Source organism: Nocardia sp. NPDC102475, assembly GCF_055584605.1.
This window is the reverse complement of record NZ_JBVJLS010000031.1, coordinates 57,170-106,204: the sequence shown is the minus strand read 5'-3', so window position 1 is coordinate 106,204 and position 49,035 is coordinate 57,170. Positions and strand designations below refer to the sequence as shown.

Sequence of the window (49,035 nt, the reverse complement as noted above, 5' to 3'; positions counted from 1 at the left end):
GCGGTCGATCCACATCCGGCGGTTGCCGAGACGAGCCGAACTGCAGCGAGTACACCACGATGCGGTGTACTCGCTGCGGTACGTGCCGGGCCAGCCGAGTCCGAGCATGCCGCCGAGCGAAACGCCAACCACATGAGCGCGTTCGATGCCGAGACGGTCGAGCAGTGCCACGGCGTCTGTGCCGATCTCGGCGATCGCGTACGGGCCCGCCAGGACAGGGGAGTCGCCGTGACGGCGGAGATCATGCCGGATGACGCGAAAGCCCTTGTCGCTCAGCGGCTCCAGGTAGTCGTTCCAGATGCTGATGTCGCCGCCGATGGAATTGGCGAGCAAGATCGGTATGCCGTCGTCCGGGCCATCGATCCGGTAGTGCAGCTCGACATGGGGCCGCCGATGGGTGCAAGCCCGGGAGGGTATTTCGTGTCCTTCGCTGCGAATTCCTGTGGCCGGACGCAAGTTCCGCACCACCACCGGTTATCTGCGGCGACTTTGGTCGATGCTGCCGGTGGGGACCGACCCATCATCGGTCACCGTCATCATGGAGCCCATGCGCAACGCTTGGGCGTGTTTTCAGCTCGTGGAGGTTGGCGCTGCGTGTAGTTACCGGTCGGGATCCAGCGTGAGGACGATCTTGCCAGTCGCGGTTCGCTCGTCCAGCCGGCGCAGGGCATCGGCAGCGCGCTCCATCGGAAACACGACTGGTTCGGGTACCGTCAGCGAGCCGTCGTCGAGGAGCGATTTCAAAACCGTCCACTGGCGGGCCGGGTAGGCGGGGTCGGCACGCATGTACTCGGCCCAGCCCGCGCCGGTCACGGCAATATTGTTCAAGAGCAGGCGATTCACTCGAACGGTGGGAATTTCACCCGCGGTGAAGCCGAGTACTACCGCTCGGCCACCCGGCGCCAGGCTTCGCAAGCTGTCGGTGAACCGGTCACCTCCCCCGGGGTCGAGAACGATATCCACACCACGACCCCTGGTGCGGGCGAGCACCTCGTCCTTGAAGCCTGAGGCATCGACGACATGAGTCGCGCCGTTGTCGAGAGCAACGCGGGCCTTGGCCTGGCTGCTGACGACCGCGATGGTCTCGAGTCCGAGTGCTGATGCCACGCGCAGCGCCGCACTGCCCACACCTCCCGCGGCGCCGTGGACCAGGACGGTTTCGCCGCAGCGGAATCGTGCGCGTTCCGTTAGTGCGAAGTGCACGGTGAGGTAGTTGAGAAGCACGCCGGCTCCGGCCGCGAACGACACGGTGTCCGGAAGAGGAAATACCGCCCAAGGCTCCACGGCGACCGTCTGCTGCCAGGTCCCCGCGTCCGAGATCAGAGCCACCCGCCGGCCGGGGACGAGGCGGGATCCTTCGGGGGCGCTGCGTACTACCCCGGCTGCGTCCATGCCGAGCAGCGCAGGCAGCGGACGGACCAACTGGTAGCCGGCTCGGGTCTGCAACAGGTCCACATAAGACACGCCCGCCGCGCGGATGTCGACAACTACCCATCCGGTGCCGTCCGGTTCATCGATGTCAACCATGCGCAGACCGTCTGGACCGCGATGTTGGACAAGGTGTACAGCGCGCATACGCGCCTCCGATCCTGCGTGAGTTCGGGTGGGGCGACGTACAACGCCTGTCGTCGCGCTGTGGTGTAGCGCGTCGCCGATCAGTTCACTTCCAACACGATCTTGCCGACGTGAGAGTTGTCGGCGAGGGCTTCCTGCGCGTCGAGGACCTCGCGCCATGAGTAGATGCGATCGACCACGGGACGGAGCTGGTCGGCATGGGTTTCCAGGTCGACACCCCGAAGCGCGTCGGCGATGGCGAACTTCTCCTGGTCGGTGCGGGTCCTGAATGTCACACCGATCAATTTCAGCCGTTTACGGGCGAGTTCTTCCATATCCAGCCTTGCCGACGTCCCGCCCAGCCGGCCGACGCCGATGATCCGCCCCATGATCGCCGAGGCGCGGATATTGTCTGCCAGATACGGTCCACCGACATGATCGATGATCACGTCTGCTCCCTTACCGCCGGTCGATTCGAGAACCCGGTCGGCGAAGTCGGTCTGTGCGGTGGTGATCAGTTCATCCAGCCCCAGCTTCCGCAGCGTCGGCGACTCCGCCGATCGTGACCGTGTCGTGCCGAATACCCGCCCGGCCCCTAGCACTTTGGTCAGTTGTATCGCCTGGGTACCTACGCCGGACGCGGCGGCGTGCACGAGGACCACTTCACCGGGTTGAAAGCGTGCCGAGGTCGCCAGCGCGTGGTGTTCGGTCATCAAACCCGTGATGGCGGCGGCACCTTCGATGAACGACCACGTGCTGGGTATGCGCACCGCCGCGGCAGCAGGAACGACGACTTCCTCGGCCAGACCGCCCGGCACCATGGCCATGATGCGATCTCCGACTCGTAGATTGGTGACGCCGGCGGCAACGTCGATCACCTCTCCGCAGGCGTCGAGTCCCGCCACCGGCGGTGCATCGGGAGCCGTCGCCGGCGCGTGGGTGCCGGCGCGAACGAGCAGGTCAGCGCGATTGACCGAGGCGGCCCGCACCGCGATACGCACACACCCCGGCGTCAGTCGAGGAGGGGCGATGGTTCGCAATACCGGGGTAACGGTCCCGTCGATCGGCTCGAGCAGTATTGCGCGCATGTGTGACCTCGCTGATTCTCGTCGTTCGGCGGTTGGTGGTTCTGTCGCGTCCTTCTAAGACGGTGGGACTATCGGCAGAATTATCCGCGACGGCCGCGTGACATCGTGATAGATCGTCTGATGTGCGACTCGATGTTCGGTGGCTGTGAGTGGGTCCTCGCCGGTATTGAGGTTGCGATCCCAGCGCGGGAAATTACTCGAAGTGACCTGAACTCGTAGTCGATGACCGCTCTTGATCACAATGCTGGTCGACCACAGGTCGATGTCGACCTGATCGATGCGTCCGCTGTCGGTCCGAACCCGGGCAATACCGTCGACGATGTTGAGTGAAAGACCTTGTTCGTCGACATCACACAATCGCATCACCCAGTCCGTGGACGGACCGTCGGTAGCTGCGAAGAGCGTAGCCCTGATCCTTCCGGTTATCTCCATGTCCTCGGTAAGCGGCTCGGTGGTGAAGACGAGCACGTCATCACGTGCTTCGACCGCCTGCTGGTCGCGTGGGCCAGGAGGAAAGCTGCTTGCGATGATCATGGCGCCGCCCGTAGTCGGCACCGGATCGGCCGGATCGTAAACATAGGTGGAAGCTGCGTCCGGCTCGGTCGGTGTGGAGGAGGATAGGTGACCACCGGAGCGAAGGAAGAACTCGGTCGATCGCGCCCTGGCGAGTGGCCAGTGGTCCTCGTGCCTCCACTGGTTGATACCCATGACGGAGATGTCCACGCCGGACTGGTGGTTCTCGTCGGCCGGACGATCGGCGAGGAAGTGGTCGAACCAGTCGAGCTGCACTCCCGTCATCGTTCCGTCGCTTCCGGGTAAAGCGACCGATCCCAGGCCGTAGTTGACGGTTCCGAGGTGCCCGGGGGTGAAGCTTCCCCCGCTGGTGTGTTCCCACGGGCCGACAATCAGGCGGGCAGTAAGTCCCTGTTCACGCGCGGCAACATAATTATCGATCGTGCCCTGTTGGAACACGTCGAACCAACTGCGATACTCAGCGAGGGAACCAGGACCTCGGCATGTCGGCCGGCCACCCGGGCCTCGGTGATCGACGCGGGATCACGTAATCCACGCTGCAGGCCGATATCCGGCAAGCCGGTGCGCGCCAGCGCTGGCGACGCTCCCGACGGCAACTCCCAATACGTTGCGTCAGCGAGCCGATCATAGTCGTTGACGGTGACCCCGAGTTTCGCGAGCAAATCGTCACGCCCGCTCGCCACCTTCGGGAAGTGGACTATCGACTGCAGCAGCGACCACCAGAGGTTCAATCCGAACTCGAGCGCGCCGCCGCGAAGAAAGATCTCGTCCTTTGGTTCACACCACGTAATTTGTGGTGCGATCGCTTCCAGATGAGGTGGCTGGGTAACCGCTGCGGCCCACTGGGTATTGCCGGTGTAGCTGCCACCGACCATTCCTACCTTGCCATTGCTACCGGGCAAGCTCGCCGCCCACTCGATGGTGTCGTAACCATCCGCGTGCTCATGAGCCCACGGCAACCACTCACCGTCCGACGCAAACCGCCCCCTGGTGTCCTGCTGCACGACGATATATCCGCGCCGCACCGCCTTGAGCGTGTCGAGTACGAAGCCCGCTAATGACGAAGTCTTGTCGTAGGGGGTGCGCTGCACCAAAACCGGCCACTGGCCCTCGCCCGAAGGTCGGTACACATCGGCCCTGAGAACTACACCATCACGCATCGGCACGGGCATGTCGAACTCGATCGCCGCCTGACTCATCTGATCCTCACTCGTCGGTCTCCAGACACTCACACCAGACCTTTGGGAACGTATGTGGGTACTGGCGATCTCAGTATCGTACCCAACAATCCCACTGTGGAGAAGGCCTGTCTTTCTGCCGCCGTGCGGAACTGGCGATCTTCCATCGACCCGATACGCAGTAGTGGCCACCGGCGCACCTGGAATCCGGATGATCGGATGCCGCGATCGGTCACTGCTCCAGGAATTTCAGCGCATCGGTGACAAATTCTTCCCGACTGAAACAAGCATCAACGCCGGCAACGGTTTCGTCGGCACTACACCGCGACGACAAGATCTGCCGCATTGCCGGAATCGCCGGGATTCATATCGCAGCAGTTCATAGTCGCGGAGCCGGCACCCTTGTGGTGGCCAGTCGCCAGAGGTCGGCACGCTCAACACTCGCGCCTACTCGATAGAGCGTCGACTCGGCAAATGGGGCACCGATGAGTTGCAAACCCGTCGGTAGGCCTGCGCTGGTGCTGCCGGAGGGGACAGTAAGGGCCGGATGCCCGGTCAGATCCAGTGGGCATGTATTGAGAACGGCTGTTCCCACGATGCGCTCGAGCATCGCGCTCGGCGTGTGGCGCTTGGGCTCGATGAGCGCGGGCAAACCAGGGGTAGTGGGCGTGAGCAGTACGTCGACCGAGTCGAGTGCCGTCGCCACTTGCCGGGTGAGTTCATTTCGGAGGTTCTGCGCCTTGCCGAGGTGGACACCCATGTACTCATCGCGCATATGCTCCGCCATGAGCAGATTGGCCTTCCCGAGTAGCGCATAGTCATTTGCCGAGTTCCGGAACTGGGCTGTCGTGGCCTCGATTTGGCCGGGCATCGCCCGGCCTTTGTGTCCGTACCCGAGGCCACCCGAATCGATCATTGCCCTGGAGTTGAACGCCAGCAGCGCCCCCTCGATTGGCCACGCGTACGGCCACAACGGAATGGACACGTCCACGATCGTGGCCCCTCCAGCACGCAGTACGTCACAGGCTTCGGCGAAGGATCCCAGTACTTCGTCCTGTGTTCCGCTGTGCGCCAATGATTCCGTAATCACACCGAAGGTCATCCCCTCGACCCCCGCGTTCAAATCGCTGGTGTAATCGGCGACCCTGACGTTGCCTCGCACCCATTGTGGGTCGCGGGCATCCGGCCCTGCCAGCACCGACAACACTCGGGCGTTGAGTTCGACGTCGATGGTCATTGGGCCGATGTGATCGATGGTGTGATCAAGGTATGTAAGGCCGTACGACGGCACCAGGCCGTGGGTCGCCTTCATTCCCACGAGTCCACACCACGCCGCGGGAATCCGGATACTGCCGGCTTCGTCGGCGCCCAACGCGAAATCAGCCATTCCCGCAGCGACCGCGGCTGCCGAACCGCTCGATGACCCTCCGGTGCCGTATTCGGGAGCGACGGGATTCTTGGCGGGCCCGTACGCGCTGGCCGAGCCGGTGCCCAAGGCCATGTCTTCCATATTTGTCTTGCCGACGACAGACGCTCCCGCCGTCAACAAACGCTCCACCGCGACAGCGTCTTCGGTCGGTACGATCCCGGGCAACATGCGTGAGCCGTTGGTCATCGGCACCCCGGCCACCGATATGCACTCTTTGACGGCCATCGTCAGGCCTGTGAGCGGCCCGGAGTCTGCCCCGTCCACCCGACAGAAACGGATAAATGCGTTATAGGGGTCTTCCGCTGGGTGAGGTGCTCGACCGATCGATCGACGTGTGTGATCAGTGGACGAAGCCGGTTCCGGGTATTCGTCCACAAGGTCGAAGATCGTCAGCATCTCGGCGATCACGGGCGTCCGCGATTACATGCAGCCAGATCCGTAAATGGACGTCGCCTCGCATGGGGAACCATAATTTCTCATCCGTGTCCGGCGACGGCGGGTCTGCCTTTGAATTACGAATCGGCGGATTCGGGCGCGGCGTAGTCATCGCCTGGTCGCGGCGAAAGCGATGCGAATGACGGTTGTCGCTCAGTGACCACGAATCGTGGCCGTCGTCGGCGCGTGGCCGGCGGCACTTGTGGAGAAGTGTCATGAGCGGTTGTCCTTGCGAAATACCGATTGGCGGGGTAGGAACCCGGTCGTCGCTGGTGCGTCAACGCGACCGGGTTCGAACCTACTTCTGTGGATAGCGGCCGAAACCTGGGCGACAATGGAGTTCGCGCATGCCGAGAGAGGTGCTAATGCGTGAGATGGTCGTATAGCCAATCGGTGGCGATGTTGAATGTGGTCAAACCCACCGCATGGCCCAGAATTCCCGCTTGCGGGAGCAATGGCGGAGTGTTGATGTCGGCGTCTGTGACATCGGCGCCCTCGCGGCGCCACGCGTTCTCCATGTCCTGAGTTTGCTGCGGCGGAATGGCGTCATCATTGATGTTCTGCATGATCAGCACAGGTTTTGCAGGCGGTGTGCGTCCGAGCACGAAGCTGTCGAGGACCTTGTGTATCTCGGGGTCGGCCTCGAGATCGTCGATGATCGGCTTCCCGCTGACGGTGAACTCGCTGGTTGACCGGAACCCGTAGTCGGCCGCGCTTCCTACGTCACATATCGCGGCAGTGCGGTGCAGGAAGTCGATGCCCTGCGAGTTGAACATTGCCGTGATTTTCGGGGCGAATTGCGGATAGCCTGCGATGAGTCCGTTGACGAAAAAGCCGACCAACCCGGTGAAAACCCTACCGTCGAGATTCCTGACCGTGCCCGAAGCATCGGCTGGGGGAGCGCCTACAACGGAGCCTCGCACATTCAGGTCCGGGGCGTAGCTGGCGGCCTGCTCTGCGGTCGCCCCCGCAGCGCTGCCGCCCTGTGAGTAGCCCCAGACACCGACAGGAGCGTGCGGATCGACTACACCGAGCCGAATCGCGGCGCGGGCGGCGTCGAGCACTGCGTGCGCTTCGGGGACCGGTTGCAGATAGGTGTGCCCGGGCGGCGTTCCCAATCCTTGATAGTCGGTAACCACCACCGCCATGCCACGAGCCAGCAACGCTGCCATGTCGCCGATGTCATATTCCACCATGGGCCGCCCCGAGCCATCGACTGTCACGCCATCGGTGAGGACTTTCGAGGGCGCGCAATTGTCGCCGGCGCCGTGCGTGCCGATCGCGTAGGTGACCAGCGGCCGCGGGCCTGGGCCGGACCACGCTGCTGTCGGGGCCAGCACCATCCCGGTGGTAGCGATGGGAACGCCGCGCGTGTCGGCGCTTTGATACATGATCCGCGTCGCGGCGACCCCCGGTGGCGCCAATCCGGCCAGCAGAGCGACGGGCTCAGATCGGATCAGTTGACCATTCGAACTCGTAGGCAACGGATCGGGTGGCAGATAGAAATCCTGGGATGCCGATGGCGTCGGCGCAGGTTCGGCCCCGGCGTGCCCGGTGAAACCGACAACGGCCGCGGCTGTCACCACAGCAACTGCCGGTCGAAGAAGGCGATACCTCATGACGCAACTCCTTTGTTGGGTAGACAGCTACTGCCGTCCATCGTCTGCGGGTCCGTGGATGTCGGTGCTTTCGGCGACGCTGACTCGTGTGGTGGCGGAAAGTAATCCATGGGGACCAGGCTTCTTTGCTCTGCTAGCGGATGGAGGAACCGATTCCCAGGCCGCCGTCTACGTCGAGGACTACGCCGCTGACGTATCCCGCGCCGGGTGAGCACAGGTAGGCAGCGGCTTCCACGATGTCCTCCGGTCTGCCTGTTTTTCGTTGGGGCACTTTGGAAGTCAGCTTGTCGCGGGCGGCCGCATTCATCGATGCCAGCATCGGGGTCTCGATCAGGCCGGGTGCTATGGCGTTGGCGGTGATGCCGTCGCGTGCGGCTTCGAGTGCGATGGTGCGGGTGAGTCCGACGATGCCGGCTTTGGCGGCGACGTAGTTGGCTTGCCCGAAGTTTCCGCGCCAGCTCATCGAGGAGAAGGACACGATGCGCCCGTAGCGTCGAGATCGCATGTGTGGCAGGACAGCCCGGGCGCAGAAGAAGGATCCGGTCATGGAGGCATCGACTACCGAGTGCCAGTCCTGGTCGCTGATGTTCTCGATTCTGTTGTCGCGGATGATTCCGGCATTGTTGACGAGGACGTCGATGCGTCCGTGCGTGTTCGCGATCTCGTCGGCCCACGCAGCGACGTCGGCCGAGGAGGTGACGTCGACGCGATGGCTCAGGCAGGGCCGGCCGAATCGATCCTGTAACTCTGTGCTGAGCTCGGCCGCAGCGTCGTGGTTGAGGTCGCCGATGGCGACGACGGCGCCTTCGGCCGCGAAACGCTGTGCCATCGCGGCGCCGAGTCCTTGGGCGCCACCGGTAATGAGTACGACTTGGTCTTCGTAGCGGTTCACTGTTGTCCTGATGTCTCTTGGCGTGGGGGCTCGGTCGTGCTGGCGCACTTGGTTTTTCGAGTGAGGAATGCGGAGAGAGTGGTAGGTACGTCGTTCGACTTCCAGTGCGCGTCGAAGTCGTCGAGTTCTTTGGCCAGCCCGCACTGGGTGTCCATCGCTTGGAGCTCGAACAGCAATGACTTGAAGGCCGACTGGGCCGGGCCGCCGGCGTCTGCGAGCTCGCGGGCGACGGCCACCGCGGCGTCGGCCAGCTCGTCGTCGGCCACGATGGAGTGCAACCAGCCCGTCCCGGCGAGTTGGCGGGCGGGTAGGAGGGTGCCGGTCAGCGCGAGCCATCGAGCCATGGACTCGCCCAACTTGCGAGGCATCCGTACGCTCGACCCCCCTGCCGGAAGCAGGTTGTTACGGATGTGCCCGTCGCCGATGACGGTGGACTCGGCGGCGACGACAACATCGCAGCCGAGCGCCAGCTCCAGCCCGCCGGCCACCGCGTGCCCGTGCAGCGCCGCGACGCTCGGGAGCCGGCTTGTTTCCAGGCGAGTTATCAGTGCGGAGACTCGGCGCAGGAAGGAGATGGGCGTCCCCATCCGAGCGTGCAGGCTGAGAAAGTGCTGCAGATCAGCGCCGGCGCAGAACGAACGCCCGCTGCCCGTGAGGATCAGGCATCGGGTCTGTGAATCGTCCTCGGCGGCTGTCAGTTCCGCGTCCAGCGCGTCGATGAGTGCATCATCGAGTGCGTTGAGCCGGTGCGGTCTGTTGAGCGTCAGAATTCGGATCGCTCCACTTCGGGTGACCACGACGGGTTCGCGTGCGGGAGTCATGATGCCCCGGCGTTCGCTTCGGTCTCGTCGCGTCGCTTGCGACGAAGTTCTGCGCGCTGGATTTTTCCGCTGGGTGTCTTCGGGAGCGTGTCGACGATGTGGATGCGCCGCGGGTAGGCGTGTGCGGCGTACTTCTCTTTCACCCACTTCTGAAGCTCGGCGACCAAGTCTTCGGACTCGCTAACTCCGTCGGCGAGAACGACGAAGGCCTCGACGACCTCCCCGCGTACGGGGTCGGGCGCTGCGATGACTGCGCATTCGACGACAGCTGGGTGGCGCAGCAGCGCGGATTCCACGTCGAACGGCCCGATGCGGTAGCCGGCCATGATGATGACATCGTCGTCGCGCGACGAGAACCGGATGGTTCCGTCGAGGTCGATACTGGCTGTGTCGCCTGTCGTGAAGTATCGGCCGTCGCCGCAAAATCGGTCGCCGGCCGGCGGCGTGTAGCCGGTGAACGTCATGAACCGACTGTCGGCGACGACGACAGCGAGTCGGCCCATCGTTCCGGCCTCGGCCGGAACATCGTCGTTTTCGCGCAGCACTGTCATCTCCCAGCCGGGCAGTGTGACTCCCATCGCGCCGGCTACGAGATCACGGCGCAGGTCGGGGTGATGGGGATAGCCGATCGGCATTCCGAGTTCGGTCTGTCCGTAGTGGTCGTGCACCTGCAGGCCCATCGTGGCCGATGTCCACGCGTTGACTTCGGGAGTGAGTGGCTCACCGGCGCTGGACAGACGTTGCACGGCCAGGTCGTCGGGAACGGGGAGGTTCGAGGCGCGCAGTCCTCGGTATACGGTCGGAGCGGCCGAGAAATCGGTGATTCGCAGGTTTCGCAGTACCGCCCAGGTGGTGCTCGGTGAGAAGCCGCCGCGCAATAGAACGGTGGGGACGCCGGCTGCCAGGGGGGCGATGATGGCGGTGTAGAGGCCGTAGGCCCACCCGGGGTCGGCGCCGCACCAGAACGAGCTGTCGGGGCGGACACCGAGTCCGAATTCGAGATAGCTGTGCCAGCCCGCGATGTAAGTCACCGGGTGGACGACCCCTTTCGGGGTCCCCGTTGTCCCCGAGGTGAACATATGAACCAGCGCTGCGGAACCGCCGACCGCTACAGGGTCACCTGGGTCTGTCGTGACCTTATCGAGGTGTGCGTGCAGACCTTCGGGTCCCGGGTCGTCCGCGATGATGACCTGCCACTCGCCTTCGGGAATCTTGCCGCTCTGAGCCCTGTCTGCTACCACCAGCACTGCTGAGGATTCCGTCAACCGAGAGCGGATCGCGTCCTCGGCGAAGGCGGTGAACAGCGGTACGTACACCGCGCCGATTCGCCAGATTCCGAGCAGCACGGTCACCAAGTCGACACTTTTGCCCATCAATGTGCTCACTCGGTCGCCAGGGCGGACGCCCCTGGCGACCAGCAGCGCTGCGAACCGCTTCGATGCGTCCGCGAGCTGGCCATAGGTGTACTCGGAAACTGTCTCGTCGACGACAGTCACAGCCGTCCGCTGCGCGGCATGCCGGTCACACAGCAGCCAGGCAACATTCGCTTCCGGGTCCGAATAGGTCTCGAAAATCTCTCGAACGCGAGTGTCGACGTCCGGGGCCATGGGGCCTCCAATGTGGGTACTTAATATGTCTGTTTGGTACCCAATAAGGTACCATGCGGAATCCGGAGAAGCGAGCGATCGTGGAAAAATGCCCGTCGCGCGATATCCGGCTCAGCCTGATGTGCTCGACAGGTGGTCTGCGAGGTATCGGCCGGTGATGCTGTTCGGATCTGTCGCGACGGCGCTCGGTGTTCCGGTGGCGACGATGCGGCCGCCGGAGGTGCCGCCGCCTGGGCCCATGTCGATGATGTAGTCGGCGTTGGCGATTATGTCGAGGTCATGTTCGATGACAATGACGGTGGCGCCGTTGTCGTTGAGACGGCCGATGACGGCGAGCAATGTACGGATATCGAGGGGATGCAACCCGACGCTGGGTTCGTCGAAGACGAACAAAGTGTCGGTCTGACTGCGGCCGAGCTCGGCCGCAAGTTTCAATCGCTGCGCTTCGCCACCGGAGAGTGCGGGGGTGGCCTCGCCGAGAGTGAGGTATCCCAGACCGAGGTCGACGAGCACCTGAAGCCGGGTTCGGACACGGCGTATGTCGGCTGCCAATTCGACGACCTCGCGGACGGTGTGGGTGAGCAGGTCGGGCAGTGAGATGCCTTCGCTCGCCGGCGATTCCGAGACTGGGCGCAGGATTTCACCTGCCGCGGGTGCGTAGCGTGTGCCGCCGCATTCTGGACAGTCGATATCGACGTCGGGGAGAAACTGTACGTCCAGGGAGATCTGTCCAGTGCCTTCACAGCGCGTGCAGCGCAGCGATCCGGTGTTGTAGGAGAAGTCGGCGGCGGTCAGACCGCGTTCGGTGGCTGCGACCGTTGTCGCGTAGGCGCGGCGGAGGTCGTCGAGAACGCCGCTGTAGGTGGCGACGGTCGAGCGGACGTTGACGCCGATGGGCGTAGCGTCGAGCACGGCGACGCGGGTGATCGCCGGGGCATCGACCGCGGTGATGTGCGCGGGCGGCGAGCTGGGCGACGAAACGGCCTCAAGTGCAGGAACGAGGCTTTCCAGAATCAGGGTGGTTTTTCCTGATCCGGACACACCGGTCACGGCGGTCACCCGCCCTTTCGGAATCTCCACGTCCAAGGCGTGCACAGTGTGAATGGGCTGGGTGGACAGGGCGATACGGCCTCGTTCGAACATGTTGTCCCGCTCGACCTGTGCGCGAACAACGACGGGTTCGCGTCCAATCAGGAAACCACCGAGCAGTGAGGTTGGGTTGGTGGCGAGATCATCGGGGTCACCGGTGGCGAGGACCCGGCCGCCTTCCACGCCGGAGCCCGGGCCCATCTCGATGAGCCAGTCCGCCTCGCGAAGAACTCTGATGTCGTGGTCGACGCACACCACCGAATTTCCGTCCCGCAGCAGGTTGCGTATGACGGCGAGCAGGCCGTCGACATTCGACGGGTGTAGTCCGATAGACGGTTCGTCCAGTACGTAGAGCACGCCCGTGGTCTGGTTGCGTACAGCTCGCGCAAGCTGGACGCGTTGCCGCTCACCGGTAGACAACGTCGAACTCGCCCGGTCGAGGCTGACGTACCCCAAGCCCAGGGCCAGCAGATGGCGCGCCATATCGGAGAACTGGTCCACGATATGACGTGCCATCGGCACCATCTCCGGCGACAGCGTCTTCTCGATGGTCGGCACCCAGGCCAGGAGCTCGTCTAGCGTCCGGGATGTCGCCTGGGCGAGATCGATCCCGTCGACCAAGGATTGACGTGCCTTTGCGCTCAACCGACTGCCGTGGCAGGCGAGACATACTCGAGTGCTGATGAACCTGTTCACCCGGTTCAATCCGCGCTCACTGGTGGTTTTGTTCAAAGCCTCTTCTACCGACCGGCGTGCGTTGCGATAAATGAAGTCGACATCGAACAACTTGCCGTTCTTCGATGGGACCTTGATGTGCCTCTTCTCGGCCGGCCCGTGCATGACGATGTCCCGCTCCTCGGCGGTCAGCTCGGCGTACGGCACATCCGTCCTGACCCCTAAGTCCGCGACGACCTGGGGCATCACCCTCAACCCGAGCATCGACCAGGGGGTGACCGCGCCTTGATCGATGGTCAGCGACGGATCCGGAACCAAGGATTCCTCATCTATCTCCCGTACGAGGCCCGTACCCGTGCACTGCGGGCACGCCCCGTCGGAATTGAACGCCAGAGACTCCGCACCCGGCGGGTAGAAGGTGATCCCACACAGGGGGCACGTAAGGGTGAGACCCATAGCCACATCGATGGTGGGCTCCTGACGATGGCCATTCGGGCAACAATGCGAGCCGAGCCGCGAAAACAGCAGCCGCAGCACATTCAGCAACTCGGTCGACGTACCGAATGTGCTGCGTACTCCGGGAACGCCGGGACGCTGGCGCAGGGCCAGGGCGGCGGGCACATGCTCGACACTGTCGACCGCCGCGCGGGGGGCTTGTGACATGCGCCGCCGCGTGTAGGTCGACAACGCTTCGATATAGCGACGCGAGCCCTCCGCGTACAAGACACCCAGCGCGAGTGACGACTTCCCCGAACCCGATACACCCGCGACCGCGACGAACGTACGTAATGGCACAGTCACGTCGATGTGTTTCAAATTGTGCACCGTGGCGCCGCGTACCTCGATCGAGTGCGGCTGGTCGTCGTCACCGCCCCGCGCCCGGGTTGGAAAACCCGCCGATAGGCGGTGCGCCCCGGCTCGGCTTCGCCTGTCCTCGCTTGTCATCCGGGTCTCCTTTCGGTGCCGGTATGCGCCGGTCCGGATGAAGAAGGGGCGATGAACCCCTCGCTATGCCTACCGTTAGAAGTTCTCTCCAACGAGAGCGTCGAAGCGGACCCTGACGACTGCCGACGGGTACGAAATTGAATCGAATGTTACCCTATAACGTACCAGACAAATGCAGGGAGGAGAGCAATACGCGGGCCGAGTTTGTTCAGGATCTTCTGTGGGAGACTTTCGCCATGCCAACTGCGTCAACGCCTCGCGGCGCATCGACGGTCAAGACTCCCCGGCGGAGGCGTGTCGATACGGCGCGCAGAGCTGATTTGCTCGCCAGGGTTGAGGACATATTTCTCAGCGAGGGCTTCATGTCCATTACGATCGCGGAGCTGACCGAGCGGCTGCACTGCTCCAAGGCGACGTTGTACAGCGTCGCGCCGACGAAGGAACAACTCGTCGTGCTGGCAACCAAGCAGTTCTTCGGGACATCGGCCGCCAGCATCGAGAACAGCGCGACGGCCGTGGAAGATCCGCGCGCCCGGATCATGACTTACTTGCAGGGTGTGGCCGACGCGATGCGCCGGAATTCTCGAGCGTTCTACGACGACATGGTCGCTTTCGGGCCCACGGCCGAGATCTATCGTCGCAATACCGCGCGTGCCGCCGAGCGCGTGCGTGAGCTCGTCGATGAGGGGATCGAGTCCGGCCACTTTCGCGCCAAGGACGGTGTGTTCGCGTCGCAGATGGTTGCACTTGCGTTGGAAGGTGTCCAGTCGGGCGTACTGCTCGACCGGACAGGCATGTCTGCAGCCGATATTTTCAACGAGCTCGGCAATCTCCTGTTGAACGGATTGCTTCATGAGCCATCCGAGGCGCCCGCAATTGCGGACCAGTAGCGACAGTCGAGCGGACTGTTCGCCCTGCAAGCCGAAGCGGGGTTGCACGGGGCAAGTGGAGTCGGCAGTCGACGTGATCGAGTCGGTGACCTCGACGTGCCGTCGTATCATTCGCGACAGAGACATCCCAGGGTCTGCTGTTGTCAAGCAGCGGCCGGTATGTCTCGGTTGTGGTGGGTCCAGGCGGTGGTCTCGTCGTAGAGGGAGCTGGTCTTCAGGCAGCCGTGCGGGATGCCGACGAGTCGGTTCGCGACGTGGCGTAGGGCGGCACTGTGGTTCATGCCGCGGCCGCGTTGTTTGTCGTAGTAGGCGCGTGCTCCCGGCGAGGCTTTAAGAGCGGAGAACGCCTGCGTAGATCTTCAATCGGCGGGCACGCGTCGACACGGATTGATTGAACAATAGGGCCTCCTCCGCCGTCGAGGCTGACCTTATAGGCTGGTCCAGCTGTTAAATGGATTCGGCGTCTGATGGCGCTGATAGATCAACTTGTCGGGACCAGGCCGTGCTGAAAAGGTGGTGCTGCGTCCGAAGGTTCTGCTGGCGCGAAAGAGGCTGGCCACTCGTCGTCGGTCACCCGGTTCGGCGACGAACTCATCAGGACGATACGTCCGGCGACGACGGGCAGGAGGAGTGAAATGCCCCCGAGCGTAGTAGCGGTCGGCGGGCGCGGGACTGACACCGCCTCGGTCGAGGGTCTATGGCCACTGTTCGAAACGATGGGCCTGTCGGGGCCACTCGCCTTGGCGGAGGCTTACCAGCGAATGGTGCGCATCCGCAAGTTCGAGGAGACCGCGTCGCAGTTGTACAAGGCGACCGAAATCCCTGGCTGTGTGCATCTTTCGATCGGTCAGGAGGCGTCCGCCGTCGGCGTGTGCTGGCCGTTGGGCGAGCGTGTGAGGTGATCACGTCCACTCACCGCGGTCATGGCCATTGCATCGCGAAGAGAACTCGAGGGTGTTCGTCGCGGGTATCGACGTCGGTTCCGGCGGCAATGTCTTCGGCTTGACCGTGGTCTGGCCGATCGCTTTCCCGGGAGGCTGTGCGATACCCCGATTTCCGAGACGGCGATCATGGGTCTCGGGGTCGGGGCGGCAATGGCAGGGCTGCGACCGGTCATCGAACTGATGTATATGGACTTTCTGGGTGTCTGCTTCGACCAGCTCCTCAACCAAGCAGCCAAGCTTCCCTTCATGACGGGGGGCGGGGCTCGGGTTCCGGTGGTGCTGCGAACGCAGTTCAGTGCCGGACGGTCCTCCGGTAGCCAGCACTCGTAGAGCCTGGAGACCCTGGTCGCACACATACCTGGGCTCACGGTCGTGATGCCGTCGACGCCCGCCGACACGTACCGGCTTCTTCGCAGCGCGGTCGAGAGTCCCAATCCGGAAGTCTTCGACTTTCACTGTCGATGGCGGCTACCAGTGCGAATAGCACCTCACTGGGTAGCGCCGACAGCGGCAACCGGACGATCCGTCGTCGCGGGGACGAGACACATGTTTATCGGGCGTCGTCCGCGGCATCGCAGCGCACAAGGAGAGAAGAAATGATTGATCCGCAGAATAACTCCGCGCTCGCCGATCGCGGTGGACAGAGTGAGGGCCTGCGCCTCGAGGTCGACACGGCCACCAGGGTCGCTGTGTTGAGATTGGATCGGCCGCCCGTGAACGCGCTGGATCCCAGCGTGTGGATCAGGATCGGGGAGTTGGTGGACGAGGCGGAAGCAAGAGATGACATCGGCGCACTCGTGATACGGGGCGGGCCGAAGGTTTTCGCCGCGGGGGCCGATATCAAGGCCATGGTCGGTATGACGATGCTCGAATATCGCAAGCACGGTACTCATCTGCAGCGTAGCCTTGCCAAGCTCTCGGCGATGGGCAAGATTTCCATCGCCGCTGTCAACGGTTATGCGTTGGGTGGCGGGTGTGAGATAGCGCTCGCCGCTGATCTGCGCTATGTCGCGGCCGACGCGACTCTCGGTCTGCCCGAAGTTACCCTTGGGATCATGCCGGGCGCTGGAGGCACGCAGCGTCTCCAACGGCTGATCGGGCTCTCACGAGCCAAGGATCTGGTCCTCACCGGTCGCTTCGTCGACGCCGAGACAGCGCTGGATATCGGGCTGGCCAACCGAGTGTTCGAGCCCGAGCAGGTGATCAGCGACGCACTCGAAGACGCCGCGAAGTTCGCCCGCGGCCCGGCTTCACTCGGGTTGGCGAAGCAGGCTCTCGAAGATGGTGGCGAAATGGCTCTGAGCTTGGGTCTGCGACTGGAGTCGGCACTGCTAGCGTCGTGCTTCGCGACGGACGATGCCCAAAACGGCTTGTCTTCGTTCGACCGGTCCGGGCCGAACAAGGCCGAATTCACTGGACGTTGACCTCGGGCGTCCAGAGATATCGTGCATGCATCCTCACGTAATCTCCGATCACACCAACTCATGAAGCATCGGCATGCACGATTCGACACGCCCTCCGCGCAGGCCTCGGCAGCTACCACAGTTTCGGCCATTACGCATCAGAAGATCAGGGAAGTGCTCAATTATTTCGGCGCCTGCCCCGAATGCGGCTACACCTCGCAGGCATTTCTCATTACGACCTTCTTTGCGAACGGTCGAACTGTGGTCACCACCATCGGCCGCTGCGGGCTTCCGTGCGGATGGTCGGGACCTACCACAATCACCAAAATGAATTGACTGCTTTAAGCTCCTGACAGGTTCGGTCGGTTGGCATCGGGTTCCGTTGCAGTGCAGGATGTTTCAGTGTGGCGGCATCTTGGATCGTGGATGACGAGTTGTGGGCGGTAATCGAACCGCTACTGCCGGTGAAACCGGCCGGGACACCGGGGCCGCCGCAGATGGACAGCCGCCGGGTGCTGCAGGGGAAATTCCGGCGACTGGCCATCCGATAGGAACGCCGCCCGACATCCACCACGGATTCCTCGACCTCGCCGCAGCACGATCTGTCGGCGATCACGGTTCCTGGGCTGGTGGCCAACGGAGACCATGACCTCATGGTCTCGAGTGCGCATTCCGCGGGGGTGGCCGCTCGCCTGCCGAATGCGACGCTGAAGATCTATCCCAACTCCGGCCACGGTGGCGTGTTCCAGTACCACCATGAGTTCATACCGGAGACACTGAAATTCCTGGCCGACTGACACCGAACGTGTCCGTGAGGGCGTCGGCTGGGAACGGCCAGCACGAGCTCCGCATAGACTTCCATTATGGAACACAAGAGCTTCGACGGTATGAGTTGCCCGATTGCGCTAGCGCTGAACCAGGTGGGGGAGTGGTGGAGCATCTTGATCCTCCGCGATGCCACGCACGGCATCACCCGGTTCGAGCAGTTCCAGAAAAGCCTCGGTATCTCGCCGAATTCCCTGTCCCGCCGGCTCGGTGCACTCGTGGAGGCGGGCCTGCTGGAGCGACGCCGGTACAACGACCGTCCTCCGCGCGACGAATATGTTCTGACCGAGGCCGGTCACGCGTTTCGTCCGGTGCTGATCGCCTTGTATGCCTGGGGTAACCAGTACTTTCCTCCTGCGGCTCCTAATGTGCGGCTGGTCGACAGTGAGTCCGGGTTGGATGTCGAACCGCTGTTGATCGACCGCTCGACCGGTCATCCGCTCGACGACGAGCACTCGGTATTCCTGCCGGGCCCGACTGCCGATGATCGCTTGCGGGCGGTGCTGGAACAGCGGCGCCGGCCCATGGCGTGAAGCTGTCTGGACGGTCACCAGCTGGTTACTTCCATAATCATAGTGACTTGCATCATGGTAGTGACTTGGGTTACATTCAAGGTCCACGAAACGCCGAGTGATGAGGTGCACAGTGAGTTCTTCCGTAACCGACCAGCCCGTCCGGCAGTACCGCTCCGCCGAGATCGAAACCAAGTACGTCGAGGTCGGCGACGTCCGCTATGCCTACCGGGAGCTCGGTCCAGCCCAGCCGGTGGATTCGACACCGCTGGTGTTCCTGCACCGCTTCCGCGGGACCCTCGACAACTGGGATCCGGCCTTTGTCGACTCGGTAGCCGAGCACCGGCATGTGATTCTGTTCAGCGATGCGGCGGTCGGCTCGTCGACCGGATCACCCGCCGCCAGTGTGGACGAGAAGGCGCACAACGCGGCGTCCTTTGCCCGGGCGCTCGGTCACGACGTCGTGGATGTGCTGGGATTCTCGATGGGTGGCTTTGTGGCGCAAGCCATTGCGTTGCAGGAACCGGCGTTGGTGCGCAAGGTTGTCGTGATCGGAACGGGGCCGGGCGGTAATCCGGAGACCGACCCGCACACCGACATCGTTTTCGATGTCGCTCTGACACCCGAGTATTCCTTCGAAGACGTTCGCTACCTGTTCTTCGCCGAGGGCCGGGACGCCGAGACGCAGGCCTATATCGAGCGCAACGCGCTGCGTACCGACCGTGAACCGGTCGTTACGCCGGAAGTCATCCAGGTGATGGCCGGTTTGATCATGGACTTCATGGGCGGCAAGACCGGCCATTACGCCAGGCTGGGGGAGCTGGGGCAGCCCACGCTGATCATCGACGGAGACACCGACCCGTTCTTTCCGGTCAAAAACCAGTGGTTGCTCTATCGGGAGCTGCCCAACGCGCAACTTGCCGTTTATCCGCAGGCTGGGCACGCGCCGCATCAGCAGCACCCGCAGACCGTGGCCGCCCAGATCGAGCGATTCCTCGCCCATTCGTGATCCACCCAGTCGAGTACGGACCGTCGGGGTCCGAAGCGTTCACAGAAGGAACACGATGGCGAGCTACGAGAGCCTCTACGGCGCCTGGCGGGATGATCCGCTGGGCTACTGGAGCACGCAGGCGGCCCGCATCGATTGGGATGCGCGGTGGACCGCGGTATTCGACGAGAACACCGGCCCGTACGGCCGCTGGTTCCCCGATGCGCGGCTGAACACGAGTTACAACTGTCTCGATCGGCACGTCGATGCCGGTGCGGGCGATCGCCCCGCCCTGGTGGGGGACAGTGCGATGACCGGTCAAATCGTCACACACACCTACCGTGAGCTGCGTGACCGCGTCGCAAAGGTAGCCGGAGCGCTCGCTGCGGTGGGCGTGGGCCGTGGTGATCGGGTCATCATCTACATGCCGATGGTTCCCGAGGCGGCGATCGCGATGTTGGCGTGTGCCCGGTTGGGAGCAATCCATTCGGTGGTGTTCGGCGGCTTCGCGGCTGCCGAGCTCGCGGGGCGAATCGATGCCACCGCACCGCGGGCGATCATCGCGGCATCGTGCGGGCTGGAACCGGGCCGCGTGGTGGAGTACAAGCCGGTACTCGACGCCGCACTCGCGCAGTCGCGACATCGTCCCGAGGCATGTTTCGTGCTGCAACGCCCCCAAGCGTTCGCTGAACTCGAACCCGGTCGCGATCACGACCTGCTGGCGGCCGAGGAAGCGGCGAGCCCGCACGACTGCGTCTCGGTGGGAGCCTCGGACCCGCTCTACATCCTGCACACCTCGGGAACAACAGGACGACCGAAGGGCATCGTCCGCGACAACGGCGGCCACGCGGTGGCGCTCGCCGCATCGATCCCGACGATCTTCGGGCTGTCACCTGGGGATGTGTTGTGGGCGGCGTCAGATGTGGGTTGGGTCGTCGGACATTCCTACATCGTTTACGCGCCGCTACTGTCGGGTCTGACATCGGTGATGTACGAGGGCAAGCCGGTCGGTACCCCCGACGCCGGCGCATTCTGGCGGGTCATCGCGCGCCATCATGTCAATGTCCTTTTCACCGCCCCCACCGCGATACGTGCGATCCGGCGGCAGGACCCGGATCTGGACATGCTGGATCGACTCGACATCTCGTCGCTGCAGGCGGTGTTCCTGGCCGGCGAGCGGTGCGACCCGGCGACGGCAACGTGGCTGCAGTCCAGGATCGACAGGCCGGTCATCGACAACTGGTGGCAAACGGAAACAGGCTGGCCGATCACCGCGCGGTTTCGAGGGGCAGAGTTGACGCCCTTCAAACCGGGTTCGGGCGGCAGGCCCAGCCCCGGGTTCGAGGTCACTGCGTTGGGCGACGATGGTCTCCCACTGGCAGCCGGCGAACCGGGCAACCTCGCCCTCCGTCTGCCGTTGCCACCCGGCAGCGCACCGACGCTATGGGGTGACGACGCGGGTTTCCGCACCTCGTACCTGGATAAATATCCCGGTTGGTACCGCACCGGCGACGCGGGACATGTAGACGAGGACGGCGACGTCTGGGTACTCGGCCGCGTCGACGACATCATCAATGTGGCCGGACACCGGCTGTCCACGGGTGCGATGGAGGAGGTTCTCGCCGCACATCCGGGCGTCGCGGAATGCGCGGTCGTCGGAGTGGCCGACCCATTGAAGGGCGAGGTGCCGATGGGATTGGTCGTATTGAAGGCCGGTGCCAGCCGCAACGTCGACACCGTACGGCGCGAATTGGTCGACATGGTTCGCGATCGGATCGGGGCAGTGGCGTCCTTCCGCACCGCGTTCGTTGTCGACCAGCTCCCCAAGACTCGCTCCGGAAAGATTCTCCGCCGCAGTCTGCGCGACCTGGCGAACGGTATCGCGGTGCAGATTCCACCCACGATCGAGGACCCGAGCGTGCTCGAACACCTGCGTGGCGTCTTGGCCACCGCGGCGACTGCCTCCAACTGACACCGCGCATCCCACTCCTCCGGTGCCGCGCTGCACCGGTCCGAAACCGGCGCCTACCTGCCATCGGTCGACGCCGACGTCGAAAATCAGTAACCAGTACAAAGGGGTACTCATCATGTCTGGACGCGTTGCGGGCAAAGTCGCCTTCATTACCGGCGCCGCTCGCGGGCAGGGCCGCAGCCATGCGCTTCGGCTGGCCGAGGAAGGTGCCGACATCATCGCCGTCGACATATGCACGCAGCTTGCGTCGGCGCGCTACGACTTGGCGACGTCGGAGGATCTTGCCGAAACGAGAAAGGCGGTAGAAGCTCTCGGCCGGCGTGCGGTGAGCATCGAGGCCGATGTGCGAGACGAGCAGCAACTCGCGGACGCCTTCCATGCGGGCGTTGCGGAGATCGGTCCCGTGGACATCGTGATCGCCAATGCCGGGGTCGCACTGTTCGCCGCCGATGAACCGCACGAGGCCTGGCAGGACACGATCGACATCAATCTCACCGGTGTCCTCAATACGCTCGAAACGGCTGTGCCTTCGATGATCGAGCGTGGGCAAGGTGGGGCCATCGTGCTGACCAGTTCTACCGCGGGTTTGCGGGGAATCCTCGGTCCGTCGCGGGGGGCCTTGGCCTATGTCGCCTCCAAGCACGGTCTGGTCGGGCTGATGCGCTCGTATGCCAACAACCTGGCAGCCCACTCGATCCGGGTGAACACGGTCAACCCCACAGGCGTGGAAACGCCCATGATCGCGACCCCTTCGATCGAGACGTTTCTCGAGCAGAACCCGCAGCTCGTTCCCCATATCACCAATGCGATGCCGGTCGGTCTGATCTCGGTACAGGACGTCAGCAACGCGGTGCTCTACCTGGTGTCCGACGACGGGCGCTATGTCACCGGCACGACATTGTCGGTCGACGCCGGATTCAACAACAAGAACTGAGGATCTGTCATGACTGGACGAATCGAGGGCAAAGTCGCCTTCGTCACCGGGGCCGGGCGCGGACAAGGACGGGCACACGCGGTGCGGTTGGCATCCGAAGGCGCCGACATCATCGCCGTCGATATGTGTGCGCCGATCGACTCGGTGCCCTACGCCTTGGCGAGCGAGGAAGACCTGAAGGAGACGGTCAGGCAGGTCGAGGGCCTCGGCCGCAGGATTGTGGCCCAGCGCGCGGATGTGCGGGACTTCTCCGCGCTGCAATCCGCGGTCTCGGAGGGGGTGACCGAGTTTGGGCACCTCGACATCGCCGTGGCTAACGCCGGGATTCTGTCGGCTGCGCCCACCGAGGCGATGCCGGAGCAGAGCTGGCAGGACATGATCGACGTGAACCTCACCGGCGTATTCCACGCCGCCAAGGCCGCGATCCCGCACATCCGGGCGGGCGGCTCGGGCGGGTCGATCGTTTTGACCAGTTCCGCGGTCGGCATTCGGGCCATGCCGAATCTGCCGCACTACGTCGCCGCCAAGGCAGGGGTCATCGGGCTCATGCGGTCGATGTCTCTCGAGCTCGCGGCGGACAAGATTCGGGTCAATACCGTCAACCCCAGCATCGCCGACACGCTGATGGTGCAGAACGACGCCATCCACAAGCTCTTCGTCCCTCATATCGAGAACCCCACACGCGAACAGGCCGCCGAGGTCTTCGCGACGCTCAACCCGATGCCGACACCGTGGGTCGATGCCGTCGACGTCAGCAACGCGGTGCTGTTCCTCGTCTCGGACGAAGCTCGTTTCGTCACCGGCCTCGAATTCAAGATCGACGCGGGATTCTGCCTGGCCTGACCCGCAAACCCTGGAAATCAACACAATTCGTAGGAGGGAAGATGAGAGCAGTCCAGATCCTGAAGGACGAGGCCGGTCAGCGGGCGGAACTGACCGAAATTCCCGACGATCGGATCGGCGAGGGTGATGTGACCATCGCGGTCGACTACTCGGCGGTGAACTTCAAAGACGGCCTCGGCGTGACCGGCGCTGTGCCCGTTGTCGAACGATTCCCGATCGTCGCGGGCATCGACTTGGCGGGCACCGTTGTCGAGGCGACCGCGGAGTCGGGGTTCGCCCCCGGCGAATCTGTCGCTGTCAACGGATGGGGACTCGCAGTCAATCACAACGGCGGGTTTGCTACCCGCGCAAGGGTTCCGGCGGCATGGCTCACTCGAATTCCGGCGCGATTCACGACCTGGCAGGCCATGGCGATCGGGACAGCAGGCTACACGGCGGCCCTCAACGTCGTGGCGCTGCGTCGCCACGGACTGACGCCGGATGCCGGGCCGGTGGTGGTCACCGGCGCCGCGGGCGGTGTCGGTTCTGTGGCGATCGCACTACTCGCCGCTCTCGGATTCGAGGTTCACGCATCCACCGGGCGGCTGGGTGAGAAGGAATACCTGCAGAACCTGGGTGCCTCCGAGATCATCCCGCGAGAGGACCTCGCCGAACCAGCCCAGGCGGCACTGGGATCCGAGCGTTGGGCCGGCGGTGTCGACGTCGTCGGCAGCCACACCCTGGTCAACGTTCTCAGCCAGATCCGCTACGGCGGGGCCGTGGCGAACTGCGGTCTCGCCCAGGGACTCGACCTGCCGGGCTCGGTCGCACCCTTCATCCTCCGGGGCGTCACCCTGGCCGGGATCGACTCCGTCAACGCCCCCGCGAGCAGCCGAAACGCGGCGTGGGAGCTCCTCGCCGAGCATCTCGACGAGCGTCTGCTCGAGGAGATGACGACCACGATTCCACTCGATCAGGCCGCGACAGTGGCACAGCAGGTCCTCACTGGCGCTGTACGTGGGAGGACCGTGGTAGACGTCAACGCCTGATTCGTCTGTCATCACTTCGGTAGACCGCCCAGGTCACCGAGGTGATGACGTCTTCGGGTCGCGAGTGCGAAATTGGAAGCTCGCGGCCGCCGACCGCCACGCCGGGCGAACCAAACCCCCCTTGGCTTTCAAGGTATCGCAAGCCAACGCCGGACCTGCGGCGGGCTGAGCCCGGCGATCCGGTTGGGGGCGAGTGTCTTGTCGCGTACCTCCGTAACGAGTCGATCCGGCTCTTGCGGTTCCGCCCGACTTGCCCGCATTCAGCGGCCGTTTACAGGCTGGGTACAATATTCAGTACGCTGGTACCATATAAATATCTCACCGAGATTCGCCCAGCTCACGACCGAAAGGGCCAATATCCCGTGGACACCTCCGTAATCCTCGCCGGCGCACGCACTCCCATCGGCCGCCTACGCGGTTGCCTGGCTGAGCGTTCGGCCACAGAACTCGGCGGGATCGCCATCGCCGGCGCCCTCAGGAAAGCTGGAATCACCACCGACGCAATCGAATACGTCATCATGGGGCAGGTACTCACCGCTGGTGCGGGACAGATGCCCGCCCGGCAGGCCGCGGCCGAGGCGGGGATTCCGATGACCGTGCCGGCACTCAACATCAACAAGGTCTGTTTGTCGGGGATCGAAGCGATCATCCTCGCCGACCAATTCATCCGTGCCGGCACTCACCGGGTCGTAGTCGCCGGTGGAATGGAATCCATGAGCAGGGCACCCCACCTGCTGCCGGGGTCACGCACCGGGTTCAAATACGGGGACGTCGCCCTTGTCGACCACATGGCCCTCGACGGACTGCACGACGCCTTCACCGACCAGCCCATGGGCAGGCTTACCGACACCGGCAACCCACCCGACATCAGCCGGGAAGATCAGGACGCCTTCGCCGCCCGATCCCATCAACTCGCGGCAAAAGCCTGGGAAAACGGCATTTTCGATGACGAAGTCGTCGCCGTCGACGTACCCGGCCGGAAGGGAACGAGCAGCCGGATCGACCGCGACGAAGGCATCCGAGCCGACACCACCGTCGAAACGCTGGCCCGGCTGACACCCGCATTCCGAACCGGCGGAACTATCACCGCCGGCAACGCATCGCCGATCAACGACGGGGCCTGCGCACTGGTCATCGCCAGCAAGCAGTACGCCGAGGCCCACGGACTGACGTGGCTGGCCGAAATCGGCGACCACGGTATGGTCGCGGGTCCGGATTCCGGTCTGCACCAGCAACCCGCCAACGCTATCGTCAAAGCCTGCACCACCGCGGGCATCACCGCGCTCGACCTCGACCTTGTGGAGATCAACGAGGCGTTCGCCGCCGTGGCGATCGCCTCGACCCACGCACTCGCCATCGATCCCGACCGGGTCAACGTCAACGGCGGTGCCATCGCGTTCGGACATCCGATCGGCATGTCGGGCGCACGCGTCACCCTCCACCTCGCCCATGAACTACGCCGGCACGGAGGCGGTATCGGTGCCGCCGCGCTGTGTGGCGGTGGCGGGCAAGGCGATGCGCTCCTGCTGCATGTCTGACGAGGGCTGCACGTCTGGCGAGTGCGAAGATCCGCGCCACTCCTCAGCCTTTCCTGACGAGTCGGCGCGGCGACCGCCGCAGTGATTGTCTGCCGTCGAGAAGGCAGGCAGACACGGAAGCGGGTGAATCTGCATCCGCCGCGACGGGAACGCCTACAGCATAGGCGATGCCGGTGTATCAAAAAGACTGAGCAGGTCGGCTGCGGTGTGTGCCGCGTGCACGATGGCTCTGGATTGGGGAGACGGTCCTCGTCCGGCCCAGGTCGCCGTGGGTGTGATTGCACTATAGAGGCAGTTGTGCTTGAGCTGATTGATCAGCGTGGTTCGGCGCTTGATGACATCGCCTCGGTGATCGACCAGCATCCGCAGTTGGCGTACCTGGTCATCGATACGATGACGGGCAAGGCCGGGGTTGGCGATAACGACATGTGGCGGTGGCGTCAACGGGGGACTGTCCTGGCTTAGGTTGGCTCCCGATCTGAGGAGACTGATAGGTCTTCGCTGTGAGCGGATGCGTCACCGTGCCGAAGCCCTACCCCGAATTCCGTCGTGACATAGTCGCCGTGGCACGCAAGGGCCAGACGACACTGCGGCAGGCCGCGAAGGATTTCGGGATATCGGAGAGCACAGAGGGTGGGCGACGCGCCCGAACACCAGTCGGACTCGTCCGCCCTTGCTCTGCTGATCTACACCAGTGGCACAACCGGCGTACCGAAGGGCGTCATGCTCGACCACGCCAACGTCTACGCCATGTCCGCAATGGGCCTCTGTGGTCACAGCGCAGCTGTGGAGTTTTGTCCACGGCTACATCACCCTGGAGCTGGCCGAGCACTTCGCTGATTTCGATGACGCGGTGTCGGACGTGATGCTACCGATGGGCGTGAATCTCACCGTTGGACTGGGCGATGAGCGAGACCGCGCCACAGCGTCGCACGCTGTGGCGTTGCGCGAATACGAGTCGAGGTTGGAAATGGGCGAACGTGGGGGCGTCGGCTGAGTCAATCTCTGCGATATCTGTCGCGCGGCACAACCGCCGGTCGCATCCTCGTAGCCGGACAAAGCGTCAAGCTCGGCCCGCGCCGCCCTGTCATGGTGGCATCCTCCTCGGCGTGGCGGCGTCTGGCTTCGAACTTCTTGGGACTCCTCGGCTGGGCGTCTCATCTGCACGTGTGAGCATGGTTGCGGTTGCCGGATGGTCGCGTGCAATGTGAGCACATTCCAATGCCGCTGCGGTCCTGGCGATTGCATCTGTCTCGCCGGGAGCTACTCCGAGGGCGATGAGGCACGCACGCGCTGCAGCCACGTCGGGCTCGGGCTCGGTCCACGAGTTTTCGTTGCGTGCGTCGAGTAGGGCGAGGATGAGTCCCGCGACGTGACAGTACCTCGGCGGGGAGGTGATCCGAGTACACACCGAGCTGGCCTATTGGTTCGATGGGGAGTGGAGCATTGTCGCTCGTTCTGAATCAATAGATGCCGACCGCGTGTATATGTTGCCGCTCGATGTCGACCAGGTCGAGGTGACCTCGTCGGCGCAGCGGGTGAGCCGGCCGCGGCGCACCAGGACCGTCCGGTGGGCATTGTCATCGCCTCCGTGATCAGTCGCGCAGGAAAGCAAGCACTTCGGGAACGAACTCACGGTGGTACTGGAACACGCCGCCGTGACCGGAGTTGGGGTAGATGCGCAGCTTGGCGTCCGGCAACCGGGCCGCCATGTCGGCGGAGTGGGCGCTGGAGACCATCAGGTCCTTGTCGCCGTTGGCGACGAACACCGGAATCTTGATCGCCGAGAGGTCGTCGGGAGCGTGCAGCCCTCCGGCGGTGATGGCCCGAAGTTGCGCGTTTCGCGCCTGACGGGAGATGGCGCGATCGAGGTCCTGGGTCCTCTCCGCGAGCCGAGCGAAGTACTCGTCGGCTGCCTTCTTTCCTTCGGCTGTACGCGGGAAGAAGAGGAAATGGCGAGGGTCCTTGCGGGTCAGGAATGCCTTGAAGTACGCGCTACCCACGATGAACGGCATTTTCCAGATGCCGCCGCCGCCGCGGGGGCCGGTGCCGGCCAGCACCATGCGCCGGACGAGATCGGGTGCCTGGAGGGCGACCATCTGCGCCACGGCGCCACCCAGGGAGAAGCCGAAAAGGTCTACCTGGTCGTAGCCGAGCGCTCTGATGAACGCGATAGCGTCGGCGCCCATCTGTTCGACATCGCCGGGGACCTTGGAGCCGGTCGAGCCGACGCCGCGATTGTCGAAGGCGATCACGTGGTGGCGCGCTGCGATGCCGTCGAGAACACGAGGGTCCCAGTCGTCGAGCACAGCGGTGAAGTGGTGGAGAAACACGACCGGCACACCGCCGGCCTCACCGAACTCGCGATAGCTGAAAGGGATGCCGTCTATGTCGATGGTCTTCGTGGGGGCCGTTTGCCAGGTGGTCATGTGAGTTCCTTCTTTCCTTTTCGTGTTTCGGAGTCAGGGGCTGCCGCCGCGCGGGCGTCGAGGCGGGCGACGACGTCGAGGATGCGACGGTCGGTGGCGAAGCGGGCATCCAACGGGGGACCGATAAGCCCTCGCAGTGCTGAGACCGGGCGCCACACGGTTGGGCGAATGACGCGCGTCGATCTGGATTCGAGTCCATCGGCGATGGCGGTGGCGGCTGCGGTCGGGGGAATCCGCGTGCGCATCGGTTTGGGGAGCGTGGAGAGTAGTTCCATCACCACGGGGTCCTCATCAACCCCGCGCGCGATCATGTCGGTCTGGACCAGCGAGAAGTAGGCGGTGAGGACAGAGACGTCATGCTCGACGAGCTCGATGCGCAGTCCGCGACCAAGCTGCTCGACTGCTGCTTTGCTCATCGCGTACGGGATCGTGCCCATGCCATTAACGAAGGCGAACACTGAGCTGATCAGTACGATCTGCCCTTTCGTGGCAATCACCGCGTCCAGTGCGGCCGCCACCGTGTTGGCGACACCCGTGACATTGACCGCCATGGTTGCTTCCAGGTCGGCAGTCGGTGTGTTGCGAAGGGTCGCTGCTTTGGCGAGGAGGCCGGCGTTGGCAATCGCAACATCGAGGCGGCCGAACCGTTCGATGGCCTGGGCCACTACGTCATCGAGGGAGGCACGGTCGCGAACGTCTGCGACGCATCCCAGTGCCCTGTCGGCATCCAGCTCGGACGCACGCAGCGGTGTTGCCGGGTCGATGTCCGCGACGACCACTCGGGCGCCCCTCTTCAGCATCTCGCGTGCCGTGGCGCTGCCGATGCCACCGTTGCCGCCGGTGATGAACACGACCTTGTCGGCGAGGTCATAGGTCATGCAACCCCCCGGCGGGGAGTGAGGGACAAGCGCCCGTTGCGGCGCAGCATGGTGAGCGCCGTCACCAGCGGTCCGCGGTTGAGGTCCGGTTCCTTGCCATGCGCGAGGCGGTGCAGCTGGTCGCCGTTCCAGCTGAGATTCAACACGCCGTCGAGTGTTTTCAGGTCCGCGAAACGACCCAGCAGGCCGCGCATTCCGACTCGGATCTCGTGGGTGGACAGGGTCTCGATTCGACCATTGAGGATTGCGGTTGCCGCATCGGTCGTGGTCACTGTCGGACGGGCGATTCCCACGAGATCGCAGTCGCCTGCTGTGAGCGCGTCCTGCATTCCTCTGCGGCTGCGAAATCCGCCGGTGACGGCGAGAGGTACGTCGCCGGCTTCCCGGCGGACCGATCGGGCGTAGTTGAGGAAGTAGGCCTCTCTCGTTCTGGTGGAGGACGCTTCGGATCCGGACATGGCGGGTGATTCGTAGTTGCCGCCGCTGACCTCGATCAGATCGACGGATTCTTGTGCCAGTGCCGCAACTACCGCGCGCGAATCGTCTTCGTCGAAGCCACCTCGCTGGAAGTCGGCCGAGTTCAGCTTCACCGACAACGCGAAACCTGGACCGACCCGGTTGCGTACACGTCGGACGATCTCGATCAGGAACCGCATCTGTCGCTGGAGGTCACCGCCCCACTCGTCGGACCGGAGGTTGGACAATGGTGACAGGAACTGCGTGACCAGATAGCCGTGAGCGGCATGGATCTGAACCCCGTCGAAGCCCGAGGCCTCGCACACCTCGGCCGCTCTCGCGAACCGGTCGATGATCTCCTCGATCTCCGCGGCAGTGAGCTCACGCGGGGTGGCCGCGCCGGGAAACGAAAGTGGCACGGGACTCGGCGCGACGGGCTTGTGTCCGATATTCAGCAGGTTCGACTGACGGCCCGGATGGTTCAGTTGGGCAAAGATCGCTTCCCCGCCGTCGTGTGCGGCCTTCGTCCACGCCGTGAACTGCGGAAGGGCGCGGTCGTCCTCGATCACGATGTTGCCCGGCTCCCCGAGATGGGCGCGGTCGATCATGATGTTGCCGGTGATCAGCAGGCCGTAGCCACCCTGTGCCCACCGGCGATACAGGGTCACTATGCGGTGATCCGGCGAGTTGTCACCGTCTCCCAGGGCCTCGCTCAGCGCGGCTTTCGCAATGCGATTGGGAAGTCGCAGGCCGGATGGAAGGTCCAGGGGGGTATCGAGGGAGGTCATCTGTGCTCCGAATCATGATTTCAGTATGCGTAATATTATGATCATAATGCTATGGTGTTAGCAAGGTCGAATGAAGAGCAGGTGCGCGGCATGCGTAGTGCCCTGATTGAGTTCCCGAGCTGAGGAGGAGTCCCATGCCCGCTTTCACCAACACGGTCGTCCTCGTGACCGGCGCCAACGGAGGGCTCGGCGGCGAGTTCGTCCGGCAGGCCCTGGAGCGTGGTGCGGCCAAGGTCTATGCCACGGCCCGGACCCCGAAAAGCTGGGACGATCCACGAGTCGTTCCGCTCGCCCTCGACGTCGCCAGTCCCGAGTCGATCGCCGCGGCCGTCGCGACGGCTACCGACGTCACGCTCGTCGTGAACAACGCCGGGGCCGCCAACGGAGCGACTGTGATGGGAGATTCTCCCGCGCTACGCGACCTGTTCGAAGTGAACTTCTTCGGGCCTCTGGCGGTCGCTGACGGGTTCGCGCCAACTCTCGCCAAGAACGGCGGAGGTGCGCTCCTCAATGTGCTCTCGGTTCTGTCGTGGATCGGGATCGGCGATGGTTACAGCGCTACCAAGGCTGCCTTGTGGTCGGCGACCAACACGCAACGACTCATGCTGCTCTCCAATGGCACCCTGGTCACTGCCCTGTATCTCGGCTACACCGACACTCCGATGACCGCTGGTCTCGATGTCGACAAGAACGATCCCGCAGAGGTCGTGAAGCGGGCCTACGACGGCGTGGAAACCGGCGCCTACGAAGTTCTCGCGGACCGCATATCGAATGAGGTCAAGGCCGGTCTGGCGGGGCCACTCACGACCCTCTACCCTCAACTCGCCGCAGCCGGCCGGTGAACCGTGAGCCGACTATCAGTCGAGTCTTCGAGCGCACTCGCCGCGGCCCCGAACAACCTGTGTGGGCCTGGAGTTCTCGGGCAAGATCGGTCGAGGCGAGCTTCCGCAGGCGGTGGCCTCCCTCATCGCTGGCGTCGTCCCGGTCGCGGTCCAGGATGGCTACGCGATCTTTGAGCTCGAACCTGTGGAACCGGCGCTATAGCCGATCGTATCGGTCCAGGGCGGAATCTCGTCCACGTTTTGCCGACTCCGCGCGCTGCCGTGCAATCCCTGCCAGACTTCCTACTGGGACCGGGTACACCGTCCGAACGTCCTGCCGGGCTTCGGAGATGCCGATGTCACTATCCTCCAGGTCCCGCTTAGGTGGACGCGATCAAGTTTCGTCCGGGCCGCCCAGCCTTACGGTCGAAGTGATAACGAAGGTACAAACGCCTGGCGGAGCGCACGTGGCTGGCATCTCATCACCAGGCGGGACGACCCAGTACGTCCATCGATCCCAATGAAGGTGAACAGACATGAAAGCGTTCGTAGTCGCTCGCTATGGTAAGGAAGGTCTCAGGGCTGCCGAGGTCCCCGAGCCGAAGGTCGGCGATGGTGATGTCCTGGTCAGGGTTAGTGCCGCCAGCATCAATCCTCTGGACAAGATGGTCCGCAACGGTGAATTCAAGCAGCTATTGAAGTACAAGACTCCGTTTGTGCTCGGCCACGATCTGGCCGGAGTGGTCACTCGGGTGGGAGCGGGTGTCCGCGACTTCAAGGTCGGCGACGAAGTCTATGCCCGTCCGCGCGACCTGCGTATCGGCGCCTTTGCGGAGTACATTGCGATCGACCAGGAGGATGTCGCGCTCAAGCCCGCCTCGCTCACCCTGCACGAGGCTGCAGCGGTTCCCTTGGTCGCGCTGGCCGCATGGCAGATCCTGGTCGAGAAGGCGCAGGTCAAGGCCGGGCAGAAGGTGCTCGTGCACGCCGGTGCCGGGGGGCTCGGGTCGACCGTGATCCAGCTCGCCAAGCATCTCGGAGCGCATGTCGCGACCACCGCCAACGGAGCCAGCGAGGAACTGGTCCGCAAACTCGGCGCCGACGTCGTGGTGGACTACACCAAGCAGGACTTCTCCGAGGTTCTCTCCGACTACGACCTCGTCCTGGACTCGCTCGGCGGCGAAAACCTCATGAAGTCGCTCACAGTGCTCAGGCCCGGGGCACGAGCGATCGGCGTCGCGGGCCCGCCTGACGCCGGATTCCCCAGACAGCTCGGCGCTCCCAAGCCCTTCGAGATCGTGACATGGTTCCTGAGTCGAAAGGTTCGCCGCGCTGCGCGGAAGCTCGGTGTGGGGTACTCGTTCTTCTTCATGCGGGCCAGCGGTGCGCAGTTGAGCGAGCTCGCCGCCCTCTACGACGCGGGCCATCTCCGCCCGGTCCTCGACTCGACCTTCGCGTTCGACCAGACACTCGAAGCAATGGCCTATGTCGAAAGCGGCAAGGTCAAGGCCGGGAAGGTCGTCGTCACGCTCGACTGAGGTCATCGGTGATCAGTGGGTTGCGGTGCCTAGCGGAGGCCACGGTATGACATTCGACGCGTCGTTGGCCAGGCGACGGGATGTACACCTGCGAATATGGTTGGGTGACATGGCCGTCGACTACTCGGCCAAATCGAATTGGTCCGCAGCACGACCAAGGAATGCCCACCGGCACGTCGCTTGCCCAACGAACGATTGTTCCTCGGGCCATAACCGGCCGCCGACGGGTTCGTGTGTGGCAAGTACCCCCGGACGGTGCGCATCGTCGATGTGCTACCGAAGGGACTCATTGGAAATCCTAGAGCGCGATATCAACCTCTGATACGAAAATGCCATGCCTTTGTATCAATGCCTGGTGCCGACGGGGTCGCTGTATGCCGATCGCCGTGGCGAACTAGCTGAAGCGATCACCACCGTACATTGTTCGGTGACCGGCGCACCGCGTGGATTCGTCAATGTTGTTTTCACCGAATACGAGCCTTCTGCCTTTTTCACCGCCGGTAAGCCACACGTGGTGTCGGTGATCAACGGCAATATTCGCGCCGGGCGTGACCGGGCGTCACGCGCTCACCCGGCTGTCCGCAGCGTGGACCGCGATAACCGGGCAGGACGCCCGCAGTCTGCTGCTCGGCCTCAATGAACTGGACCCCACCTTCATCATGGAGGCCAGCCTGATCATGCCCGCTCCAGGTGAGGAAGCGGTGTGGCTCGAGCAGCATAGCCGAGAACTGGGAGACTTGCTGTCGACCACCTAATGGCACTTACGGGTCGGTAGTGCATCGAACTCATGCGAGCCGGCTCCGGGATGTGTGACCGGGCTCCACGTGCCGATCCGGCTGGCCGTAGACCCCACCGGGAAGTGTGGCTTCGGCTCCGTCCGGTCGTGGCCGCTACGATTCGCTCGGCGACCGCGGGGGCATCTCTGGTGTGTGCCGCCTCGGTTGCGCGTATCGGGCCGGCCACGTCGTGTCAGCGCGGCGGCGCCCGCTTTGGGGTGCATCGAGGATGTGTCTGCGGTGAGTGCCACAGGTCGGGGATCGTCGTCGAAAGCGCTTTACGCTTGAATTATCGTCATAATAGTATAATCCTAATCCAATAGGAGATGATTGGCCGCCGGTGGGCCGCGCCGGCGTCGGAGGAGTGTTATGCGTTACGCGAGTGGGCACAAGCTGGAGACGAGGCAACGAATCGTCGATCTTGCCGGGCGTCGGTTCAAGAAGGACGGTATCGACGGCTCGGGTATTGCGACCGTGATGAAGGATGCCGGGCTGACCAACGGGGCCTTTTACGCGCATTTCTCGTCCAAGGACGATCTCGTGGCCAATGCCGTTGCTGGCCAGTTGCGCGCACAGCGCGCTGATTTCGCCGCGCGGGTAGGAAGCCGTGATGAATTGGAACTGTTCGTGCGCGAGTATTTATCGGCCCAGCACCGCGATAGTCGGGAGGAGGGGTGTCCGTCGGCGGCCCTGTTGGACGAGATCGCGCGCAGCTCGGATCCGACCCGGCAGGCTTATTCGGAGGGGATGCTGGCCATCATCGACGATATCGCCGCCTTGGTTGCTCCAGCTGATCCGCAATCGGTGCGTGTAAGGGTGTTGGGCATCTTCGCCATGATGGCCGGAACGATGCAACTTTCCCGGGCCCTGCCCGACCGGCAGCTCTCCGATGTTGTTCTGGAGCAGGGCGTCCGGAACGCCCTGACGCTTCTGGACGCCGACCACGTTGGCTGACCGAGTCCCGTCCTGACGCACGAGGACCGCACCCGCTCTGCGTTAGACCGCTGGCGCGACGGGCGCGATGAACAGTGATGCGTCGCCGCCCCGCAGGGCGTCGCGACGATCAGAGTTCACTTCGTGCGGGACACCGAGAGGCACGGCGCTGATCTGGGCGAGTCGCTCGCACTGGTCCGGTGCGAGGGGGATGTCGAGTGCCCGCAGGTATTCGTCGAGCTGTTCGGTATAGCGCGGGCCGATAATCGGAATGTGCGATGTGGTGCCGCGTGTGGCGCGCTCGTTGAGCCAAGCGATGGCGATCTGGGCCGGGGTGACACCGGTCTGCTCGGCGAGGTCGAGGACGGCGTCGACGATCGCGGTCTTCTGGCTTGCACTTTCGGTGTGGACCAGCGTCTTCAGGTCGTTTAGCCGGCCCGCACTGGAGTGCCGGTACTTTCCGGTGAGTAATCCGCCACCCAGGTAGCGCTGAATCGGCTGCAACCGGTGCGCAAGTCGAAGAACATCTCCGCGCAACGCCCACACACCACCTCCCCGAAATCGGTGCGCTGTAGGGCGCGGTCAGCCGACGACACGACACACAACCCACCCACCCGTCGGTACACCGCGCGCACAGCCGGTACTCGTCCGCGGTGTCGCTCACCGCGACAACCCGGTGACGGTAGCCATCGCAGCGAGGCAGATCCGGCAAACAGCGCTGGCAAACCCCCTGATCCTGAACCGGGTACCGGCCGGTATCAGTCGACCGACACACGACACACCGCACCGTGACCTTCGGCGATTTCGCCGAAGGTCACGGTCCGATCCCGTTGGTCGCAGGTTTTGGTTCCGCCGCACTCAGGCGTTGACGTCTACGACCGTCCTACCGCGGATCGCTCCGGTCAGGACCTGCTGTGCCACCGCCGCTGCCTGATCCAGCGGCACCGTGGTCGTCATCTCCTCGAGCAGATGCGCGTCGAGATGCTCGGCGAGCAAGTCCCAGGCCTCGTTTCGGCTGCTGACGGCGGCATTGACGGAGTCGATCCCGGCCAAGGTCACGCCCCGGAGGATGAACGGCGCGACCGAGCCCGGAAGATCGAGCCCCTGAGCCAGACCGCAGTTCGCCACAACTCCGCCATAGTGGATCTGGCTGAGAACGTTTACCAGCGTGTGACTGCCCACGGTGTCGACGCCGCCGGCCCATCGCTCGGATCCGAGCGCCGCCTGGACAGGTTCGGCAAGATCCTCCCGCGGGATGATCTCGGAGGCCCCGAGGGTCCTCAGGTAATCCTTCTCGCCCAGACGTCCGGTCGACGCGTGAACCTCATGTCCGAGAGCGGCAAGCAGTGCGATCGCTACGGAACCGACACCGCCGGCGGCGCCGGTGACCACGACAGGCCCAGCGTTCGGCGTCAATCCGTGGCGTTGCAGCGCCACGACGCTCAGGGCGGCCGTGTAGCCGGCTGTCCCGATCGCCATTGCCTGCCAGGTCGTGAATCGCAAAGGGATTCTGGTGATCCAAGCCGCCGGCACCCTTGCGCGGGTAGCGAATCCGCCATTGTGGTCGACCGCGAGTCCCCATCCGTTGACGGCGACGGAATCGCCCGGCGCGAAGCCTGACTCGGCCGTCGCCTCGACAACGGTGCCGGCGAGGTCGATGCCTGCGACGATCGGGAAGCGCTCGACGACCGGCACGGCGCCGGTCACGCCCAGGCCGTCCTTGAAGTTCACTGCCGAGTAGTCGACCGCGATGGTCACATCGCCGGTACCGATTTCATCGTCGGGGATCTCGGTGAGCTCCGCGCGCTGCCCGGCGTCGTCCTTCAGGATCAGTACTGCTCTCATCTCGTCTCCTCGTAGAAAGGTCATTTCAACTTCAGGCCAGGCAGAATCCGGCGTCGATCTTGAGCTCGAGGCCCGTGACGAAGCGGGCTTCGTCCGACACGAGGAACAGCACCGCATTGGTGACGTCCTCGACATCGACCCACGGTGTCGGCATTGGATTCAGGGTTGCGAAGACCTCGGCAGCCTGCTCCCGAGTCGGGCTTTCGATGCCGGGAACGAAGAGCTTGTACAGGGCGTCGTTCTGCACCATGAGCGTGTCGGCGATGCTGGGATTGACGGTGTTGACGCGGATCTTGTCTGCGGCGAGCTCGAGGGCCATGGCCCGCATAAGCCCGATGACCCCTGACTTCGCGGCGACGTAGTGCGGCAGGTTCGGCATGGCCCGGATGCCGAGTGCGGAGCTGGTCAGAACAATCGACCCACCTACGCCGCCCGCCCGGATGTGGGGGATCGCGGCCTTGGCGGCGTGGTAGACGCCGGTAAGGTTCACATCGATCATGTCCTGCCAACTTTGCTCGGGCATCGCCTCGGTGGGGGCCGCCGAGAGGATCCCAGCGTTCGCCACAGCGATGTCGAGGCGCCCGAACTCGGTGACCCCGTCCGACACGGCTGCCTCGAGAGCCGAGACGTCCCGCACATCCGCCCGACGCGCCACGATCCTCCGACCGAGACCCTCGACCGCCTTGACCGTCTCCTTCAGGTCTTCCTCACTCGCCAGCGCGTAGGGCACCGAGTCGATCGGCGCACACAGGTCGACGGCGATGATGTCGGCCCCTTCCGATGCCAGCCGCACCGCGTGCGCCCGCCCTTGTCCCCGGGCAGCGCCGGTGACGAAGGCGACCTTGCCCTCAACTCGTCCAGTCATGATCAGTTCCTTAATTTTTGTTGTTGAATCCGGCGTCGACCGACAACGTCGTACCGGTGACGTAGCGGCCGTCGTCAGAAAACCAGGTAGAGCACCGCGTTGCTGACGTCCTGCACCGAGATGAGGCCGACCGGCATTGCGTTCGTAACGTGCGAAACAAGCTGCGGGTTCTGCTTGAGGAATGCCTCGATCGAGGGGGTCGCGATCATGGGTGTTTCCACGCCCGTCGGATTCACCGTGTTCACCCGGATCGAGTGGGCTGCAAGGTTGTTGGCATACGAGCGCATCAGCCCGACCATGCCGTGTTTGGAGGCGACGTACGCGAGCGCTCCTCGTGACGGACCGAGTATTCCGCGCAAACCCGCGGTCGAACTCGTGAGCACGATGGCACCACCTTGACCGCGCTCGATCATCGAAGGCACAGCGGTCTCGAGCGTGTTGAGGACGCCGGTGAGGTTGATGTCGATCGTGTCCTGCCATGCCTCGTGCGGTTCGTCGACGGCGAAGAGGGCGACACCGGCGTTGGCGATCACAATGTCGACCGGGCCGATCTCCGCGACCCCGGCGTGGAATGCCTCCGCGAGTTGTCGCTCATCTCGCACATCGGCCTCGACGGTCAGGACCCGCCTCCCGAGGGCTTCCACCGCCTTTCTTGTTTCGGCGAGGTCTTGCGACGTCGCCAAGTCATATCGCGCCGACCCAAGCCGTTTACATATGTCGAGGGCGATGATGTCCGCCCCTTCCTCGGCAAGCCGCAGCGCATGGCTCCGGCCCTGCCCTCGGGCGGCCCCGGTGATGAAGGCAACTTTGCCCGCAACTCGTCCAGACATGATGAGTACCCCTTTGTACTGAGTCCTGAATTGTGATGGTGGCGTCGACCGACAACGCGTCGAGTCGTGGTGAATCCGTCGCGTTGTAGCGCCGAATCGGATGATTACCTGAAATCAGGCGAACGCGGTCATGCAGTGGCGAAGACGCCACGAAGGCGCTCGAGTACGCTCGGGTCCTCGATCGTCGGTGGGATCTGCACCGGCAAACCGTTCGCCAGGTCGCGCAGACTTCGGCGAAGGATTTTTCCGGAACGAGTCTTGGGGAGCTGGTCCACGACGACTGCATTGCGCAGGGACGCAACCGCCCCGATCCGGTTGCGAACCATCTCGATCAGTTCGCGCCGCAAGATGTCCACGTCCCGGCTCGCTCCGGCCTTCAACACCACCAAGCCGATGGGTGACTCGCCCTTCAAGGGGTCGGCCACTCCGATCACCGCGCATTCCGCGACATCTGGATGCGCGGCCAGAACTTCCTCCATCGCACCGGTCGAGAGCCGGTGCCCGGCCACGTTGATGATGTCGTCGGTCCGGCCGAGGACCCATACGTCGCCGTCCTCGTCGACGTGTCCGGCATCGCCGGTGCGGTACCAACCAGGAAAGTCGGCCAGGTACGACGTGCGGTAGCCGTTGTCGTCGCCCCACAGTGTGGGTGCACAGCCGGGTGGTAACGGCAGACGGAGCGCAAGGTTGCCCGTCTCGCCGACGGCCAGCGGGACGCCGGCGCCGCCGAGCGCGGCAACCTCGAATCCGGGACTGGGTTTGCCCCCCGAACCGGGCTTGAAGGGCGTGAGCTCACCCCCGCGGAACCGCGCTGTGATGGGCCAGCCGGTCTCTGTTTGCCACCAATTGTCGATGACTGGTCTGTCGATCCGGGATTGCAGCCACGTTGCCGTCGGCGGGTCACACCGCTCGCCCGCCAGGAACACCGCCTGTAGAGACGAGATGTCGTGTCGCCCCAGCATGTCCAGATCCGGATCCTGCCGTCTGATCGCACGTATTGCCGTCGGGGCGGTGAAGAGGACATTGACCTGGTGTCGCGCGATCACGCGCCAGAACGCGCCGGCGTCCGGGGTCGCGATCGGCTTGCCCTCGTACATCACCGATGTCAGACCGGCCAGCAGCGGCGCGTAGACGATATAGGAGTGTCCGACGACCCAGCCCACGTCCGATGCCGCCCAGAAAACGTCACCGGCTCTCAGTCCGAAGATGGTCGGGATGGATGCGGCGAGCGCGACCGCGTGGCCGCCGTTGTCGCGGACGATGCCCTTCGGTCGTCCTGTCGTGCCCGAGGTGTGCAGGATGTACAGCGGATCCGAGGCGTCGACGGGCACCGGATCGTGCGGGCTCGCCGCTGCCTCCGCCGCCAGCAGGTCATGATCGCGGCCGGGCTCGAGCTCGGCGAGCGCCTGTGGACGTTGCAGCACGAAGCACGCCTCGGGACGATGTCGCGACTGCGCCAGTGCGGCGTCGAGCACCGGTTTGTACGCCACAACCCTGCCCGGTTCCAGCCCGCACGATGCGGCGATGATCGCCCGCGGTTCGGTGGCATCGATCCGGCCTGCCAACTCGGCAGCCGCGAAGCCGCCGAACACAACGGAGTGGATCGCTCCCAGCCTGGCGCACGCCAGCATCGCGATCGCAGCCTCGGGGATCATCGGCATGTAGATGACGACACGATCGCCGCGGCGAACGCCCACCGCGGCGAGCGCACCGGCCACCTTCGCCACGCGGTCGCGCAGCTCACGGTAGGTGTGGGTGACGATCTCACCCGTCATCGCACTATCCCAGACCAGTGCGGGCCGATCGCCCGCACCCGCATTGATATGACGATCGAGACAGTTGTAGCTCGTGTTCAGCCGGGCACCGGGGAACCATCGGCCGTAAGGGCCGGTGTTCTCGTCGAACACCGCGGTCCAGGGCGCTTCCCAATCGATGCGGGACGCCTGCGTGCCCCAGTAACCCAGCGGATCGTCGCGCCAGGCACTGTATAGGCCGTCGTAGCTGGTCATCGTGTTCCTTCCAGAGACATCCGGGGCGCCGTCAGGCAGCATCCGTCCGGGCTGATCACGAGTAGGCCAGGAACCGGTCGATCTGGGCAGCCACGGTTTCCGGATGCTGCTGATGGGGCGCATGCCCGGCCTGGGGGTAGACGGCCAGCTGCGCGTTGGGCAGTTCCCGATAGAGCAGCCACTGGTTCTTCACCGGGAAGAACGGGTCGGTGTCCCCGTCGATGATGAGCGTCGGCTGGCGCAGCTCCCCGAGCCTGGCGTAGTGGCCGGTCTTACCGCCCATGAAGTCCATGATCAAACCGGCCATTGCCTGAATGACTTCCGGTGTGACGACTGGTTCGCGGTCGGTCCTCATCGCGTTTCGATCGATGTAGGCCTGGGTCTCGGCGTCACGGCCCTCGGCGAAGAAGAGGTACCGGATGTCTTCGAAGGAGTACTCGGGCGTGAGAGCGATCCCGAAGACGATATCGGTGTGCGGGTCGGTCTCCGGATTGCCGCCCGGGCCCGTGCCTATCGCGACAACTTTGCGCACCAGAGTCGGTTCCTGCATCGCGATGGCTTGCGCAACGAAGCCACCCATCGAGAATCCCAGCACGTCCACGACATCGTGGCCCAGGACCCGCACGAACGACGCGGCGTTGCGGGCCTTCTCGTCCACGCTGGTCGCCGGTGACCCGGTCGACGAGCCGACCGCAGCGTCACTGAACAGGATCACATGCCGTTGCTCGGCCACGGCGTCGACGAAGGCGGGGTCCCAGTCGTCGAGCGTTCCGCGGAAGCGGTGCAGGAAGACCAGCGGCGTCGTATCCACCGGCCGGTCCGGGCCCAGCTCCCGATAGGCATAGCGGACGTCGCCGACCTCGACGTACTTGGTTTCGATCTCCACCGAGCGGTATTGCTGGACAGCTCGGTCACTTACCGAAGAACTCACTGTGCACCTCATCACTTGACGGCTGATAGCGCACCGAATGTAACTCGAGTCACTATCATCATGCAAGTGACTACGGTGATGAGAGTAACCAGCAAAGCTCTCAGCGAGGACTCAGGAGATGAGTCGGCTTCTACGCTCGAGGGCCGCGCGGAGCCGATCGTCAGCAGCGGGCCCCGGTAGGAACGTCGAGTGCTCGTCGTCGAGCGGATGACCCGTCAAGCGGTCGATCAACACCGGATCGACATCGACTCCGGACTCACTGTGCACGAGGCGAACATTGGGCGCCTCGGGAGGGAAGTACTGATTGCCCCAGGCGTACAGGGCAATCAGTACCGGGCGGAACGCGTGTCCAGCCTCGGTCAGAACGTACTCATCGCGTGGGGGGCGTTCGTTGTAGCGGCGCCGCTCCAGCAGGCCCGCCTCGACGAGCGCACCTAGCCGACGGGACAGAGAGTTCGGCGAGATACCCAGGCTCTTCTGAAACTGGTCGAACCGAGTCAGGCCATGTGTGGCGTCCCGGAGGATCAGGATGCTCCACCACTCACCGACCCGCTCCAGCCCGAGCGCAACCGGACAGCTCATGCCCTCGAAACTCTTGTGTTCCATGATGGAAGTTTATGCCAAGCGGTCGGGCAGATATCGACCAGCGCCGATTTCCTCTATGGTGCGGTCTCCACGATTGAGGGGAATCGCACCACTCGGCTCGTTTCGAAATGCGGAGGCGCATGTCTGCGCAACAGGTCACCCAGGCACTCATCCTGACGGGCGGCCGAGCTACACGGATGAGGCCTCCTCGACGGTCCAGGCGGCGATCTGAGCGCGTGAGGTGAAGCCGAGTTTGGTCAGGATGTGTTCGACGTGGCCATCGACTGTGCGTTGTGAGATCACCAGTTTGGCGGCGATCTGCTTGTTGCTGAGTCCCTGGGCGACGAGGTCGGCGATCTGTCGCTCACGCTTTGTCAATTTCGCGGATGCACGCACCTTATCGGCGAGTTGTTCCCCGAGTGCGTATGCGACAGCAGCGCCCATACCCATCGCCTGGCCTTGCCGGAAGGCTGCGTCGAATCCGCGTGTGTCGAGTGTGCGACGCGCTATCCGTTCGCATTTCTCGTGAAAGCGCGACACGTCCGGGAATACAGCTCCAACACTGCTTCCCACCAGCCAGATACCCTGCGCGGCTCCCAGCAGCACGGCGGCGCGCTCGGCGTTGCCCTGGTCGGCAACAGTCCAGGCCAGCGCCTCGAGACTGAACGCGGTGAGCACCGGGCTATTCGGCCGTCGGTTGACTCGCAGCGCTTCCTCGAGCAAGTGTTCGGCATGGTCCAGCTCGCCTTGCTGCCATGCGGCCACGCCCAAGCCACGTAGCGCAGCTGAACGATAGAGCAGTTCGCCCTGCGCTTCGGCGATGGAAAAAACTCGGCGGTAGTACTCGGTCGCTCGGGCCATGTCGCCGCGCAATTCGTATGACCAGCCGAGGATGGTCAGGGCACCGATGTAGAGATCCCCCGTCTGATTCGAGCTGAGCATTTCGACGGCATGTTCGAAGAAGGATGATGCGTCGGCCGCCTCACCGCAGGCCAGTGCGAGGAGGCCAGCGGCGTAGGCGATCTGCGCCTGGATGGCGGGGTCGGCGGTATGTTCGGCGAGCATCCGTCCCTGCTCCAGAAGGGCGGCCGCATACTCGAAATCACCTTGCGCTGCGGACAGCTGGCTGCCGACGCAGAGCGTCTTGATGCGGCCGGGGCTAGATTGCGCGCCTGGGTGGGCGAGGACCCGGTCGATCCAGGATCGACCTTCGCTGAACAGACCGCATAAGCTCCAGAAGTCGTACAGTGCGGCAGTGGTGCGCAGCCCTGTTTCGGCTGCTTCCTGGGTGTCCTCGGACAGGCAGGATTCGAGTGCTTCGCGCAGGTTGGGCAGTTCGCGTTCGAGTCTGGTGATCCAGTCGAGCTGCCGGTCGCTGATCCACTCGGCTTCCGCGTCCAGCGCCAACCTCCGGTACCAGTCGCGGTGCCGTCGGCGCAGCTCAGTGCCTTCGCCGGACTCTCGTAGCTTTTCCCGGCCGTAGTCGCGTATGGTCTCGAGGATCCGGAAACGCACGACACCGTGCGATTCCTCTCGGACCAGGATCGACTTGTCCACTAGAGAAGACAGCACATCGAACCGGATTTCCGCTGCTAGGTCGGCAGCGCATATCTGCTCGATGGCGTCGAGTTCGCAGCTGCTGGCGAACACCGACAGCCGGGCCCACAGGCGCTGTTCGATCGGGGTGCACAACCCGTAGCTCCAGTCGATACACCACCGCAGTGTCTGCTGCCGTGGCAGTGTGGTGCGACTGCCACGGGTGAGCAGCGCGTACCGGTCGGTGAGCCCGGCCAGGATCTGTTGCGGCGACATCGCGCGCATACGGGCCGCGGCCAGCTCGATCGCCAGTGGCAACCCATCCAAATGAGCGCAGATCCCGGCGACGGCGGCCTTGTTGTCCTCATCGAGCTCGAAGCCCGGCACCGCTGCCGCGGCGCGATCGGTGAACAATTTCACCGCATCGAAACGGAGCAGCCCCACCAGCGGCGTCTGCAGGTCGAGTTCCGGGACCGTCAGTGGTGCCACCCGTAGCACCGCCTCCCCGGCGATATTCAGTGGTTCGCGGCTGGTGGCGAGAATCCGCAGCTCTGGACAAGTCCGGAGCAACGTCTCGGTCAGTTTGGCCACGGCTTCCACGACCTGCTCGCAGTTGTCCAAAACGAGCAGGATTTCTCGCGCGTTGAGGAAGCCGATCAGAACCTCGAGCGACGGACTGGCCGACTCGTTGCGCACACCGAGGGCGGCTGCTACCACGTCGACCAGGAGCGCCGGGTCGGACACCTCGGCCAGTTCGATCGACCACACACCGTCGGCAAAACCGCGTCGTGCACTGGAGGCGGCCCGCAGCGCCAGTCGCGTCTTGCCGACACCCCCGGTTCCGGTCAACGTCACCAGCCGCGAGCTCGACAGCAGATTCTTCAGCTTCGATATCTCGGTGCGTCGGTCGATGAAACTGGTCAGCTCGAGCGGGAGATTGCCACTGTGGTCCCGAGTAGCCGCCGTCGGTTTGCGCCATGTCCGTATCGGTGGCTTCTGTTCGGGATGCTCGAGATTCGGTTCGCCCCGCAACGCCATCTCATCCACCGAGAACCCGTGGCGCTGCTGCAGTTGCCGAAGTGTCCTCCCCAGCGCCACCGCCGACGGCCGCGCATGGCGGTCGCGGCTCATCGCCGTTTCCATCACCGCCGATACGTCATCGGGGATGCCGTTCTCTCGCAGGTCGGGCAACGGCTGGGTGGTGACCCGGACAAACTGTGCGACCATGTTCTCACCGCTGCGACGCTCGAACGCGGCATGCCCGGTCAGTGCACAGAACAGGGTGGCGGCGAGTCCATAGACATCGGCGGCCGGCGTCGGATCGTCCCCTTCGAGCACCTCCGGTGCGGTGAATGCCGGTGATCCGGTCACAATGCCCGCCGTCGTCTTGAACCCACCGGCGATGTGCGCGATACCGAAATCCGTTAGCGCTGGTTCACCGTACTCGGTGAGCAGAATGTTCCCCGGCTTCACGTCCCGATGCACGATACCGAGACGATGTGCGCTCTCCAGCGCACCCGCGATCTTCACCCCGATCTGCAGCACCCGCTCCAAAGGAAGCGGACCATTCTCGCGGATCCATGCATCCAGGGAATCCAGAGGGTGATACGGCATCACCAGATAGGGCCGCCCGCTCTCGGTAGTTCCGGCGTCCAGCACGGTGACGATGTTCGGATGCCCGGTCAACCGGCCCATCGCGCGCTGCTCCCGCATAAACCGCGCCTGATTGCCGTCGGCCAATTCTGCGGTAAGAACCTTGACCGCGACCGTCCGGTCCAGCGCCGCCTGCGTGCAGCGATACACCACACCGAAGCCACCGTGCCCGATCTCCACGGCGTCGTCGAAACCAGCAGCAGCCAACTCCGCCGTGACCGGCGTCGTCGCGTCACGGCGCGTCCGCAGCGGATCATCATCGGTCATCGACCGGACGTGAGCCGACCAGCATCTCTCCCGACACCGGGCAACATCACTCACCTTTCGCCAACGCCAGCCTATCGCCGAAACCATCGATGGAGGAGTAACGAGGTCCAGCGGTAACTCCATGTACTCACATAGGACTAGCACGCGGTTTGTGTCGTCGTCGAGCGTTGTCGGTGTTTGGTGTCGTTGGTTCAGCCGGTATCTGAGCTGCGCCGATGTCGGAACAGCGCAGTCCCGCGTCGTATACACGGGCTTCGATCACCTCCGCGTTCGGATGACGCCCCAGCCCGAACAGGGATTTCATCTGTCCCTCGTTGACTTCCGCACCCGGTTGCAGGCCCAAGGTGGCCAGGCCCGTGCCGTGCCAGCGGCCCGGAGCTTCCCCATGAGCGGAGTAATAATCGGGCGTCGAGCAGATCGGCGAGCGCGGCCGGGATTCGGGCGGCGTTCTGCACGATGAGCACGATCACGGTGATGAGAGCGATGAGATCAGTGATGGCCATGCACGCCACGGTCACTGCGAATGCCGTTCGGTGGCATCCGGTGTCGAGAAGTTGTGGTGACTGCCTGAAAGACTCTCGATCATGCGCGATCAACCCTTAACGTCCCGCCGCTGGATGTAGCCCCGTGGCCAGGCCAGCCGCAGCGGTTCCGACGGGTTACGGCTCGGCAGCACCCAGTTTGTCGCCGTTGAGGTACTTGTCCAGCACCGATAGGCGAGCCTGCAGGAATTCGCGGGACACCTCCGCGCGAGGCTCGAACGCGTCGAAACCGTGGTAGGCCCCTGGCACGACATGTACCGTGCAACTAACCCCGGCGGCGCGCAGCCGATCGGCATACGCGAGATCCTCGTCATGGAAGAGGTCGTTGGTGCCTACGCCGATCCACGCCGGCGGAAGGTTGGACAGATCATCGCACCGGGCAGGAACGGCTCCGTGCGCTATCTCCGCGGAATCGATCCCGCGGAGATAGGAACGCCACCCGAAGCGATTGCTCCGCTGGTTCCATAGGCGGATTCGGCTGCCGTCGATATCGGTGCGCCGTACGGTGCGGTCGTCGACCATCGGATACGACAGCATTTGCAGCACCGGTAGCACCTCGCCGCGTTCGGTGGCCAGGATCGCCAATGCCGCGGCCAGTCCACCTCCGGCGCTGTCGCCGACGATTGCGATGCGGTCGGCTTCGACGTCCGGCTGATCCGCCAGCCAGCGCAGGGCGGCGTAGCAGTCCTCTAGGGGTGTCGGGTACGGGTGCTCAGGTGCCAGCCGGTATTCCACGGAGGCCGCGACCACGCCAAGTTCGCATGCGGCGCGTCGGCAGAACTTGTCTCCTGTGGCCGCGTTGCCCGAGACGTATCCGCCGCCGTGGATATAGAGAACGCCGGGTATCGGCCGGCGCGAGGGTGACTTCGGCCGGAAGACGCGGACGGAGACCGTCGGGTTCACGCGCTCGACTGCCCCGCCCCGGGGTTTCCAGGATGGGTACGCGAGGCGGACCGCTATTCGGAACAAGCGCAGGCTGCGCGGACCGACGAAGATCGCGCGTGGCAGGAGGCGGGCGAACGGTAGTTCACGGGTGAAGTCGGTCGACGGATACATCGGTGTCCTCTCCTCGTCGGCTGGAAGCTGTCGGTGGCGGGCAGTTGGGTTCGAGCTCACGACCCAGCCCGCGGTGTCTTATCCCCGGCTATATGGCGGCAATTGCCGCGAGAATGTTCGGCGCGGGGGCGTTCTCGGCGCTGACAGCGAAGTGCCGCGCCTGCGGGACAGGCTATGACCTTGACAGATGGGACTTTCGGGTTCCGATAATTAATGGAACTCTATGGTTCCTTTTAGTGACTGTCCACCGACGAGATGAGAGAGCGTATGTCTGAAGGCTCGCTCGCCCCAGTTGGCACCGAGGTGAAGGATGCCTTTTCGAGGACTACCTGCCGCGGTGGGTGGCCGCGGCAGTCGGCACTTCCTCTCTGTGACCCGATTTCGTCCTCGACTCCTGGCATGGACATTGAAAACGGATCTGGTGTGCGAGTATGTGGTTCGGCTGCTTCGCCATCTGGACGCACACGGCTTCGCCAGTGCTACGCCGATGGGAGACCCGTCCATGGGCTGTGCGCCGGCGGTTCCCCATTTCACCCCTGGTTATTTTCTGCGCGCCGGCGCCCGTTTTCCGAGCCAGGGCGACCACAGACGGTGGCGAGTGCCTCTGAGCTACCTGCGCGACCGACCGCTATTTCACTACGGCCGGATCGACGACGGTGTCCTGCGATTCGCGGCCGGCCCTGGTCAACGCAGGACAGGGCCGACTACGACGTGCGAGTAGACCGTTCCGCGCGTATCAAATCAGTGGCCGCAGAAAGCTAATCGTCGGAAGCTAGCCCGGCGGCAACACTTGCTTCGAATGCTGCGGCGACTGCTCTCGCGACTTCATCCACGGTGGGCGCGGGTTGGTTGGCCAGTTCGCGCTCGACCGAGGTCATGTCCACATCCGACAGTCCGCAGGGGGTGGCCATCTGCCACGGGCCCAGGTCGCCGGCGACATTGATCGCGAATCCGTGTGTGGAGACGTTGCGGCCCACCCGCATGCCGATCGAGGTGATCTTGCGACCGGTTTTACTGGTCCACACCCCGGTCAGTGGGTCGGAACCAGGTGGTGTTTCCCGGCGTTCGGCGGCGATGCCGAGCGTGTCCAGTGCCGCGATGATCCGGTACTCGACCTCGCGGATGTAATCGACGACGCCTTCGCCGTCACGCAACTTGACCATGAGGTAGCCGACCAGCTGCCCGGGACCGTGATAGGTGAGTTGCCCGCCGCGATCGGTCCCGATCACGGGTATGGCCGTTCCGGGTGAGGGCAGATGCGCCTCGGGGGTGCGGCGGCCGACGGTGAAGGTCGGCTCGTGGCTGAGCAGCCACAGCGTATCGGGTCGGCGGTCCTCGACACGCTCCTGCCACAGTGCCTGCATCCGGTCCATGGCAGTCGAATATTCGATGAGGCGATCGGTGTCGTCGATCAAGGCCAAGGGGCGATCTTTCACAATCTTCCGCTTCCAATCATCGGTCGGTGCAACAACTATTCGCTGAGCGCAGCATCGGTCATGCTGTATCGCGCAACGACACCTGCGATAGTCCGCCCCAGCACAGTGCGACGACGGTGGCTATCGCTTCCGTCTTCGGAACGGAACGGCCTGTATCGAGCCAGTACTGCGCGCCAAGTTGGCTGGCGCCGAGCAGGCCTACAGCGAACAGGCGCGCCTGGTGCCGATCCAGGCCCGAATCCTGACGAAGTACGTCGGATACCGCGGTTACACAGCTGTCTGTTGCACGTCCGATACGCAATCGCACCGCAGGTTCGCTGGGTACTTCGGAGCCGAAGACGAGGCGGAACCCTTCCGCCTCGTGGTCGACGAAGTCGAAGTACGCGCTGATCGCTGCGCGTACCCGGTCGCGATTGACGGTCGTCGACTGCAGTGCACGCTCCACGCTGTCGATCAGATTGTCGATATGTAGCTGCAGCACCGCCAGATACAACTCGAGCTTTCCTGAAAACGCTTGATATACAAGGGGTTTGCTCAAACCTGCGCGTTGCGCGATTTCGTCCATGGTGGTCGCGTGGAATCCGCGTGACACGAAAACTTCGTTCGCCGCGGTGAGTGTTTTCCTCCGCCGAAGCGCACTCCTTGTGCGGGCAGCCGGCTCCGTGCCTACACGGATTCCCGATTGTGTCGGGACGCTTGGTGGGTGACCGGGGTCAGGTGCCGAGTTATCGATGGGCAAATCGCTTGCGCGGTCCGATGAACTCGGAGCGTTGATTACCACCACTCGGTAAATATAACCTCGTTATGGAAAATGCCTAGCGTCCGTGACCAAGGGCACTGATCTTCTAGAGCTGCCTGAGGCGGGCCTTCGCCTCGTCGTACTCACGAGCAAGTCGGTCGACCACATCAGCCGCGGGAGTGATGGCGGTGATCGCGCCGATACCCTGCCCCGAGCCCCAGATGTCGCGCCATGGCTTCACGCCCTCGTCGAGAGTGTCGCCGGTGCCGAAATCCATTGCCGAGGGGTCGGATTGGGCAAGGTTGTCGGGGTCCATCCCAGCGGCGGTGATGCTGCCGCGTAGGTAGTTGCCGTGTACGCCGGTGAAGAGGTTGGAATA

At 64.0% G+C, this 49,035-nt stretch carries 45 protein-coding genes and 5 pseudogenes (1 of these 50 running past the window's edge); 22 read left to right on the top strand and 28 right to left on the bottom strand.

Annotated features, from left to right (window positions below; genetic code table 11):
* The 11 genes from ACZ60G_RS38325 to ACZ60G_RS38275 all read right to left on the bottom strand — a co-directional run.
* Positions 1 to 333: alpha/beta fold hydrolase (locus ACZ60G_RS38325; protein WP_465816747.1), on the bottom strand; the 333-nt coding region annotated here is incomplete at its 3' end.
* Between the two features lie 267 nt (positions 334 to 600).
* A complete protein-coding gene (locus ACZ60G_RS38320; protein ID WP_465816745.1) occupies positions 601 to 1,575 on the bottom strand; it encodes an NADPH:quinone oxidoreductase family protein in 975 nt (324 codons plus the stop codon).
* Between the two features lie 80 nt (positions 1,576 to 1,655).
* On the bottom strand, positions 1,656 to 2,642 hold the full coding sequence (locus ACZ60G_RS38315) for a zinc-binding dehydrogenase (RefSeq protein ID WP_465816743.1): 987 nt from the start codon (positions 2,640 to 2,642) through the stop codon (positions 1,656 to 1,658).
* A 54-nt stretch (positions 2,643 to 2,696) separates the two neighbouring features.
* The gene (locus ACZ60G_RS38310) at positions 2,697 to 3,614 is read right to left on the bottom strand and encodes a CocE/NonD family hydrolase (protein ID WP_465816741.1); all 918 of its coding nucleotides are present in this window, start codon (positions 3,612 to 3,614) and stop codon (positions 2,697 to 2,699) included.
* Positions 3,548 to 4,375, bottom strand: coding sequence for a CocE/NonD family hydrolase (locus tag ACZ60G_RS38305; RefSeq protein ID WP_465816739.1), 828 nt, complete (start codon positions 4,373 to 4,375; stop codon positions 3,548 to 3,550). The genes ACZ60G_RS38310 and ACZ60G_RS38305 overlap by 67 nt, the downstream gene beginning before the upstream one ends.
* 358 nt (positions 4,376 to 4,733) lie before the next feature.
* Positions 4,734 to 6,179: an amidase family protein gene (locus ACZ60G_RS38300; protein ID WP_465816758.1), complete on the bottom strand. Its 1,446-nt coding sequence runs from the start codon at positions 6,177 to 6,179 to the stop codon at positions 4,734 to 4,736.
* A gap of 401 nt (positions 6,180 to 6,580) precedes the next feature.
* Positions 6,581 to 7,837, bottom strand: a complete 1,257-nt coding sequence (locus ACZ60G_RS38295; protein WP_465816737.1) for a lipase family protein — start codon at positions 7,835 to 7,837, stop codon at positions 6,581 to 6,583.
* Between the two features lie 133 nt (positions 7,838 to 7,970).
* Positions 7,971 to 8,729: an SDR family NAD(P)-dependent oxidoreductase gene (locus tag ACZ60G_RS38290; RefSeq protein WP_465816735.1), complete on the bottom strand. Its 759-nt coding sequence runs from the start codon at positions 8,727 to 8,729 to the stop codon at positions 7,971 to 7,973.
* On the bottom strand, positions 8,726 to 9,550 hold the full coding sequence (locus ACZ60G_RS38285) for an enoyl-CoA hydratase/isomerase family protein (protein ID WP_465816733.1): 825 nt from the start codon (positions 9,548 to 9,550) through the stop codon (positions 8,726 to 8,728). Before ACZ60G_RS38285 ends, ACZ60G_RS38290 begins: the two co-directional genes overlap by 4 nt.
* A complete protein-coding gene (locus ACZ60G_RS38280; RefSeq protein ID WP_465816732.1) occupies positions 9,547 to 11,157 on the bottom strand; it encodes an AMP-binding protein in 1,611 nt (536 codons plus the stop codon). The genes ACZ60G_RS38285 and ACZ60G_RS38280 overlap by 4 nt, the downstream gene beginning before the upstream one ends.
* Before the next feature lie 111 nt (positions 11,158 to 11,268).
* Positions 11,269 to 13,866: an ATP-binding cassette domain-containing protein gene (locus ACZ60G_RS38275; protein ID WP_465816730.1), complete on the bottom strand. Its 2,598-nt coding sequence runs from the start codon at positions 13,864 to 13,866 to the stop codon at positions 11,269 to 11,271.
* 362 nt (positions 13,867 to 14,228) lie between these two features.
* Between ACZ60G_RS38275 and ACZ60G_RS38270 the strand changes: the two genes are divergently transcribed.
* Complete coding sequence (locus tag ACZ60G_RS38270) at positions 14,229 to 14,756, top strand: TetR/AcrR family transcriptional regulator (RefSeq protein WP_465816728.1); 528 nt, start codon at positions 14,229 to 14,231, stop codon at positions 14,754 to 14,756.
* Between the two features lie 143 nt (positions 14,757 to 14,899).
* Here ACZ60G_RS38270 and ACZ60G_RS38265 read toward each other — a convergent pair.
* Positions 14,900 to 15,103, bottom strand: a pseudogene (locus ACZ60G_RS38265) (IS110 family transposase); the annotation flags it as partial.
* 288 nt (positions 15,104 to 15,391) lie between these two features.
* On the opposite strand from ACZ60G_RS38265, the gene ACZ60G_RS38260 reads away from it, so the two are divergent.
* The 16 genes and pseudogenes from ACZ60G_RS38260 (at position 15,392) to ACZ60G_RS38185 (ending at position 26,740) form a co-directional block, all read left to right on the top strand.
* Complete coding sequence (locus ACZ60G_RS38260) at positions 15,392 to 15,658, top strand: hypothetical protein (RefSeq protein WP_465816726.1); 267 nt, start codon at positions 15,392 to 15,394, stop codon at positions 15,656 to 15,658.
* A 21-nt stretch (positions 15,659 to 15,679) separates the two neighbouring features.
* A pseudogene (locus ACZ60G_RS38255) lies at positions 15,680 to 16,300 on the top strand (hypothetical protein).
* Positions 16,297 to 17,124: an enoyl-CoA hydratase/isomerase family protein gene (locus ACZ60G_RS38250; protein ID WP_465816724.1), complete on the top strand. Its 828-nt coding sequence runs from the start codon at positions 16,297 to 16,299 to the stop codon at positions 17,122 to 17,124. The pseudogene ACZ60G_RS38255 and the gene ACZ60G_RS38250 overlap by 4 nt, the downstream one beginning before the upstream one ends.
* Before the next feature lie 383 nt (positions 17,125 to 17,507).
* Positions 17,508 to 17,654, top strand: a complete 147-nt coding sequence (locus ACZ60G_RS38245; RefSeq protein WP_465816722.1) for a hypothetical protein — start codon at positions 17,508 to 17,510, stop codon at positions 17,652 to 17,654.
* Positions 17,655 to 17,756: 102 nt separating this feature from the next.
* Positions 17,757 to 17,900 (top strand): alpha/beta fold hydrolase, encoded by a 144-nt coding sequence (locus ACZ60G_RS38240; protein WP_465816721.1) that lies wholly within the window; start codon positions 17,757 to 17,759, stop codon positions 17,898 to 17,900.
* Between the two features lie 66 nt (positions 17,901 to 17,966).
* Entirely contained in the window at positions 17,967 to 18,461 is a 495-nt protein-coding gene (locus ACZ60G_RS38235) for a winged helix-turn-helix transcriptional regulator (RefSeq protein WP_465816720.1), read from the top strand.
* Between the two features lie 112 nt (positions 18,462 to 18,573).
* On the top strand, positions 18,574 to 19,449 hold the full coding sequence (locus ACZ60G_RS38230; protein WP_465816718.1) for an alpha/beta fold hydrolase: 876 nt from the start codon (positions 18,574 to 18,576) through the stop codon (positions 19,447 to 19,449).
* Positions 19,450 to 19,504: 55 nt separating this feature from the next.
* Entirely contained in the window at positions 19,505 to 21,400 is a 1,896-nt protein-coding gene (locus tag ACZ60G_RS38225; RefSeq protein ID WP_465816716.1) for an AMP-binding protein, read from the top strand.
* Between the two features lie 115 nt (positions 21,401 to 21,515).
* Entirely contained in the window at positions 21,516 to 22,334 is an 819-nt protein-coding gene (locus tag ACZ60G_RS38220) for a mycofactocin-coupled SDR family oxidoreductase (RefSeq protein ID WP_465816714.1), read from the top strand.
* A 9-nt stretch (positions 22,335 to 22,343) separates the two neighbouring features.
* A complete protein-coding gene (locus ACZ60G_RS38215; RefSeq protein ID WP_465816712.1) occupies positions 22,344 to 23,177 on the top strand; it encodes a mycofactocin-coupled SDR family oxidoreductase in 834 nt (277 codons plus the stop codon).
* Between the two features lie 41 nt (positions 23,178 to 23,218).
* Positions 23,219 to 24,205: an MDR family oxidoreductase gene (locus ACZ60G_RS38210; protein ID WP_465816710.1), complete on the top strand. Its 987-nt coding sequence runs from the start codon at positions 23,219 to 23,221 to the stop codon at positions 24,203 to 24,205.
* A 362-nt stretch (positions 24,206 to 24,567) separates the two neighbouring features.
* Positions 24,568 to 25,743, top strand: coding sequence for an acetyl-CoA C-acetyltransferase (locus ACZ60G_RS38205; RefSeq protein ID WP_465816708.1), 1,176 nt, complete (start codon positions 24,568 to 24,570; stop codon positions 25,741 to 25,743).
* A 297-nt stretch (positions 25,744 to 26,040) separates the two neighbouring features.
* A complete protein-coding gene (locus ACZ60G_RS38200; RefSeq protein ID WP_465816707.1) occupies positions 26,041 to 26,208 on the top strand; it encodes a hypothetical protein in 168 nt (55 codons plus the stop codon).
* Positions 26,209 to 26,264: 56 nt separating this feature from the next.
* Positions 26,265 to 26,369, top strand: a pseudogene (locus ACZ60G_RS38195) (helix-turn-helix domain-containing protein); the annotation flags it as partial.
* Between the two features lie 37 nt (positions 26,370 to 26,406).
* A pseudogene (locus ACZ60G_RS38190) lies at positions 26,407 to 26,505 on the top strand (AMP-binding protein); the annotation flags it as partial.
* A gap of 7 nt (positions 26,506 to 26,512) precedes the next feature.
* Positions 26,513 to 26,740: a TetR-like C-terminal domain-containing protein gene (locus ACZ60G_RS38185; RefSeq protein ID WP_465816761.1), complete on the top strand. Its 228-nt coding sequence runs from the start codon at positions 26,513 to 26,515 to the stop codon at positions 26,738 to 26,740.
* A gap of 598 nt (positions 26,741 to 27,338) precedes the next feature.
* Here the strand turns inward: ACZ60G_RS38185 and ACZ60G_RS38180 are convergent.
* From ACZ60G_RS38180 to ACZ60G_RS38170, 3 genes are read right to left on the bottom strand one after another with little or no spacing between them, the layout of a single operon-like run.
* Positions 27,339 to 28,172 carry an alpha/beta fold hydrolase gene (locus tag ACZ60G_RS38180; protein ID WP_465816705.1) on the bottom strand — a complete coding sequence of 278 codons (834 nt, stop codon included), beginning with the start codon at positions 28,170 to 28,172 and terminating at the stop codon, positions 27,339 to 27,341.
* A complete protein-coding gene (locus ACZ60G_RS38175; protein WP_465816703.1) occupies positions 28,169 to 29,050 on the bottom strand; it encodes an SDR family NAD(P)-dependent oxidoreductase in 882 nt (293 codons plus the stop codon). Before ACZ60G_RS38175 ends, ACZ60G_RS38180 begins: the two co-directional genes overlap by 4 nt.
* Positions 29,047 to 30,294 (bottom strand): NADH:flavin oxidoreductase/NADH oxidase family protein, encoded by a 1,248-nt coding sequence (locus tag ACZ60G_RS38170; protein WP_465816701.1) that lies wholly within the window; start codon positions 30,292 to 30,294, stop codon positions 29,047 to 29,049. The genes ACZ60G_RS38175 and ACZ60G_RS38170 overlap by 4 nt, the downstream gene beginning before the upstream one ends.
* Positions 30,295 to 30,428: 134 nt before the next feature.
* Here ACZ60G_RS38170 and ACZ60G_RS38165 point away from each other — a divergent pair, with 134 nt between their 5' ends.
* From ACZ60G_RS38165 to ACZ60G_RS38145, 5 genes are all read left to right on the top strand, one after another.
* Positions 30,429 to 31,136, top strand: a complete 708-nt coding sequence (locus tag ACZ60G_RS38165) for an SDR family oxidoreductase (RefSeq protein ID WP_465816699.1) — start codon at positions 30,429 to 30,431, stop codon at positions 31,134 to 31,136.
* 515 nt (positions 31,137 to 31,651) lie between these two features.
* A complete protein-coding gene (locus ACZ60G_RS38160; RefSeq protein WP_465816698.1) occupies positions 31,652 to 32,653 on the top strand; it encodes an NADP-dependent oxidoreductase in 1,002 nt (333 codons plus the stop codon).
* A gap of 334 nt (positions 32,654 to 32,987) precedes the next feature.
* Entirely contained in the window at positions 32,988 to 33,293 is a 306-nt protein-coding gene (locus tag ACZ60G_RS38155) for a tautomerase family protein (RefSeq protein ID WP_465816696.1), read from the top strand.
* Positions 33,202 to 33,408 carry a hypothetical protein gene (locus tag ACZ60G_RS38150; protein WP_465816760.1) on the top strand — a complete coding sequence of 69 codons (207 nt, stop codon included), beginning with the start codon at positions 33,202 to 33,204 and terminating at the stop codon, positions 33,406 to 33,408. The genes ACZ60G_RS38155 and ACZ60G_RS38150 overlap by 92 nt, the downstream gene beginning before the upstream one ends.
* Positions 33,409 to 33,798: 390 nt before the next feature.
* Positions 33,799 to 34,383 (top strand): TetR/AcrR family transcriptional regulator, encoded by a 585-nt coding sequence (locus ACZ60G_RS38145; RefSeq protein WP_465816694.1) that lies wholly within the window; start codon positions 33,799 to 33,801, stop codon positions 34,381 to 34,383.
* A 42-nt stretch (positions 34,384 to 34,425) separates the two neighbouring features.
* Here the strand turns inward: ACZ60G_RS38145 and ACZ60G_RS38140 are convergent, their stop codons facing one another.
* From ACZ60G_RS38140 to ACZ60G_RS38080, 13 genes and pseudogenes are all read right to left on the bottom strand, one after another.
* Positions 34,426 to 34,908, bottom strand: coding sequence for an aldo/keto reductase (locus tag ACZ60G_RS38140; RefSeq protein ID WP_465816692.1), 483 nt, complete (start codon positions 34,906 to 34,908; stop codon positions 34,426 to 34,428).
* A gap of 312 nt (positions 34,909 to 35,220) precedes the next feature.
* Positions 35,221 to 36,207, bottom strand: a complete 987-nt coding sequence (locus ACZ60G_RS38135) for an MDR family oxidoreductase (RefSeq protein WP_465816690.1) — start codon at positions 36,205 to 36,207, stop codon at positions 35,221 to 35,223.
* A 31-nt stretch (positions 36,208 to 36,238) separates the two neighbouring features.
* Positions 36,239 to 37,072 carry a mycofactocin-coupled SDR family oxidoreductase gene (locus ACZ60G_RS38130; protein ID WP_465816689.1) on the bottom strand — a complete coding sequence of 278 codons (834 nt, stop codon included), beginning with the start codon at positions 37,070 to 37,072 and terminating at the stop codon, positions 36,239 to 36,241.
* Between the two features lie 10 nt (positions 37,073 to 37,082).
* Positions 37,083 to 37,902 (bottom strand): annotated as a pseudogene (locus ACZ60G_RS38125) (mycofactocin-coupled SDR family oxidoreductase).
* Positions 37,903 to 38,030: 128 nt separating this feature from the next.
* Complete coding sequence (locus ACZ60G_RS38120) at positions 38,031 to 39,911, bottom strand: AMP-binding protein (protein WP_465816687.1); 1,881 nt, start codon at positions 39,909 to 39,911, stop codon at positions 38,031 to 38,033.
* A 55-nt stretch (positions 39,912 to 39,966) separates the two neighbouring features.
* Complete coding sequence (locus ACZ60G_RS38115; RefSeq protein WP_465816686.1) at positions 39,967 to 40,842, bottom strand: alpha/beta fold hydrolase; 876 nt, start codon at positions 40,840 to 40,842, stop codon at positions 39,967 to 39,969.
* Between the two features lie 111 nt (positions 40,843 to 40,953).
* Entirely contained in the window at positions 40,954 to 41,448 is a 495-nt protein-coding gene (locus ACZ60G_RS38110; RefSeq protein ID WP_465816684.1) for a winged helix-turn-helix transcriptional regulator, read from the bottom strand.
* A 168-nt stretch (positions 41,449 to 41,616) separates the two neighbouring features.
* Positions 41,617 to 44,883, bottom strand: coding sequence for a protein kinase domain-containing protein (locus ACZ60G_RS38105; protein WP_465816682.1), 3,267 nt, complete (start codon positions 44,881 to 44,883; stop codon positions 41,617 to 41,619).
* Positions 44,884 to 45,010: 127 nt separating this feature from the next.
* A complete protein-coding gene (locus ACZ60G_RS38100; protein WP_465816756.1) occupies positions 45,011 to 45,301 on the bottom strand; it encodes a relaxase domain-containing protein in 291 nt (96 codons plus the stop codon).
* A gap of 241 nt (positions 45,302 to 45,542) precedes the next feature.
* Positions 45,543 to 46,481, bottom strand: a complete 939-nt coding sequence (locus ACZ60G_RS38095; protein ID WP_465816681.1) for an alpha/beta hydrolase — start codon at positions 46,479 to 46,481, stop codon at positions 45,543 to 45,545.
* Positions 46,482 to 47,239: 758 nt separating this feature from the next.
* Positions 47,240 to 47,917: a lipoyl(octanoyl) transferase LipB gene (lipB, locus tag ACZ60G_RS38090; RefSeq protein WP_465816679.1), complete on the bottom strand. Its 678-nt coding sequence runs from the start codon at positions 47,915 to 47,917 to the stop codon at positions 47,240 to 47,242.
* Between the two features lie 58 nt (positions 47,918 to 47,975).
* Positions 47,976 to 48,593, bottom strand: coding sequence for a TetR/AcrR family transcriptional regulator (locus ACZ60G_RS38085; RefSeq protein WP_465816754.1), 618 nt, complete (start codon positions 48,591 to 48,593; stop codon positions 47,976 to 47,978).
* Between the two features lie 169 nt (positions 48,594 to 48,762).
* Positions 48,763 to 49,035, bottom strand: partial view of an NAD(P)H-dependent flavin oxidoreductase gene (locus ACZ60G_RS38080; RefSeq protein WP_465816677.1) — the end only. 699 nt of this gene lie beyond the right edge of the window; only the last 273 of its 972 coding nucleotides appear in the window; the start codon falls outside the window, past its right edge; its stop codon occupies positions 48,763 to 48,765.

Excerpts from the sequence above, each read along its gene's own strand:
- ACZ60G_RS38305 (WP_465816739.1), bottom strand. The coding sequence starts at position 4,375 with ATGAGTCAGGCGGCGATCGAGTTCGACATGCCCGTGCCGATGCGTGAT.
- ACZ60G_RS38210 (WP_465816710.1), top strand. The coding sequence starts at position 23,219 with ATGAGAGCAGTCCAGATCCTGAAGGACGAGGCCGGTCAGCGGGCGGAA.
- ACZ60G_RS38220 (WP_465816714.1), top strand. The coding sequence starts at position 21,516 with ATGTCTGGACGCGTTGCGGGCAAAGTCGCCTTCATTACCGGCGCCGCT.
- ACZ60G_RS38275 (WP_465816730.1), bottom strand. The coding sequence starts at position 13,866 with ATGACAAGCGAGGACAGGCGAAGCCGAGCCGGGGCGCACCGCCTATCG.
- ACZ60G_RS38285 (WP_465816733.1), bottom strand. The coding sequence starts at position 9,550 with ATGACTCCCGCACGCGAACCCGTCGTGGTCACCCGAAGTGGAGCGATC.
- ACZ60G_RS38170 (WP_465816701.1), bottom strand. The coding sequence starts at position 30,294 with ATGACCTCCCTCGATACCCCCCTGGACCTTCCATCCGGCCTGCGACTT.
- ACZ60G_RS38315 (WP_465816743.1), bottom strand. The coding sequence starts at position 2,642 with ATGCGCGCAATACTGCTCGAGCCGATCGACGGGACCGTTACCCCGGTA.
- ACZ60G_RS38095 (WP_465816681.1), bottom strand. The coding sequence starts at position 46,481 with ATGTATCCGTCGACCGACTTCACCCGTGAACTACCGTTCGCCCGCCTC.
- ACZ60G_RS38155 (WP_465816696.1), top strand. The coding sequence starts at position 32,988 with ATGCCTTTGTATCAATGCCTGGTGCCGACGGGGTCGCTGTATGCCGAT.
- ACZ60G_RS38250 (WP_465816724.1), top strand. The coding sequence starts at position 16,297 with ATGATTGATCCGCAGAATAACTCCGCGCTCGCCGATCGCGGTGGACAG.
- ACZ60G_RS38110 (WP_465816684.1), bottom strand. The coding sequence starts at position 41,448 with ATGGAACACAAGAGTTTCGAGGGCATGAGCTGTCCGGTTGCGCTCGGG.
- ACZ60G_RS38180 (WP_465816705.1), bottom strand. The coding sequence starts at position 28,172 with ATGACCACCTGGCAAACGGCCCCCACGAAGACCATCGACATAGACGGC.
- ACZ60G_RS38260 (WP_465816726.1), top strand. The coding sequence starts at position 15,392 with ATGCCCCCGAGCGTAGTAGCGGTCGGCGGGCGCGGGACTGACACCGCC.
- ACZ60G_RS38160 (WP_465816698.1), top strand. The coding sequence starts at position 31,652 with ATGAAAGCGTTCGTAGTCGCTCGCTATGGTAAGGAAGGTCTCAGGGCT.
- ACZ60G_RS38105 (WP_465816682.1), bottom strand. The coding sequence starts at position 44,883 with ATGACCGATGATGATCCGCTGCGGACGCGCCGTGACGCGACGACGCCG.
- ACZ60G_RS38280 (WP_465816732.1), bottom strand. The coding sequence starts at position 11,157 with ATGGCCCCGGACGTCGACACTCGCGTTCGAGAGATTTTCGAGACCTAT.
- ACZ60G_RS38270 (WP_465816728.1), top strand. The coding sequence starts at position 14,229 with ATGTCCATTACGATCGCGGAGCTGACCGAGCGGCTGCACTGCTCCAAG.
- ACZ60G_RS38235 (WP_465816720.1), top strand. The coding sequence starts at position 17,967 with ATGGAACACAAGAGCTTCGACGGTATGAGTTGCCCGATTGCGCTAGCG.
- ACZ60G_RS38165 (WP_465816699.1), top strand. The coding sequence starts at position 30,429 with ATGCCCGCTTTCACCAACACGGTCGTCCTCGTGACCGGCGCCAACGGA.
- ACZ60G_RS38295 (WP_465816737.1), bottom strand. The coding sequence starts at position 7,837 with ATGAGGTATCGCCTTCTTCGACCGGCAGTTGCTGTGGTGACAGCCGCG.
- ACZ60G_RS38135 (WP_465816690.1), bottom strand. The coding sequence starts at position 36,207 with ATGAGAGCAGTACTGATCCTGAAGGACGACGCCGGGCAGCGCGCGGAG.
- ACZ60G_RS38120 (WP_465816687.1), bottom strand. The coding sequence starts at position 39,911 with ATGACCAGCTACGACGGCCTATACAGTGCCTGGCGCGACGATCCGCTG.
- ACZ60G_RS38215 (WP_465816712.1), top strand. The coding sequence starts at position 22,344 with ATGACTGGACGAATCGAGGGCAAAGTCGCCTTCGTCACCGGGGCCGGG.
- ACZ60G_RS38225 (WP_465816716.1), top strand. The coding sequence starts at position 19,505 with ATGGCGAGCTACGAGAGCCTCTACGGCGCCTGGCGGGATGATCCGCTG.
- ACZ60G_RS38175 (WP_465816703.1), bottom strand. The coding sequence starts at position 29,050 with ATGACCTATGACCTCGCCGACAAGGTCGTGTTCATCACCGGCGGCAAC.
- ACZ60G_RS38240 (WP_465816721.1), top strand. The coding sequence starts at position 17,757 with ATGGTCTCGAGTGCGCATTCCGCGGGGGTGGCCGCTCGCCTGCCGAAT.
- ACZ60G_RS38320 (WP_465816745.1), bottom strand. The coding sequence starts at position 1,575 with ATGCGCGCTGTACACCTTGTCCAACATCGCGGTCCAGACGGTCTGCGC.
- ACZ60G_RS38300 (WP_465816758.1), bottom strand. The coding sequence starts at position 6,179 with ATGCTGACGATCTTCGACCTTGTGGACGAATACCCGGAACCGGCTTCG.
- ACZ60G_RS38145 (WP_465816694.1), top strand. The coding sequence starts at position 33,799 with ATGCGTTACGCGAGTGGGCACAAGCTGGAGACGAGGCAACGAATCGTC.
- ACZ60G_RS38130 (WP_465816689.1), bottom strand. The coding sequence starts at position 37,072 with ATGACTGGACGAGTTGAGGGCAAGGTCGCCTTCGTCACCGGCGCTGCC.